This window comes from Hydrogenoanaerobacterium sp. (assembly GCF_032017025.1).
GTDB lineage: Bacteria > Bacillota > Clostridia > Oscillospirales > Ruminococcaceae > Hydrogenoanaerobacterium.
On sequence record NZ_DALZQO010000019.1, the window covers coordinates 1 to 41,302 of the forward strand.

Genomic DNA, 41,302 nt, shown 5'->3' on the forward strand with positions numbered 1-41,302 from the left:
TTTGACCGTGGAAACCCCTATCGAAACAGAAAGCAATTGTTGCCCCGTTGTTGCCCATTTGTGCGCCACTGAGGATAGCAACGCCACTGGTCACATCAAAAACGATTTTAGAGCCTTTGTGCCGAGATGTGAGCCGTTCCGCCAAGGGATAGGTGCATCCCAAATTGCTAACAAGGCTCTTCAATATATCTGTAGACTTAAAATTTACTTCTGCTACCTCAAAGTGATATGGTATAAAAAATCAAATCTAAGCATCAGGTCGCCCATAGAAAGACTTGGGCAGAAATTGAAGTGTTACCCACCGCTACCGTGCTTAGTCGAGCAAAATCAAATACCGATTTCACTACTAACATAGATAATCGTGAACGGCCGAAAAATTGATGGGTTTACCCATATAATGACCTCATTCTGATGATGATAGGTTTTGAGTGTGTGATAGTTCAAATCCCCCTATAAAAATAGGCTCACATCTACAATTACCAGACCACTCAACAAAAAGTCATGTATGAACGTTTTAGCTCATACATGACTTTTTTCTTTATTTGTGATAAATTTAGAATGTAATTATTATGTAGCCACCTTAGCAAGCATCATTTGTGAATTTCCAGACAATGACATCGAAAAATTAAGACGATATCGTGCGGTCTTGTCGCCAGATTTTAGTGTGTATTTGGAAATGAATCCAACAATACAACTCTATAACACTTTTCGTAACCGTTGGTGTGGTGCCTACTTTGCCTCTAAAGGAATTAGAGTAATTCCTAGCGTTAGTTGGGGTAATGAAAACACCTTTAATTTTTGTTTCATGGGAATTCCCAAAGGCAGTATCGTTGCAGTGTCTACCTATATGGTAAGTGAGCACAATAATCACCAAGACCAAAAAGAAATTTTCTTAAAAGGATACAACGAAATGCTTAGGCAAATTGAGCCGGAACGTATCATTTGCTATAATCAGCCTTTCCCAGAAATGCAAGGCAATATTATATTTGTAGATTATGAGTTATCTTCTTGGAAATATCAAAATGATGATTACAAGCCATCAAAGTATATACCCTATATTTTAGGGAAAAAAGTATTGCCGGAAAATAGCGATATTGTCATCAAGAGTGGCTATGTTATGAGGGATGATGCTTATTTCAAAGGTATGGGCAGTACCTATGGCGGAGCGTGGAAACCAAGTCCGAATAAACCAGACGATCAGCGCTTTTTGGGTAAGCCTGGGGAGAAAAAGATAACATTTACAAAAAATGGTGAGAAATTTGAAACAAAAATTGGAGATAATGGAAAAGCGGTAAAAGAGCGGCACTACACAGATCACAATAAGCCATGGGCACACACAAATCCACATGACCATAACATCGATTGGGATAGCGAACGAGGAAATCCGTTGCCCGGCTCGCCAATAAACTACCCGAATGATGCCCCCGAATTTAAATCATTGACAGGAGGACGGTATATGAAAAATATGATTATGCCAAACAGCAAAGACCAGGACAGATTTTCCACAATCAGCGAATTTAAATGGTGTATCAACGATGGCGGAGAAGTGGAATTTACTTGGCGAGGTAAAACATATGACATAAGTCGTATTGGCAACAAAATCAGCATTTGCCAAGCCTTAAAACAAGAAACAGAAAAGCTCTATGATACAACAGAAGAACTACTTGAATACTTAGTTGATGATAATAGTCTGCGAGATATCATTACACAAGTTGAAGTTCTATATCGTACAATTTAATACAGTCTATTTTCTTGCCAAATTCTCATTATAAGTATAATCCCCGTAAGATGATAGCTCAAATTGCTATCTAAAAATTGTACGATATCCGAAATTGACGCTACTCACAAAAAAATCATGTATGAGGTTTAACTCATGCATGACTTTTTTCTTTTTCTATGATAAAGTGAAGCAAGGAGTATTTCTGTTTTTTGTAAAGCGATAAATCGGAATTTATCGGACTGTATTGAACTGCGGATTATTTATATTGACGGAGGCAACTCAAATGAAATATCAGGGTGTATGTATAGCTGTGAAGGATGTATGCCTTTCCAAAAAGTTTTATCAGGATTTGTTTGGGCTTGAGGTCTTTCAAGATTATGGCATAAATATTTCCTTTGGCGGATTATCTTTGCAGCAGGAATTTGGCCGTCTGCTCGGTTTTCCCAAGAAAAACGTATTGAAAAAATCTCATAATATGGAGCTATAATTTGAGGAAGATGAATTTGATAGCTTTATTTCAAAATTAGAACAACGCGACGACATTAAATACGTGGGGGATGGCGTCAATAAAGCTGGATGGGGGCAACGCTCTATCCGTTTTTACGATTTGGATGGTCACATTATTGAAGTGGGCGAGAATATGAAGATGGTCGTAAAGAGTTTCCGGGATGTCGATGGTGGAAACCTCTAAACGCATGGATGTGTCTGTATCGGATTTAGAAACACTTTTGAAGAGTTAAACGTTACGGAAAAAATGAGCATAATCTTTGCCACATGACAATTTAAATCCACCTTAGAAATCGGGGGATATCTTAATATAGTGGAGCTCGCAGAAAAAAGTCATGTATGAACGTTTTAGCTTATACATGACTTTTTATTTTACAAATTTTGAAATAAAAATACTGAAAACAGACCTCAAAAGCAAGAACAAAATACGCCTTACGCTTCATTTTTTGTTGCGCGCTCATGAAAAATTTTGGGGTTGGAAGAATTCTTATAATATTTTGGAATGTAGAATTTCCATTTCCATGTCAATAGTTTTGTCGATTGTGTGACTTATTGGGCGAATTTGTCGAATCCTGTTGTGCATTTTGTATACAAATGCTGCTCTAAAATTTTGTCTACTTTGATGAAATATCGGTTCATATATATACATTTTTGTTGCTATTCTCTTATAAAATGCGTGCATTTTCTTTAAAAACCGCCTATCTATGCGCTTTTTAAAGTTTACAAAAAGTTGACAACTGCCTTTTCATTGAATATAATGACAACTGCTCTGGTAAAAATACACTCAAGGAACTTAATTCCAATGCAAGTTTTGGGTAAGCCCTTTTTGCTTGTGGCATTTTCCCTTGCGAGCAGAAACTGCCTTGAGAATGAAAACCAAAGGAGATTTGTATGAGAACCATTCTACAATGGGTATTCTCTGTATTGAACTTTTTTAAATCACGTATCTTTGCAGTGGGACTTCTTGCAGCACTGCTGTCGATGACCGTTTACGCAACATCGGCTACCATCAATACAGTTTATATTCACGACGACGAACAAGACGAAACTATCCTCATCCATACAGCTGAGGACGATATCAACGAGATTCTTGCAAGCGAAGGCATTACAACAGAGGCAGACGACATAATTGAGTTTGATGGCTTTGAAAATAATGTCGCGGAAGTGTACATCTCAAGGGCGTTTGACGTCAGCATTACTGCAGATGGGAACACCCAGACCGTTTCTATGGTGAACGGTACCGTACGCGATGCCTTGAAGCTTGCGGGTGTTGAGATGAACAATGATGACATCATCAACATTCCTCTTTCCACTTTTGTGGAGCAAGGCGACGAAATCATGATCAACCGCGTTGAATACCGCAACACTGAGGTAGAAGAGGACATCCCCTTCGAACGCGTGGAGAAACTAACGCCATTGCTGCGCAGCGGCCGCAGCGAGATTTTGCAAAGCGGACGCAACGGCACCCTAGTAAAAACCTACTCGGAGCGTACCATTGACGGCGTTGTGGAAGAGGCTACCCTAATTGCAGAAAACATTACCGTGCGCCCTGTTACGCAGGTTGCGCTGGTTGGCGCAAAGGTACCTGTTTCTGACCTTGACTTTGGCTACAACATTGTAAACAATGCACCCACCAGCTATAAAAAGGTAATCGAAGGTGCGCGTGCAACTGCATACAGTGCCGGCAACGGCGCGTGGGGCGCGTCGGGCAACGACCTGTTTTATGGTCATGTCGCTGTAAATCCCAAAGTTATTCCTTATAATTCCAAGCTGTATATTACCTCAGCGGACGGCAGCTTTGTTTATGGCTATGCGATTGCATCAGACACCGGTACCGCCTTGATGCAGGGCATCATTGACGTTGACCTGTACTACGAGACCTATCGTGAGAGCCAGCTCAACGGCGTTAAAAATGTAAATATCTATATCTTAGAATAACAGCGGGCAGCGTTCCGCAATCAGAGCAAATAAGGCACAGACATGGTAGTGCATGTCTGTGCCTTTTCATATAAATAATTAAGAATTTTTTGGGTAAAATAATTGCCAGCTATTGCATTTGTATGGTATAATAAACCAGTATCGGCATACAATAGCTGAAGATTTTTATTGGCAGGAGGTACCCAAGATGTCACCTAATCATGCGCCCCGGCGCGATTCCTCTGAATACTATTCAAAAAACCGTCGTCGGCAGGGCCGCCGTAGAAAGACGCGCATACCTCCCAAAGCCATTTTTAGAATGTCGCTGTTGTTTGCAATTGTTCTTTGCTGTGGGTTTGGCGTGACCCAGCTACTCGCTAAACTAACGCAACAGCCGGTTGTCGCACAGGCGGCACCCAGCGAGTCGGAGCTTGCCGAATTTGGCGTAGTATCTCAAACTGCTTCGTTAACCAACACCACGGCAGATGTTATGCCCTGTTATTCGGAGGATGCTTTTGTAGTGAATTACCTCGGTGTCGCCGAGGGTGTTTCTGTTCACCCTTTGCTCGAAGAGCTGCATAAAAAGGTTCCCACTATTCCGGCCGCTGCTGAACCTGTCTCAATGGGTGGTTCGGGGTTTGATAACATCAGCTATTGGAAAACCGTTAACAGCGATACCATCGGCTGGTTGAAGATTCCCGGTACCAACATTAACTACCCCGTGGTGCAGGGCCCTTATACCAATTACTATACCGAAAAAGGTATGGATAAAAACTATAGCAGACAGGGCGTTATTTGGGCGGACAGCAACTGCAGCGTAAGTGGCGGCAGCGGCAGTCTCTCACCCAATACGGTTGTTTATGGCCATAACTGGACCAACTACAGCAGTATGCCGCGCATTGGCTCGGCTTCCGACACTCACTTTGCGCAGCTCACTGCCTTCCAGCACCTTTCGTTTGCCAAGAGCCACCCTTATCTATGGTTTTCCACCGGCAGTGAAGAGATGGCATGGCAGATTTTTGCGGCCTTCTACACCGATATTGATTTTAATTATATTTCTGCTGCAGGTGGTCAGTGGATTATTGACGGGGCAAAGGCTCGCAGTGAACACATCTATGATGTGCCTGTTTCCTCCAGTGATAAGATTATTACGCTTTCCACTTGTACCAGGCGTTTTGGCTCCAGCAGCCGTCAGCGCTTCGTGGTTATGGCAAAGCTGGTCAGCAATGTGAATTCATCGGTAAATATTACAAGCAACCCGAACCCTATTCGTCCAAATGTGTAAGCGCTCTATATAAAATAACACTTGCAGTTTTTATGAAAATTTGTTATACTAATATGCGTCCGAATGTGGAGCGTACTACGCTCCACATTTTGGAGAGTTGCCTGAGTGGACGAAGATGCGGCGCCCGAAATCAGCTTGATGCTTCCTCTGCCACAACGCCGCAAACCCGCAATAAAGGGCTTTGAGCGATTTAGGTGGCATAAAGATTGAGCCTTTGCTCACAGTTTTTCAAACAATTAAATAGTTACGTTTTCATTGGGAAACTGATTGAAAATAAATGGAGAGTTGTCCGAGAGGTCGAAGGTGCAGCACTCGAAATCAACTCGGTTACGTGTCCACTCAATCTCTGCAAACCCGCATGAATACAGGGTTTGTGCTATCACAGAAAACAAGAAAACAGAGCCTATGCTCACAGCTTGCTCACAGTTATCCAAACAAGTGAATATTTGATTTTTTGTCGGGAAACCGATTGAAAACAGATGGAGAGTTGTCCGAGTGGTCGAAGGTGCAGCACTCGAAATGCTGTGTACGTCAGTACCCAGGGTTCGAATCCCTGACTCTCCGCCAAAAAGCCCAGATTTCATCATGATTTCTGGGCTTTTCTTTTTTTGTTTTATGATGTATAATTTGGTTGTTGGTAAAAATTATCTTTTCGCAGAAATTACATAGCTTATAATGGAACCCAAATATCAATTTAGAAAAAAGGAGAAACAATTATGAGCGAAACGACAAGTTTCTTTAATGAAGAAGCGCTAACTAAAGCTGTTGAATCACACAGCAGTGAAGCCCAGGAAATTATTGAAAGCGAAGATAAATTTGAAAGGTTGATTCAACGTCTTGAAAAGATCCTAAAAACAATTCCCGCCATTGGGAAATATGCAAGTGATTTAGCTTGCATGGTATCATTAGTAAAGAGCTACATAAAAAAAGAATACACCGACATTCCCATAAGTGCAGTAGTTTTAATCGTTGCATCAATAATATACATTGTGTCCTCAATTGATTTGATCCCCGACTTTATTCCGGCATTGGGCTGGCTTGATGATGTAGCAGTATTTCTATGGGCACTCAAAACATTGCATACTGAGATTGAGGATTATAAGACATGGCGCAAAGATAACGGTAAGCAAATAATCGACGAAATCTAATGCTTTACAGTTTGCAAAAAATACATCTCCTATTATGAAAGGCTGCAATGCCATTTTTGAAATAGGAGGTTGTAAAACTGAAAAAACGAGGACTCTTAGGACTAATATTTGATTTTATACTGGTATTTGCACAGGTGGAATATGGCTTATTTGGATAGTCATTCGATACTTAAGAAACAGTTAAAATCTTACAGCGACATGGTTAATTCCATGCCGCTGTTTTTCTGTTCTGCCATAAATTCTGCTATTACACCTTGATGAAACTCCGATTTTTGCACAATGTCCTGTCCGTCCTTGGATGACAGAAAGTCGGCAAGTGACTCTTTTGAAACCAAATATCGCTCATGATATAACACCCCTTTTACCTGTTTTCGATTTACCCATCGCAAAATGCTCGTCCCCACATATCCGCTTATCTCACTTGCCTGTTTTATGGTGAGCATATCGGGCGCATCATACCAATCGGCAAGAAATTGTTCTTTCAACTCATCGCAATCAAGATATTCTTGAGGAGGTCTGCTCGATGCTCCACTTGCGAATATGCCCTTTGGAATTGACACATCAAGTGTTCCGTCCTGCACCTTCTGCAAATACTCAATCACATCGTCAAGGTGAATTTTGAACCGCCGTGTCTGTTTGCCGCTGTCCTCACAGGGGATAACGCCGTTGGTGAGCAGCCAGCTCGCCTTGCGCTTGCTGATATGGGCAATGCGATAAAACTGCTCCATTGTTATCACTTCGGGGTACTCTTCCCTTAGCTTTTCATAATCCATAACTTACTCCTACATCTGCATGGTCATGCCCTGCTGTTCCTCCGGCTCCTCTTGCAAAGGGTTCAGCGCCGCACTGATTGCATTGGCGGAATCCTGCTTGGAGCTAAAATCAAGGTGAGAGTAGATGTCTGCTGTGGTATTAAACGTGGAATGTCCCAGCCAATCCTGAATCTGTTTCATGGCAATGCCCTGTGCCAAGAGCAAGCTGGCACAGCTGTGACGGAGGTCATGGAAACGAATTTTTCGCAGTCTATTTTGCGATAAAAGCAGTTTAAAATGATCGGTGATATAGTTGGGTCGAAACAACTTGCCCATTTGATCCACGCAGATATAATCCTCGTAGTCCTTGCAATAAGAACCTTTGAACAGCGCCTTATATTCTGCCTGCCTTTCCTTGGCGGCGAATAGCAGCTCTCGTACACAGGGGATCAGCGGCAAGGTACGAAAGCTGGATTTTGTTTTCAACTTATCCTCGGTAAACAGCGTAATTTTGCCGTCCACCTTGCCCTCGGTCACCTTGTGATTAACCGACAAGGTGTTTTGTACAAAATCAATACTGCTCCAGCGAAGCCCCAGTACCTCACTGCGCCGTAGCCCGTAAAAAGCGGCAAGCTGGATGACGATTGCCATAGGGTCATCCTTGGTGGATTCAAATAATGTGGTTAGCTCCGCCTTGCTATAAAAGGAAGCCAGATATTTATTCTTTTTTGGCCTGTCAACCTTATCTGCCACATTAGTGGAAATTAGCTCATTTTTTACCGCATATTGCAGTGCCTTGCGTACCACCGCATGATAGTGAATGACCGAATTGGCATTGCAGCCGTCGGCAAAGATGGACTGGTGAAGCTCACGGATATGCCGTGCCTCCACCTCATCAAGATGCAGTTTGCGTTCTCTGAAAAAGCTGTCAAGGCGGGCATCAATCATACTTTTGTAGCTTTGATAGGTAGTGCGCTCAATAGTTGGGGCGGTTAGCTCCAACCATTCCTTTAGAAAATCAGCAAACAATGGCGACTCAGCCTTTGCCTTTTCAATTTTGATTTCTTCGCTTTCATATTGGCGTAAAATTTCCTGCAAAGCCGCTTCTGCCTTGCGCTTGTTGCCCTTTACAGGAATACCAAGAGCGTGATACTTCTGCTGTCGCTTGCCGTTTTCATCATAAGCGTTGATGATGGCAGTGTATTTTCCATCGCGATCCTTCAAATTACCCGTAATTGGGCGGTTTTTCTGTTTCATCATAGTCCTCCAATCTTATAATCAATGAGCGTCTGCCCAAGGTGTTGTGATGTTACCTTGGGCAGACGCTTTTTACAAGTCGTTTCGGTTATAAAGTTCTGTTTCCGCATAAGTAATCGATGACCGACAACTTCGGGATTCGATACAGCCGCCCCATGCGAATGCTGGGCAGTTCGCCACTTTTCAGTAGCTCGTAGGTTTTGCGCCGCCCAATGCCAAGCATCTCCTGCACCTGCTCGGGAGTGACGGCATCGGGATAATCCCGAAACATCAAACCATACTGCTTTACCATTTTCTCTTCTCTGTTCATCCGCTCACCCCTCTTGACAAAACTTAAATGTAATTGTATATTATAATTACATAAATTACATTCATCTATCTATTAGACCTTGAGAACGTAAAAAACGGAAGTAGTCAGAAAAGGGAGGAATTTATTTGAAAGCAACCAATCAAAAGAAAATGGAGTGGCTTTGGGGCAACCAGTTTGACCCCGAGGTAACAGCAGAAACCTATTTGGATCACAGCGACCCAGAGGTGGTAGCTTGGGCGAAAATGCAGGAACAGGCATTGCAACAGCTGGATAGAGATACCGTCAATCTTCACCGCAGGCAGGCAGAAAATTGTGATTTCAGAGGACTGGATGCAAAGGCGCCTACCAAAAGGCAGGCCAAGGCTCTGCCACCCCAGCGAGGACTACCCAAAGACCCTACGGAGAGCTGGCTTAATCGCATTTTCTCAAAGAACCCCGAGGATTTGTACCAGCTGATGAGCGACCCCGCGCTGGCACAGGCGATCAAGGAGCTAACACCACACCAGCAAAATGTGGTTCATATGAGCATCGTCAAGAAGATGAAAAACAGCGAGATCGCAAAGCAGCTGGGCACCACCGACCGCAATGTGCGGGATATTTTGAAAAGAACCTATGGAAAAATGCGTGATGTCTTGCAAGATAACCGTGCGGAAGGCTCCATCGTTGCTGTTACAGCAGTACTGTTTATTATGCTATTCCCAACCTTTGCGATTGGTTGGGGTATCAGCTGCTGGATTTACCCAAAGCTGAAGAAAGCAATAACGGGCATGGCGGCATAAAAGATGGCGTCGCAAATTGCGACGCCACGCGAAATATGATATTATTATTACAGCACTTACAAATGGAGGGCTTATCATGGAGCTTAAAAATATATTTCCCGATTTCAATGCGATGTGGATACGCTGGTCAGCCTATGAAATATCAGATGCTCTAAATGGTCGCTATATCATGCCGAGCACCGACGCCACTTCACTACCATACAGCAGCACCGAGAACTTGCAGGAGCTATTGACGGATGCCCTGAATCTCGGCAAGGCTGTCTATCAAAAATCGGACGAGGTAGAGCGTGAATGTCGTGCTTTTGTTCAAAAGCACGGCTTGCTGGGGTTGCACAAAAGCGATGGGAGCCGAGTATTTCCGATGAAAGGCGGGAACATTTCCCCAGCTCGCAAGGAGCATAGCAGTCAGGAATACGGTGAGGAGCTCAGCCATTTTACAGCGGAGTTTCAAAAGCTGTATCTGCATTTTCTTGCTACCAGAGGAGAACTGCCGGAGCAGTTGCCAAAGCATCTGCAATCTGACCTTGCAATGCTGACCACACAGTCTATCCCCAGTGGGTTAAGCTATCGGCTGACCGCTGGCTTCCCGCCGCAAATGGTCTGGCAACCCGATGATCTAATTGATGTGCTGCGCCTCGCCTATGGGCTGGCTGTTACCGACACTGCTGCGCCTCTCAAGGTCTGCAAAAATTGCGGTACGGTATACTATAACCCCCATCAGAAAAGCGAGTTTTGCAGTGTGAAGTGTAGGAATTACTTTAATGTGAAGGTGTTTCGGGAGAAAAGATAATATACCGGGCAAAGAGCATGCAACAAACAATTAAGTTATCTACTGAAAATAAACTAATACTTTTCAAAACATATTATTTTTCATGCGAACACATCATTTAGTGTTGCCTAATTTTCTATATTGTGGTAAAATAATATACAACGCTGTCGAGAATTGTTGTTGCAATTGGCAGATATACCAAAAGTAAAGCTCTGCCTTCTTCGGGCAGAGCTTTTATGCTTGTAGATAGAAAGCGAGTGTGTATTTTATGGCTGTGAGCTATAAAAAGCTGTGGAAACTATTGATTGATAAAGACATGATGAAAAAGGATCTGTGTCGACTATCTGGCATCAGTACTGCTACCGTTACAAAGATGGGGAAAGGCGGATATGTTTCCACTGAGGTTTTGGAAAAAATCTGTAAAAGTTTAGATTGCAAGTTAGAAGAAATAATGGAAGTTACCCAATAAAAGTACTCCACATATTTGAAAAGTCAACGCCTACTAAAGGAGATGGCAATATGGCACAAATTAATCTTTCAAATATTAAAAAAATTGAAAAACAGCGCAACACTATCCATGATAAGGTATACACTACCTATACAGTGTTTGAGATGAAAGGCTCTAAATATATTCAAATTGATACATACGGGAGAATTGATCGAGAAAATCCAGAAAAACTTAGTCAATCCATACAGCTCGACCGAGAAACAGCTAAATATCTGGTCAACCTATTGACGCAAGAATTCGACTTAAAGTAACGGAGGTGCCAACATGAAATACGCAGAAATACCACCACATGCCCCCACATTGATGGAATCAACTCGAGCAATAGGATATTCTATCGAGGCGGCTATTGCGGACATTATAGATAACAGTATTGCTGCGGGTGCCTCTACAGTTGATATTGATTTTTTCCCTATCGGTGAGTCCTATATTGCAGTATTGGATAATGGTTGCGGAATGGATCAAGACGAACTGATTCATGCGATGCAATATGGAAGCCAAAGTCCATTGGAATGTAGACATGAAAATGATCTGGGGCGATATGGTCTGGGGATGAAAACTGCCTCTCTGTCCCAATGCCGGGTACTGACTGTTCTATCAAAAAAACACGGAAAACTATATGGCGCGCAGTGGAATTTAGACCATGTAAGATCTGTTGGAACCTGGTCTCTTATTTTGCTCGAAGAAAATGATATGACATTGCTACCGTGCCTTTCGAAAATGCAGACCATGGCAAATGGCACTTTAGTTATTTGGCAGGAGCTTGATAAATTCGCAGTGGGCGAGCACGATATGGCAGATGCATTTTCACGAAAAATGAACCTCATTCGAGAACACATCTCTTTGGTATTTCATCGATACCTAAGTGGAGATGCTGGAGTTAAAAAACTTGAAATTCGGATGAACAATTTAGCTGTTGCCTCTCAAGATCCTTTTTTGATTAAAAAAAGCACTCAACTCATGGACGAAGAAACGATTATCGTCCGTGGCGAAAAAGTGAAAATAAAGCCTTATATTTTACCTCATACATCAAAGCTTACACAGAAGGAACTGAAGGCTCTTGGTGGAAAAGAAGGTTTGAGAAAACAGCAAGGGTTTTATGTTTACCGCAACAAAAGATTGCTGATATGGGGCACATGGTTTAGACTTATGCGCCAAGGCGATCTCTCTAAACTTGCCAGAGTTCAAGTGGATATTCCAAACTCTTTGGATGACTTATGGACACTGGATATCAAAAAATCTACCGCAATTCCTCCGGAAGAAGTAAAGCAAAATCTTGCTGTGGTAATTGAAAAAATATCAGACGGTAGCAAGCGCACATGGACATATCGGGGCAAAAAAGAAACCAGAGATGACATTGTCCATGTCTGGAACCGCATGATTTCGAGAGATGGTGGTATTTACTATGAAGTCAATCCGGATCATTTGCTCGTAAATTCCATTGTCGAGAAACACCCCGATTTACAGCTTCCTATAGAAAACCTTTTGAAACAAATTAGCTTGTCTTTGCCACTTAATTCCCTTTACATTGACTTAACCAACGACGAAAAATTAGCCAGTGACAATGACTCTGTCGCAAATGACATTATTGCACTCGCGAAAACCATTGTGTTGGCAAACTACACAGAGGATGAAAAAAACAAAATATTCGAAGCATTAAAATTAACAGAGCCATTCTGTTCCTATATTGAGGAGTTGGATATTGCGAAAGAAAGGGGCGAATTCGGTGACAAATAACATGCAGTATATTGTTGGAAATGTCACAACAATGATTAATGCAAAGTTTGGAGATGAGCTTCCCTCCTTGGAGGATATTTACTCAGAAGCAGAATTCATTCGCAATGCTTTTGCCGCAGCTTATCCAATCAGCGACGAAGAGTTTATGCAGGTTAAAAGGGCCTTGGCATCAAATATCTTGCACTCTATAGGCACTGCTATTTCTCTCAAAGGCAAAGATTCAGAGCATCAGTCTTGGTATTATGTTCAAGAAAATGATGAGTTTTATTGGAATCGCTATCGTACATATCTGAAAAGTATAAAGCGTTGGGGTATCGAAGTTGTTAATCGTCTGGGCGAAACAACAGACAATATAATGGACGACTTGGGAAACCCCAAGGATTACTCACGCCCGTTTCAGCGTAGAGGCCTTTTGCTTGGTGATGTTCAGTCGGGGAAAACGGCAACCTATACCGCTATTTGTAACAAAGCTGCAGATGCAGGCTATCGCGTCATTATTGTCTTGGCTGGCATGATGGAAAACCTGCGTGTACAAACACAGGAACGCTTAGATGCAGAGTTTGTTGGGGTTGAAAGCAAGTATACATTGGATAAAAAAGCTGACCAAGAAATAAGAAATATCCCTGTTGGTGTTGGAAAAATCCCACCTATTAATCAGGATAAGCGAATTGCATGCTTTACCTCTGTGGCTACCGACTTTAACAAAGCCACTTTAAAAGCGTTGGGTTTGAGCCTTCGTACATATAACGGCACGGCACTCTTCGTAATCAAAAAGAATAAAAGCGTTCTCAATAATCTTTATAAATGGCTGGTTGAGAATAATGCTGATCATGAAACGGGCCTAATTGATTTGCCACTTTTACTCATTGATGACGAAGCGGATAACGCTTCTGTTAATACGAATTCTGAAGAAAAAGACCCCACTGCAATCAACAAAGCTATCCGCAACATCTTGAACTGCTTCCGACAAGCCTCCTACTTGGGAATTACAGCAACTCCATTTGCCAACATTTTCATAAATCCCGAAGCGGAAACCGATGAAGATACAAGAGATTTATTTCCAAAGGATTTCCTCACCGTTTTGCCAACACCGGAGTTATACATTGGTGCAGATAAAATTTTTGGAAACGGTGATGCAGATGATTGGAGCGAAGATGGATATTCTCATAGAGTCGAAGGTCAGTATTCAAGTTGCTTAATTCCTATTGAAAACGAGGAGCAGGCTTCATTCTTTGTTTTCAAGCACAAAAAAGAATTGGCAGATGAATTATACGATTTGCCGCCAAGCCTACGAAAAGCGGTGCGCTATTTTATTCTTGCAACCGCAATCTGCGATCTGCGCAAGGATGGCAACGAGCATCGCTCTATGCTGGTCAATGTAAGCAGATTTACTAAGGTGCAAAATCAAGTTGCAGATTTAATTGACACATATCTGTCTTCTATTAAATTTGATGTAGAAAACTATTCGCAGATATCTCCAGAAGAAGCAATGAAAATTAAATCGATTAAGGCATTAAAAGAAACATGGAATGAATTTGATCTGGAGCAAATTTCAAATATTAGTTGGGAAACGCTACTCAGAGATTATCTGTTTAAAGCAATTCGTCGCATCGAAGTAAGGTCGGTAAACCAGCAACATGGTGCGGCATCTCTCAACTATTATGAATACAAAAATGTGGGAATGCGTGTTATTGCTGTCGGTGGTAATAGCCTTTCCAGAGGACTTACCTTGGAAGGACTTTGTACCAGTTACTTTTATCGTAATACCATGATGTATGATACCCTTTTGCAAATGGGGCGGTGGTTCGGCTATCGTCCGGGGTATGATGACCTGTTTAAGGTATGGATTGGAGAGGATGCCATTGATTGGTATGGCTTTATTACGGATGCAGTCAATGAACTTAAAACTGAGCTCCGCAAGATGGAACGGCAACATCAAACACCATCCCAATTTGGACTAAAGGTACGACAAGCGCCGGGGACACTACTGATTACTGCTCGCAATAAAATGCGCACAGCTACTTCTGTGAAACGGCCTATTACGGTATCCGGCAGAATGATTGAAACGCCGAGATTAAAGGGCGATGCAGAAACAATCCGAGAAAACGAATCTCTTTGTCGTTCTTTTATAAAAGCCATCTCAGCGGAAGAAGGAGTAATGCCCTATCAATATGAAGAACACACCAAGGCGTTTATCTGGAGAAATGTTCCCAAAAAGATGGTGATGGAACTGGTTCGCAATTACATCACACACCCATGGAACCTTAATTTCCAGCCTACGGCACTCTCTGATTATATTGCGGAGGACGATGGTCCATTGGATATGTGGGATGTTGCGATTCCCCAGGATCAGGACAGCTCCTGCTCCCTTCAACTGGAGCAGATAGATGGTTCGACTATTGATGTGCACCCCAAAGGGAGACCGTTAGAGTGGGATCTGACCAGCAAAAATATGCTAAAGGTATATGGGAGACATGTGCGAATTGGCTCTGGTGGTTGCACTAAAATAGGCTTGGCAGAGAAAAAAATCCAAGCACTTCGTAAAGAATTTGGTAGTAGCAAAGATAGCACATTTTTGCAAACCAAGAGAAATCCGCTTATGCTTATTCATATTCTCAAAAATTCAAATAAGCAAAAGAAGGACTCAGATCCTGATATTGTATTTGCGTTAGGACTTGGCTTCCCTTACGACGGTAAAGAAAGAACAGCCAATTACATGGTTAATATCAATGAGCTCAAAAATTGGGTTGATATTGAAGACGAGGATGATGAGGATGACGATTAAAGAATTAGAGAGCAAATGGAATACGATTAATCCTTATTCCGGGGGTTATCTTCTTATCTCTGGAGAGCATCCCTTGTCCTTTCATATCGGTTATCATAGCAACGACCAAAAGAGCTTTGTTGTACTGAACACAAGGAAAGTAGTTGGTTTGAAATCATCTAAGGCAATCACAGCAGAATGCATAGAAACGGATCATCAATTCATTTTAAGATTCGTTCTCAACTATCCATCTCTGGATGAAATTTTTGTAAAGCTTTGCTGGGATCTCATGGAATCATCTAAAACGAGCCCAAATCCAGTAGAGCAGATACGCAATCAATACAGTAAATGGATGCGCTTATTGCAAAAAGCTACCGATGATATTCTATCTTCTTCCCAACAAAAAGGACTCATAGGTGAGCTTCTTTATTTACAAGAATCACTCAATGGGTTAGAGCCAGCAGAAGCAATAAATGCTTGGGTTGGGCCAGAAGGTAGTGACCAGGATTTCATTTTCGTTCACTCTTGGGCAGAAATAAAGGCTGTTTCCATTGCGGCTACCGATGTGCAGATTTCTTCGTTACAACAATTATCCAGGAAAGATACAGGGGATCTTGTGATCTATTTTATGGACAAAACAACTGGCACAGGGGCACAGACGATTTCTCTTCCACAGCTAATTTGGCAGATAGAAGAAAGGCTGTCCACAGATTTTTTACACGACTCGTTTCAATGCAAATTAGCACAATATGGCTATCTAAGGCGCGATGAGGAAAAATATTTGTCCTCACATTACCGTTTAGCAGAATGCCGTACATATAAGGTTATGGAGGATTTCCCAAAATTAATGCGGGCAAATGTTCCAGATGCCGTAGTGAACACAAGATATCAATTGGATTTATTAATGCTGGAGGAATGGAAAGTTTAGGAGGTTTAAAATGGATGTACATGACTTTCACAAGGATTTTTTAGAGGAAATTAAAGCTACTGCCGCAACAGAGGGAGAGGGCTCAAATGCAGCCTTTGTCAATGTTGCTACCAGCTATTTAATGAGCTCAGAGGTGTTGTCTGACTTTACCTCTGCGTTTTATACTGGCAATGGTAAAAATAACCGAAAAATTCGTGTGGATGGTTATGTGCTGGATGATTTTGATCTAACATTAAATCTTATCATTGCCGATTACACCGGTGACGAAGAAAGAACCTCTATTACGAAAACATTCGCCTCTACTATGTTTGACCGCTTGATTTATTTTATTGAAGAAGCCATCGAAGGTTCACTACATAGAACCGTAGAGCCCAGTACCCCTGTCTCTGACCTAATTGACACGATGCGTCTCAACAAGGATCGAATTCGCAAGTATCGGCTTATCCTGCTGACAGATGGATTTATGAGTAATCGAATTAATGAAATTGATGCTCGTGAATTCCGGGGCGTCCCTATTGAGTGTCAAATATGGGATATAGATCGAATCTATCGTGTCTGTTGTTCCGACCTCGGACGGCAGGATATTGAAATTGATTTCACAGCCTATACAGATGGGCAGGGTATTCCGTGCCTTGAAGCAAGCAGTGTAAATAATGATGATTATAAAAGCTATTTGTGCATTATCCCGGGTGCTACGCTTGCTGATATCTATGATTATTATGGTAGCCAACTTTTAGAAGGAAATGTGAGATCGTTTCTCTCTACTAAGGTAGCGGTTAACAAAAAAATAAGAGAAACGATTTTGCGTATTCCACAGAATTTCTTTGCATACAACAACGGTGTTTCTGCCACGGCTATGGATTTAAAATTTAGAGAAACAGACCATGGTCGAATGATTGTATATGCCAAGGATTTCCAAATCATTAACGGAGGTCAAACCACAGCGTCCTTATCCAATGCACGATACCGTGACAATGCGGATCTAAGCCAAATTTATGTGCAAATGAAGCTAACCGAGGTGGATTCCGATGCGGAAAAAGCAAGTGAGTTGATTCGCAATATCTCCAGATCTTCCAATAGTCAGAATAAGGTTAGCGATGCTGATTTCTTTGCTACCCATCCTTTCCATATTCGCATGGAGCAAATTTCTCGAAGAACATTCGCCCCTGCTGCGGGTGGTGCACAATACGAAACAAAGTGGTTTTATGAGCGTGCTCGTGGTCAATATTTGCAATTTCAAATGCATATGACCAAATCTCAAAAGGACAAATTTGTCGCCCAGAATCCAAAAAAACAGATGATAACGAAAACGGATTTGGCTAAGTTTCGCAATTCGTGGGCTGGTCTGCCATACATTGTGAGCAAGGGCGCACAAACAAACTTTATGCGCTTTGCAGAGATTGTTGATGAAAGCTGGACAAAATCTGAAATCCAGTTTAACGAAAAATATTTTAAGGATTCTGTTGCGTTAGCATTGCTATTTAAGCACACAGAATGGGTGGTTTCGCATCAACCATGGTTTGAACAAGGCTACCGTGCCAATATCGTTACCTACTCCATCGCACTATTGCATCGATTGATTCGTTTGCAATTTGCTGATGTAGATTTAGATTTACAAGTAATCTGGAATCGTCAGCAAGTTCCTGATATAATCACCAATGAATTGGTAAAAATTACGGAATTCGTTTTTAGAACCATTACCGATCCCAAGCGAGGCACTATCAATGTTACACAGTGGTGTAAGCGAGAGGCCTGCTGGGAGCAAGTTAAGAATTGCTCTATCAAACTATCGTCCGAGTTGGAGCGCGTTCTAATTGGAAAGGAAGATAAAAAGGTAATTGAGCGAGAAGCAAAAAAAGATCAAAAATTCATTTCTGATATAGAGGCACAAAAACAGGTTTTAGAAATGGGAGCTGATTTTTGGAAAGGGATTGAAACTTTTACAAAAAACAAAAAACTTAACGCTTCGGCTGAGCAGCTAAAAGCACTGAAATATGCAGTAAGAATCCCCACCCAATTTCCCAGTGCACATCAAAGCTTGCAACTTCTTTCTTTGTTAGAAGAAGCAAAAGCCAATGGCTTTAAAATATAAGGGAGAAAAGCAGTCTAATGGAAAAATATAGCGTAATTGATTTGTTTGCCGGAGCCGGCGGCCTTAGCTTAGGGTTTGAACAAACCAATAAATATAGTATTAAAGTTGCCTTTGAAAATAATCCAAACATGCAAAAAACCTATAAACATAACCATCCCAATGTGGATGTAAGAGGTGATGTTTGTAGTGCCGATTATTCCGAGATCCAAGAGAAATATGGAAAAATCGATGTTGTAATTGGTGGACCACCTTGCCAAGGATTTTCCAATGCAAATAGGCAGAAAAATCATGCCATTAGTCAAAACAATATGCTTGTTAAACAGTATCTTCGTGCTGTAATTTCGTTGCAGCCCAAAGCCTTTGTCATGGAGAATGTAAGTATGCTGAAATCCGATGTTCATCGATTTTACATGGAAAAAGGAGATGAGGAACTTGTAAAGCATTATGACATTCCAACTAATACCACACCAATCCACCTCTTGGATCAAAAGTATGTGTTTAATGGTGTTCTGGATATCATTAAGGACGTAGTCGCTATTAAAGCGCAACTGTGGGATGAGATAGATTATAACGAGCTAAATATCATTTACAAGACTACAAAGAATATTGAAAAATTAAAAACCGCTTTACAAAAGCATAAAGTAAAGCTAGAAAAAGCAGTTGAGAAGCAAATGTCGTTTCCTGCTGAAGATGAAAATGCTATTAGGATAAAAAGTAGAGAGGCGTTTTCGGCTATTTCCGACTATTACAGTGGCCAGATGAATGCAGAAGACTTGAAAAATAAAATAGAGCCTGCCATCATGCTACAAAGAATGCTAAGCAAATCATTGGAAATTTTGGAGCAACATCTTATCGTTGATGAATATTCATCTAAAGATGGAATTGATGCAATTGTTAGTTCCTACGCTGTATATGATTATCTGAAAAATATTCTGGCATCAAATGAGAATGGGTACACCATTAAAAGCGATGTCCTGTGTGCTGCAAAATATGGGGCACCACAAAAGCGCATGCGTTTTGTTCTAATGGGTATAAAAAAAGATATTGCTCCTATTGTAGCATTCCCCAACGGCAGCCTTGACGAAGATGAATATCATACTGTAAAAGAGGCAATTGGTGACTTGGAAGATTTTGATCCCGTTTTTGATATCGATCAGGATGTAGGAATCCCTATGCCTAAAATTGAAGTAAAAGGGCTTGTCCAAAAATTAAGAGATTCAAGTACTCTTTATAATCATATTACAACAAAAACTACGGACACAGCAATGGAGCGTTTTCGTGCAATTAAGCAAGGTGAAAATTTTCATTCGCTGGATAAGAGCTTAAAAACAAATACCTATACTGATGCCTCACGCACACAGAATACCATTTATTTGAGGTTGGCATATGATGCCCCTTGTGGAACGGTAGTTAATGTGAGGAAATCTATGTGGATTCATCCCACTAAAGATCGTGCTATTAGCGTGCGTGAAGCAGCAAGATTACAGACTTTCCCCGACAGCTTTATTTTTTGCGGAAGTAAAGATCAGCAATATCAGCAAGTAGGCAATGCCGTGCCTCCAATTATGGCAAAATCCGTTGCGAAAAAACTCGCCAAATTATTGAGCAACGAATCAAAATCCAAACCACCAACCGATTAATTTTGCCTGTAGGTGGATTATTTAATATATTGAAAATGGGTCGTGATTAAAGTAGCTATTCTCTATGCTTCATGGTATTGTATGTTGCTAAGAAGGAGGCGACACACAATGAAAAACATTTTGGAGGAGCTGTATAACAGCTACAACAATTTTGTACCAGACCCTACAGCCCAAGTCGAGGTAGACAAGGCTCACCAAGCGCTGATCCGCAGTTTGGAAAAGCTGGAACGAAAGCTGGTGCTGCGCATCATCGACAACAAGGATTTGATTGCCGGGGCTCGCGCCAGAGAAAGCTTTGAGTGTGGATTCTGGCTTGCGTGGCGGTTATGCACACAGCTGAATATGATTGACAACGGTCGTTTGCTTGAGCAGCAGCTCAAAGCAGACGGCCGTTTTGTTATGGAACAGGAGGAGCCCGAAGATGAAAGCTAAAACCATATTCTTGACAAGCATTACCTGCACCATATTACTGGCAGCACAAATCGGGAAACCGCCGCAGGCAATGCCTAAACCATCACCCACGGAGACAAGTATCCCCGAAATTACTGAGTGCTTTATTTCCGACTTCGCCCCAATGGATAAAGGGCAAGCGGACAATGAAATCCTTCATAGGGCAGTTACCCCTACCGAAGAAATTGAGATTCCAAGAACCAGTGTTGCCGCCGAAAAAATTGTCAAAATAAGCACCCAGAAAGAGCCTTTTTTAGAGCAACCCGCCGAGCAAGCCCCGCCACCACAAAACAACCAAACCGGCACACCGAAAATGGGAGATACCCGTGTGGTGAACGGACAAAAGCAATGTTACTTCTTAGGTTTCGGCTGGATAGACGATAACGATGAACCGAATGAATATATCTATGCCGAGGACATGTACGAAAACGGCAATAAGATTGGTAGCATGGGCGGTGGCACCTTGTTGGACGGAGATGGAGACATCAATAAAATGGTTGGTACCATGGATTAGTATGTATCGGTCAAAGGGTGCTCCGATTCAGAGCACCCTTTGACCCTTTGTGAAACGGCAACAATATCTTGTCATAAAAAGGTTGGGATCAATCGTCCCCCCCTTGCACCAAAGGGGGGCGTGAAACGCGACCCCCTCGTTTTAGGATGTAACGATTCGTTATACCCTTTTTCAATCGCTAAGGTATGGTGAATCACGACACACCTAATCGGCAACTTCGCTTTCCAACTTTCTTTGAATGCTGGCAACCTCGTCATGTAGCCAGTCAGGCGTAGTAGCATTTTTATACTCTCCGAAAATCCGCTTGCGGCACTCAAGCTCCATAAGGGACTCGTCTCCGGTGCGGAGAAAAATGGGGCGGTCAAGACTTACAAAAATCTCTTTCTTCTCGGTATCAATGGTCAGAATGTATTTCATAAAATTGTTCCTCCTAAAATTAAAGTGTTTGTGTTTGATCTTGAGTTTGGATTTGCTGTTTTTCAAAATTAGCGATAAGCTCTGCACGCAGATCCTCCGGTATGGACTCGACAAAGTCCTGATAGGAATATAGCTCCCGCACAAGGTCGATATTTTCTCTTGCCGCCTGCTCTGCCTTATACATGGCTCGCTGATTTTCCGAATCCATCACCGCTTGGTTGTGCTTTAAAATATCAAGCTGGCTCTGATATGGCCGCAGCTGATTTTCAAAAGCGTTGACCTTGGGATACCACTTATTGAATAGTTCTGTAAGCACCTCTTTCTTTTTCTGCGCATTAAATGTGCCAATGCTTTGAATCTCGTTCTGCAGCTCGGTCATTTGCTGGGTTAGGCGGTTTGCCTGCTTATACAGCCAGGTTGGAATGTGCTTGCGTTTGGTGGATGCCGCCGACTGGCCACGCTCCAGCTCAGGAAACTGCTCTGCCATGTGGTCGTGAAACTTGTCCTGCCACTCAATTAACTTGTTGCGGTCACCCATGACCTCCTTGGCGGATAGCCGCTTGTCTTTTGTCAATGGAACAAAGCACAGGTGCATATGTGGATTGCGCTCATCCATGTGCACCACCGCTGAAAAAATATTTTCCTCTCCAACCTCCTCCTTCAAAAAATCCAGTGCATGCTGAAAATAGTGCCGTGTGTCCTCTAATGAAAGTCCTGACAAAAACTCGGGACTGGCTGTGACGATGGTGTCAATAAATTTCACACTGTCCTTGCGAACTTTACATTTTGGATTTTCTCTCTGCGCCTGTTCAATGCGCAGCTGAATTTCACCGTAGTATTTGTGCTGTGGCCCTATCAGATGATAATTCTCTTTTGATTTTCGGGTATCAATATCAGGGTTACTTGCATACTGGCTCTTTTTTCGTTCATGGTGCTTCTCCAAAGCGGATGCCGGTCCGCCTTTGCGTTTTTCAAATCGCAGGATTGCATAGGGCATAAAATCAAACTCCTTTCTCTGCAATAGAGCTGGGTGGTAATCGTCTGCTTTTTTCACATCCCACTCACACCAGTGTGGAACCCGCAGCCGCTGTTCGCATCTATATAAGCTGATTGCGGCAGCGGTTTCCCCGCCCGCCAAAATGCCCGCCCCCTGCAAGGAGGGGCGGGTATTTTATCGTGCGGCTGTCGTGGCGGTATAACGCACTATACCTTGGCGTTGCCAAGGTGTGCGGCCGGGGACACCCCGGCACCCCGTCTACGACTTTGCGCCCTACCGAAATGGTAGTGCATCCTTGCGCTTCGCCGCGAGGTTTGCCGCCTGCCTCACGTAAAGTAACCACAATTGCGGCAAACCTCACCGCCACGGGCGGGGACGAAGGACGATAGACGAGAGCGACATACACAAAGCGAAAACACCCCTGCGTGGGTGCGTGTTTGGCCCATATTTGCCCCTGTTAGGGGCCTTAAAATGACGGGCAGGGTGTTAACCCGTATGGCCATCGTTTTGGGATTGTAGGACGTTTGTGGCACGCATTTGAACATGCTCTTGATAGTTGGGGCAGGCGAGGATTTGGGCACGATAGCTTTGCTTGCACTGGCAAGCACAATGCTGACACAAGAGATTAAACTGTCGCTTCCCGGTAAGGGGGTTAATAAAAAATGACCACTCGGCTTTTGCTTTTTTCGACAATCTTGGCATTTGAAAATCCTCCTTTGCATAACAAAGCTCGCCTGCGTTCTTCACACAGACGAGCTTAACTGGTATAATGACTCTACCGAGTCATTATACCGATTGATGTGCAACGGCTCGCCACTATCGTGGCAACCGCCTCTTGATGCACAATTACACCATATCGCTTGATCTGATATGGTGTAATAATTTAATTTTAGAATACGAGGTGATGGGCAATGCAGCTGGGTCTTACCATTCCGCTAATGAAGCATTTGAAGATTAATAAGCTGCCCTATGGCGCGGAATTGCACCGCCGCTTTTGCTGGGACTTACATTGTATCAGACTGCATAACCATAGCAGCCTGCTGGCGGTACACTGCGAAACACGATACATGTTTGTGCTGTATGGTATGAGCAGGGCACAGTGGAATCGTCTGCCCGAGGTCTTTTTAGAGGGGTTGATCACCAGCCTTAGCAATGCAGGCTTGGAAAAGAAACTCATAACAAGCTATCTCCAAGCCGCAGGAGAAATAGAACTTACCAAAACCCATGGGCGGAGGGAGGTTGCTTTCCTCAATCGTGCGTGGGATGATGTTACCGCCTTGGATTACTGCATTGATAAAGAGCAGCAGTCCCAACCGCTGATAGAGCAGAGCATTAACAACATGATTTGCAACTGCGTCGGTTATGAGGGCTATGGCGAGCCGCTGGTACGGTTTTGGCGGAGTTTGAACGAAGATAGTACTCTGTGAAATGAATGTTTCCTGATAGAATTTATGGAGCCTGACACAAGGGCAAAACAAACCGGCAGGCTGTGCGGTTAAATTAACGCCACACAGTCTGCCGGTTTCATTCTCGAAAAGACAATGATTCTCTTACCCCTACTCCACTTAGAATGCTCCTCTAAAAATGTAAAGTAGAGCGCAAAATCTACTATTTTTCTTTGTTGAAAGAGCGTTCCTTTTAAATATTGGGGCAATTGATGGATTGTAAGCTTTATAAAATTTCCTGTACTCGGCCAACCTGTCCATCCTCCAGCATAACCTTGACGCCATGGGGGTGGGTACTGCTTTTGGTCAGTAGCCTTGCAACAACACCCTCTGTTCGCTTGCCTGTACGCTGGTCGGCTTTGAGCACAATGCTCACTCGAGCACCAATTTTTATGTCACTACGGTTTTGTCCGTTCATGAAATCTCCTCATTATCAACAATTAATCGTATGCCTTTTTCAAATTATATTTTTCCAATACTGCATAATAACCCTTGGCAAAAGATACTTCACCATTACTCCAAGCTACTAAGTTATTCCGTATTTCTATCGAGGGTACCAACCCTTCTATGGCTAACATTGCATAGGAAAAAGATATGCATTTCTTGCGTTTTTCAAAGGGAAGTAAATCCATCTGTAGCACAATTTTTTCACGGTTTTGTCCGTTCATTATTTCTCCTTTTACTCCATCAAATCCTGCATCTCACACCCAAGTGCCTTTGCCAAGCTGAGCAGCGTGCCTGCCTGTGCCTTGTTAATATCGTTTTGCCGTTGTTCGTAAAGCTGAATCATGCGAAGTGCCACCCCAGACTGCTCTGCAAGCTGCCCCTGCGTAAATCCTCTTGCTTTTCTGATAGTCGTCAGATTGGAGGGCTTGTCCAACTTATGGCGGCTGATGATCTCATTTGCGGTATCCACAAGTTTGCTCTGGTCTGCCTCGTGGAGAATATAAAGGGACAGCACTTCGGACAAGGAAAGCCCGTTTTCTGCCATATCAGAAAATTTCAGACCGCTGTACCACTGGTAATAGGCGAGTATCCACCCTGCCCAATATTCACGGCTGGCAAAGTCTTTGATGGCTCTTTCCTTGGTGGGATAACTGCCTGTGGTGAGAAAAACCACCTCTCTCGCCAGTTCAATACCCGACATTCCTGCCACATATTTGGGGTTGCCCTTTTCAAACTTTTTAGCAATTCCACTGGTGATAAACCAAGAAAAAACTCATCGGGGGCGTAGCCGCAATCCACAATGGCATAGTCCAGCATATCTCCAAGATTTTGCATGGCATCATCCAAGTAGGATTCGCTGTATGCGTGGGCCATTGTTTTGCACCCCCCATATCTCTATTAAACTGCCACAACACAATACTTTTTTCGATTGCCATAACTCTGAGATTTGAATAAGCCTAAGGTTTCAAATTTCAGCACGAAGCCACGAATAGTGGCGTAAGCAGCATTGCCAAAATCACGCTCCAGCTCCTTGGTAGAAAACTCATTTCCTCCATAAGCGGAAAGCACAAAGCCCCATAGCTCACGCTCTTTCTCCGTAATGGTTCCTTGTTCCAAGGCCTTTTTGTATACCAAAAAGCTGTCCTCTGAGATGCCCTCGGACTCAATTTTACTGTATACATTCTTGTTGAAATATAAAATAAAAGGAGTCAAGTCCAACCGTCCGCTGATTTTAGCATTGCTTTCAATTTGCAAAAAACTGTTGTAATAAGCTTGCTTACTGCTATTGATGTGTTCCGAAAAAGCATAAAACAAGGTAGAGGGGAAACCCTGCTGAACCAAATACCAAAGATGAAACAATCTTGCCGTTCTGCCGTTACCGTCAAAATAGGGGTGAAGATAGGCAAAGTAAAAATGGAGCATAGCTGCCTTTAGTGGTTCTGAAATTTCATCTTTTTTATTGGCAAAGCCTATGAGTTTCGCCATATAACTGGGCAAAAGTTGGTGAGCTATTCCCTTGTGGTACTCTTTATCACCCACAATAAATACGGCATCATTTCTATATAACGAACCCTTTGGCAAGCGGTCCTCGCCCTCTAAAAAGTCACCAACTGAAAGCATATAAAGCTTGTGGAGGTTTTCCTCTGTGATTTTATTTTCGGGCTCGGCAATGAAATCCAGTCCTTTTTTCATGCCATAGATGCGACTTTCCTCGTCATTTTCAGGAGCAAAGCCGTCTAAAATCTTCCGTACACTTTCTCTATTGGAGTGGATATTTTCAATCAGTAAACTTGCTTCAATCTCGTCGGTCATTGCTTTTTTGCCGAAACGCTCTTTGCTGTCGGATGTTTTAAGCAGCTTTTTTATAAGCCCTGTGGAGATGTTGCAGTGGCTGGGGAGATACCGACAAGGCTTGCCTTCAAAATCTGCAATGGACAAATCCACATAGCTCATAATCTGCAAGGTGTCTAAAAGTTCCGACACTTCGCCCTGGGAATATTTATGTTGCATTTTCCTTAAGTCAAAGAAGTGTTTATCACTCATCATTTCGCTTAGTTTCTTTGTGTTCACATCTCCACCGCCTTTTTGATATATATTGGTATCAATTTGTATCAGTATAGCATATATGATGCCCAGAGGCAACAGAAATATACAAAACGATAAAGATAAATCGACTATTGGTTTTTTAGAAAAAGTGCGTACATACTCTTTTCTTTCTGTTATAATATCTTTAACGCTCACAGTTTGCTCACACTTATCCAAAAAACATGCTTTTGGGACGATTTTCCGGAAAGCCTTTTCACAAAGGCATTTGTGCCCACAAACCCGCATGAAATCAAGCTTTTCGCCGTTTTTATACGCTCACAAAAGCCACTGAGGGACACGGGGAGACAGTCGTTTCCAACGACTCGAAATGCTGTGTTCCGCAAGGAACCTAGGGTTCGAATCCCTAACTCTCCGCCATCGGGCTTTTGCCCAGTAAAAAGAGCTGTCTGCGGACAGCTCTTTTTGTTTATCTACGCACAAAAGCATGGATTTGGAATTACTCCTCCTCCATGCTTTTATTGCTTTCTGACGATATGGATAGTACTTTTGAATCGGGGTCGGGCTGGCTGATGTACAGTTCTTCGCACTCTCGCTGCGCTGTTATCAGTGTATTAATAGTCTGCTCACTGGCACGGAAAAGCTTAAAATACATTTCTTTATAGTCCGGCATAGGATCACCTCACAACATTATTTTAACCTAAAACAGATTAAAAGTCAATAATCTGTTTCAGGTTATGGGATACTATATCCGAGGTGATTTTAGTGGCTAACAGACTACGAGATTTGCGTGAAGATGCAGATTTAAATCAAACACAGGTTGCAAAACATTTGGGAATGTCCCAAACAGGATATTCAAAATACGAAACCGGCGAAAATGACATTCCAACACAGGTTCTCATTAAGTTAGCACAGCTTTATAAAACAAGCATTGATTATATTTTGGGAGTAAGCGACCAAAAAACTCCATACAAAAAGTAATTACAGCGGCATGGTGAACTCCATGCCGCTATTTTTCTGTTCTGTCATAAATTCCTCTAAAGCTTGGAAATGGCTACTATATCTATTAATCAACGGTAAATATTAAAAGCTTACACCATCCAATAGTGTAGAGCTTTTTTCGTACCGTGGTATAAAGTTGTGCGACAGATATGCGACAAAACAAAAGAAAACTCCTTGCAAACGTACTGTTTGCAAGGAGTTGTAATAGTAAAAACTATCTCTTGGAGAACTGCGGAGCGCGACGAGCTGCTTTGAGTCCGTACTTTTTACGCTCTTTCATACGAGGATCACGGGTTAAGAAGCCAGCCTTTTTCAGGACGGGTCTAACCTCGTCGCTTGTCTGAAGCAGTGCACGGGAAAGACCGTGACGGATTGCGCCAGCCTGGCCGGCAACACCACCGCCTGCAACGGTGGTTTCGATGTCGTATTTGCCCATTGCATCAAGCAAAGCAAGAGGCTGACGGACGATGAGTTTCAGTGTATCAAGACCAAAGTAATCGTCAATATCTCTGCCGTTGATTTTGATGGAGCCTGTTCCGTTCGGATAGACTCTTACGCGAGCAACGGAATGTTTTCTTCTGCCAGTGCCATAGAAATATGGTTTAGAATCGTACATATTAGTGCCTCCTCCTTATTATAGTGTCCACGCTTCGGGTTTCTGCGCGGCATGCTCGTGTGTAGAACCTTTGTAGATTCTGCAGCGGGTAAGCTGTGTACGGCCCAGCGCGGTATCAGATATCATACCCTTAACAGCCAGCATCATAGCCTTTTCAGGTGTTTCAGCCATCAGCTTGGAGTATTTGATTTCTTTGAGTCCGCCAACCCAACCGGTGTGACGGTAGTAGATCTTCTGATCCAGTTTTTTGCCGGTAAGAACAGCCTCAGCAGCGTTGATGATAATGACATGGTCACCGCAATCGGTGTGAGGTGCGAAGGTTACCTTGTGTTTGCCGCGCAGAATGTGAGCAGCAGTTGCAGCGGTGCGGCCCAGCGGTTTGCCGGCAGCATCAAGCACATACCATTTACGACTTGCAGCGTCGGCTTTTGGCATATAAGTTGACATAAATTCTACCTCCTAGAAAAATTCCTTTGTTTTATCAGTGTTCGCCCATCGCCAGTGCTACCAGCTCGGGCGTGGAACAACAAGGTACATTATAGTATGGGTTGGCCCGATTGTCAATACTTTTTCTCAAATTTTTAATATACGATGTGTAATCTCGTGAATTCGTCTGTTTTGACGCTTAATCTCTTCCATACTTCCCCGCCATTTCAAAAATATACACTTGATATTCCTATCAAATCACTGTAAAATAAGAGAGCAAAAACACACCTTATTATATAGAGCGGGAAATGGAGCATTTTGTTATGCAGAAAATGATAGGATATATGAGAAAAGCGATTACCGACTACCACATGATTGAACCGGGCGACGGCATAGCGGTGGGCGTTTCGGGTGGTAAAGACTCAGTAACCCTGCTGTGCGGGCTTGCAAAGCTGCGCAACATTTTGGGCATCGATTACAAGGTTGTCGCGATCACGCTCGACCCTGGCTTTAGCGGCGAGCAAACCGACTACTCGCTGATTCAAAAGCTGTGCGATGAACTGGACGTGCCTTACATGATCAAGAGAACGCAAATCGGCGAGGTCGTGTTTGATATCCGTAAGGAGGAGAACCCTTGCAGCCTATGTGCCAGAATGCGCCGCGGTGCACTGCACGACGCTGCCATTGAGGCGGGCTGCAACAAGGTTGCGCTGGGGCACCACTACGACGATGCAGTGGAAACCTTTATGATGAACCTGTTCAACGAGGGCAGGGTGGGCTGCTTCCAGCCTGTCACCTACCTGTCGCGCAAGAATATTACGATGATTCGACCGATGGTGTACGCACCCGAAAAGGATATTAAAAGTGCGGTAAAGCGCTGTGAACTGCCGGTGGTAAAAAGCAAATGCCCTGCCGACGGCGTTACCGAGCGTACGCACATGAAAGAGTACCTTGCCAATCTGGAGCATGACCGCCACGGCATTAAAAAACGTATTTTCGGCGCAATGGTACGCGGGCATGTTTCGGGCTGGTAGACAGCTGAATTTTAAATAAGCAATTATTTGCGGATATAATACAACCGGCAGCTTTTTGTAAGCGTCGGTTGTATTGTGTTTTTTACCTTCTTATTCTATTTAATTTTAAAATCAGATGTAAAAATATAGAAAACATAGTACAATAAGAAATATACATAAACTGGAAGATAAGAGCGATAAAAACAAACCCCCATGAAAAGGTCGCTGCAACAAATAAAAAAATTGAGGTGCTAAACAATGAAACAGCATGCATCTAAAGTAATGGCGTTTGCTCTTGCACTGGTTTTGATTCTCTCCACGGCTGCTTGCGGTACGGCAGCCAGTACGGAGGAATCCTCCTCCCAAGCAAGTACACAATCAAGCAACTCGGCAGAGTCATCGAAAGGCGAGCCCATTTCTGAAAGCAGCAGTGAGGTAAGTGCAGCACAAGCCATATCTTCGGCAAGTGAAAGCACCACTGACGCTGAAGAAGGGGATACGCAGGCGAGTGAACGATATGATTTTTACAGCTGGAATCCTACGGACTACACCTACCATTCTATAACCCATAGAAAGGATTCTGAAGAACTGCGCGCTCTGCTTCTAAACCTAAAACGAGATAATAGTGCTACACCCGATAAAAGCAGTGAGGAAAAGCTGGGCTTTTTGGTATACACGGCAGACAGCGAAAAAAGCACCTATTATGTTACCCCTACGCAGGTGTATGATAAGGATAAACAAGTACTAAATGCGACTGCCGAGCAATGCCAAACGCTGTATGACGCAGCGAAGGAGAGCAACCGAAACCATAAGGGGGTTCCCCAATGGCTTGCCTACATGAGTTTAGAACGTATCACAGAGGTAAGCTTCGACGGGCTTAACGAGAACGGAACACAGGACATTTCTTTTCAAACGCAGGATGCCAAAGCAATCAGGAGTATTTGGGCGTTTTTGCGTAATTTGAAGGTAAAGCCGGACAGCACGATAAAACGGGACACACTCAATTTTAATGCACCAGCCGATTTAATACGAATGCGGCTTGAATTCAATTCGGGTGTACAATACGATATTTTTCTGCAAGGCGAGTTCTTGGGTGTTCTATCCACCGATATGGGATTTTCGCTGAGCTATGCGATGGATTCTCCGCAGCAGGCAAACAAGCTGCGAACCATCGCAGAAGAAATCAGCTGTGAACAATCAAGCACCGCCCCCAGTGAGGAAAAAGGGAATCCCGCCACAGGCAAGCCTGTCATCTACCTGTACCCCACAGTAAAAACCGATGTTTCGGTAAAGCTGAATTTCGGCGGCAAGCTATGGTACACCTACCCCGCCTACAACAACGGCTGGAATGTCACAGCCTACCCCGATGGCAGACTGATAAACAAAGCGGATGAAACCGAACATTACTACCTGTTTTGGGACGGCGATTCTGATACTGAATGGCGCCTTGATGAGGGGTTTTGCGTAAAGGGAACAGAGTTGGAGGGATTTCTGCGCGAAAAGCTTGCCTATATGGGGCTTACTCCGCGCGAATACAACGATTTTATTACATTTTGGGTGCCGAAGCTGCAGGGGAACAAATACAACCTCATTACATTTGCCACCACACAGTACGAACAGCTGGCACCGCTCACCATTTCGCCAAAACCCGATTCGGTGCTGCGTGTGCATATGGTATACAAAGCGCTTGACCAAAAGGTTTCCATCCCCGAACAGCGGCTTTCCGCCTTTGAACGCAAAGGCTTCACGGTTGTGGAGTGGGGCGGCTCACGGGCATAAGAAAAGCGGGCATCATAAGATGCCCGCTTTTTTGCATTCCTCTTGCATCAATGCAGCAACAGCGCCCTCGTAATTGTACCCAATCACAGAGGTAGCGGCCTGCTTTGCCGCATCTACCGCATTTGCCACCGCGTAGCTGCGGTCGGCCTCGTGCATCATATCCACATCGTTGTAGTTATCGCCAAAGCACACCGTTTCAGCAGCACCGCAGTACTGCTTGAGGTAAAGCATCGCATTGGCCTTGCTTGCATGGGCGTCGAAGGCTTCAAGGAACCAGATGCGGTTGACATGGTCTTCATACATCAATATGTTCAGCCCTGCTGTTGTGCTTTTCAGTTGATTGCACAGGGGAAGAAGCTCGTCGTATGTACCGGTCATACTAAAAAAGATGATATCACGCATGCCAAGCAAGGTGCGGAAATCACTCACCTGCTCAAACTGCTTCAGCCTGCTTGCTTTGCGCTCTTCGCGAAACTGCCGCTGAAAGCTTGTTGTCAGCTTTTTATAGTTGGCATAAAGCTGGTTTTCCGCAAAGGTAAACACGTAAGCCGTATGCCCGAACTCGTCCATGGTATCGATTACTGCCGCGGCGGTTTTTGCATCAATCGGGAAGTGGTTGATGTAGGTGTGGGTGACAGTGTCAAACAGCAGCACGCCGTTCATCAGTGCAATGGGTAGGCGAAAGCGGATGGCACTCAGTTTTTCCATTGCCGATGCGGTAGAGCGGGCGGTAGCTACACTGAACAGCACACCCTCATCAATCAGTGAATTGATGATTTTGGCGGATGGTTCGCTCACTTGGGAGGTATTATCAAAAAGCGTTCCGTCCAAATCGGTGATATACAGGGTGCTCATAGCTGGAACTCCTCAAGAGTTAAATTCAATGCTTTTTGCTCCAGCGAGTTGTCTGGCTCTTGGTAGTTTTCCCCGGTAAGGCGGCGTAACAGCTCGTTTAGCAGGTGCGGGTTTTTTACCAGTACGGGGCCAAGCTGCCATGTGCCGAAAAAGTTATTGACGAGGTTGCCCTCGTGCGCGGTTTCGGTTTCGTTGTCGCCCGCGCCGCTTTGCAGAGTAAACAGGTAATCACCGCTGTTGCCGTCGATATGGGCAGTGCGGTTGATGAAACCGTAGCCTCTTACATCGGGTGCAAACACGGGGCTTGCCACTACATCGCTGATAAACACGTTGCCGGTTTCGCGTGCGGTATAATCAAACAGCCCTATGCCCTCATAGGTACCGCCATCAAAGCCGGTAAAGCTTTTGCCAAACAGCAACCGCGCATTGCCGGTGACGAGGAAGATGACCCCGTTTGCAACCGCCTGCGTTGCCAGTTCGGAATATTTTTGAAAATGCCCGCTTGCTCTGGCAACGTTTTTTGCTTTTCCCGGGCCGATATAGACCATATGGTAGAGCGAAAAATCGAGGTTGTCGCCGAGGCTGAGCCGGCTGATTCGGGTATCGATGCCCATTTTGTTCAGCCGGTCGCAGAGAATGGTGAGATTACCGCTGTCGCCGTAGAGATCCAGCAAGTCATCGTAAAGCCAAAGAATATTGACACTGCTCATTTGCTGATTACCTCCAAAATAGAATTCGCGTCATAAAGCTCGGTAAGAATGCAGATGCTGCCGCGGGTCTCATTCACCACGGGCTTAATCTTCTGCACCTCACACTGCACCTTTATGGCTTCATCGGGGAAGCCGGCAAGCTTTAAGCGTACGGCGAGGTCGTAGGCGCGCGGGCCGGTACAAACGACGGAATCCACTTTACCGCGCAGACGTTCAAAGCTGATATCGTAAAGCCAAGTGGTGTCGCGATGGCCGGTGTGATTGATGTTGTTGACAAAGGCAACCACCGTTTTTTCACCCGGCAGTTCCAATACATAACTGATGGATTGGTCGAACGAAACGGGGTTCTGGTTTTTTGACAGAATCATAATGGCGGTTCTGTCTCCCACCTTAAATTCGTCGTAGCGCTGTTTCATCACGCGAAAACGTGACACAGACGCGCACACCTTATGTATGTCCAGCCCCATTTCGCAACAGGCAGCTACAGCCGCCGTCATATTCAGAATGTTAAACGGCGGGCGGTAATCGGCAAAAGTTGAAATGTCGTTTATTCTAAAGCTGCCGCTTGCAAAATCAACATCGGTAGCCAAATATTTTGCCTCAGGGGTTTCATATCCGCACGAAAGGCAGGTAAACTGCCCGATGTGGTTGTAATGGAAATAGTCGTAACGCATCCGGCCAAAGCATAGGGGGCAAACCTTTGCGTCGTGGGTAATGTTGGGGCAGTCGAGCGTGGATTGTGAGGTTTTTTCCATTCCATAGTAAACACGCTCGTTTTCCGGCACAAGGTTGCCGCTGATGGGATCGTCCGCGTTGAGTATCAGCTTCACCGAGGGCTTGATCGCTTCATGCAGCTTTTCAATGATCACATCGATGTTGCCGTTGCGGGTGAGTTGATCGCGAAAGAGGTTGGTGCACAGCAGATAGTCGGGCGAAAAAAACTTAAAAATAAGGCGGGAAAAACGCTCGTCCACCTCAAGCACCACAAAATCCTCCGAAATCACCCCGCCAAAGCTGGATGCGGTAAGCAGGGTGGTTGCAATACCGCCCGTAAGATTGCTACCCTTTGCGTTGTTTGCCACCTTGTAGCCTTGGTCGGTAAGGATGTAGGCCAGCATATTTGCAGTGGTGGTTTTGCCGTTGCTACCGGTTACCGCAATTACCTTGCCCCGAAACTGGAATCTGCCCATTAGGTCGGGGCAGATTTTCATTGCGTACTCCCCCGGAAGATTGGTTGCCTTGCCGACGTATTTACCGAGAAAATGAATCAGCTTGCCAACCAGTAAAGCCAGTTTAAATCTCATAGTAAGTTCACTCCGAATCAGGCGGAGAATGCTTGTCCCCGTCCGTAATTTATAACTTTTTTATTATAGCACATTTTAAAGGTACGCAACAGCGCGTGCTGGTAGATTCTATAAAAAGCAAGCTCTTTTTTGACGGATTTTCCGGTGAAAAACCGTACAAATTTCCGATTATAGTTACAAATCAATAATTGATATTGACATTGCTTTTCTGAAAATGTATATCTATAGTAGATACCTTAAGATAAAAATAGAATATTTTGTGGATGAATTTAGAAAACAAAAGCTTTGTTTGTGCAATAGCACTAATAGATACACTTGCAATTGACATTTAATTTGCAGGGTGTTAAAATATGGAGCAAACTGTTAAAACTTAGTGGTTCGCCTAATTTTTACAAGATATATAAAAATGAATAAAATTACGTAAATACCATATAATTGAGCGGAAAATTCCGCTCTGTTATAAAAATTCAAAGAGCTAAATAAAAAAGGAGGACTATTACCAATGAAAAGAATTTTAGCTGTACTGTTGGTTCTTGCGATGGCACTCAGCATGATGGCTGGCTGCGGCGCTTCGGAACCTTCTGCACCTGCTGAAACACCGGCATCCTCAAATGCACCTGCATCTTCCGATGCGCCCGCCGAGGCTGCAAAAGGTCCGTTTAAAGTGGCGTCTCACAATGCGCAGATTGAGGGCAATCCCTACCGCTCTGTGTACGAGGATCAAATGAAATTGGCTGTTAAAGGTTACCAGAGCGACGGTGTCATCTCCGATTTTAATTCCTATACCTCCAATATGGATCCCGCTGTTCAGTCTCAGCAGATTGAGCAGACCATCAATGAGGGCTTTGACATCATTATGGTAAACCCCATTGCTGCTACAGGCCTGGATCCGGTAATCGACAAAGCAGTTGAAGCAGGTATTACCTACATCAACGCTGACTGTGAATACAACTCCAGCAAAATCATCAACGTTACCGTTGACCAGAGAGAATGGGCAAAATTAAACGCTGATTTTGTTGTAAAGACATTGGGTCAGGGCAAAAAAGTTGTTCTGTTCAACGGCATCGACGGCAACTCCGCTTCTGAAATCAGAAACGAAGTTTACCAGAAGATTCTCAAAGAGAACAATATGGAGATCGTAAAAACCTTTGCGCACGGCTGGGACGATGTTCAGGCTGAGCAGCAGATGGCTGAAGTAATCTCCTCCGGCGTAAAATACGACGGTATCCTCAACCAGGAGGGTGCGAACGGCATCATGAACGCAATCGAGAAAGCCAACGTCGGCTACCCCGGCTGCATCACCTCCTCCGAGGAAGTTTCGTGGATCAGAAGAGTTGCTGATATCAACAAAAACGAACTGGTTATGCCTTTCATCGTTACTGAGAACCCCCCGGGAGTTGGTGCTACCGCTCTTGCTGTTGCACTGAACCTGAAAATGGGCGGCGAGCTGAAAGAGGAAGTTGTAAACGGCGAGTTTAACAACATTCTGGTTCCCCCAATCTGGCAGATGACCTACGACAACATGGCAGAGAGACTGGAAGAGATCAAAGATCTGCCCAATACCACCTCTGTTTCGTCCTACTTCACTCTGGATCAAGCCAGAGCTGCATACTTTAAATAAGAGGAGCGGCTGCAAAGCCCCCTTTCGTTAGAATTGATTTTAATACTGGAGGTAGTTGCCTTGTTTGAAATGCGTGGAATAACCAAAAGGTTTGACGCGGTTGTTGCTCTGGGCGGCGCATCTCTACAAGTAGAGCCCGGAGAAATTCGGGCTCTGCTTGGTTCTAACGGTTCCGGTAAGTCTACAATGGTTAAGGTGTTAAGTGGTCTGGTTAAGCCAAATGCGGGCGAGATTATTTTTGACGGCAAACCCATTGAGATCCGCTCTGCCAGCGATTCACGAAAACATGGAATTGCGGTTGCCTATCAGGATCTCAGCCTTATACCAAGCATGTCAGTAGTTGACAATGTTGTACTTGGCCTGGAGCCGCGCGGACCACTTGGTGTAGTGAATCGCAAAAAAGCAAGAACCGAAGTGGAAGCCCTTTTAAAAAGACTAAAAATTGATTGTGCCCCCAATGAGCTGGTGCAAAACCTGCCGCCCTCCACCCAGAGCATGGTTGAAGTGGCAAAGGCACTTGCCACCAAGCCAAAACTGCTGTTGCTGGATGAAGTAACGGCATCTTTGCATGCAGACGAGGTGGATACCCTGTTCGAGCTGCTGCTTGACCTCAAAAAAGATGGTTTGGCAACCATTATTGTTACCCACCGCATGGCGGAAATCTACCGCATTTGTGATAACTGTACCATTTTAAAAACAGGTAAAACAGTGGCGCAGGGCAAAATGTCCGAAATGGATTTGGATGAAGTTGTATTCCATATGACAGGCAAGCGCCCCGAAGCCGCCGAGCAAGATGGTAACGCGGTTCGCGAGGCGATTAAAAACGACGAAAAAGTTTTGGAGATGCGCGACGTGGTCATTGAGCCCAAGGTGAAGGGCATCTCTCTGGAAGCATATAAAGGCGAGATTGTCGGTATTGGCGGGCTGGAAGGTCAGGGTCAATCCGAATATATCCGCGCACTGCTCGGCACTGAAAAGGTGCAAAGCGGTGAAATTTTCTATTGCGGCGAAAAGGTGAAGTTCAGTACGCCATCCGAGGCGATTGCAAAAAGCATGGGCTTTATCTCGGGCGACCGCAGCAAAGAGTCGATCTTTCCGCTGCGCTCTGTTGCAGAGAACGTCTATGCGGGTAAGGTGACTAAGGGTGGTTTGTTTGCGCCGCTCACCCCGAAGGAGATTAACTCCTTTGCACAGGACGCGGTGGAGAAATACGAAATTAAAATCGGCAAGCTGTCCGACCCTGCGAACTCGCTCTCGGGCGGCAACCAGCAAAAACTGGTTGTGGGCAGATGGATTGCACTATCGCCAAAGCTGCTGCTGCTGGATGACCCCACAAAGGGCGTCGACATCAATGCACGCCGTGAGATACATAAGATTTTGAAAGCCTGCACCGAGCAGGGTATGACGGTTATTATTGTTTCAAGCGACAATGAGGAGCTGCTTGACATCTCTGACCGTATCTACATCTTCTACGAGGGTCGCGTCAGTGCAATGCTGGCAGGTGCCGCCCGTACAGAGGAAAAACTGGTTGCCGCTATGATGGGACTTACCCTGAACAAGGCCGCAAAAGAAGGGGAGGTTCTGAACTAATGAAAGAAGCATTTGCAAAGTTTAAAAAATCCCCTGCGTTTACAGGTTTTGTGCTGTTTATGATTGTACTGATTATAAACATCTGCGTGCAGGGGCCCAAAAGCTTTTTTACCCTGCAAAACATCAGCCTGCTGATGAAAACCTACACCCCGCTTATTCTGGTAACGCTGGCACAGGGTTTGCTTATGATAATGGGGATTATTGATATTTCCATCGGCATTCAAATGTCGTTGGCAAACGTTGTTGCAATTATGCTGCCGATTAAGCTGGGGCTGCCGCTGCCGCTTGCGTGGTTTTGCGGGCTGCTCGCGGTGGTGGCAATCTCTGCGCTCAACGGTTTTATTGTAGCATACCTTCGTATTCCCCCGCTGCTGGCGGGTTTTGCGATGATCTACATCATCAAGGGCTTAAACGTACTGATTATGCCCAAGCCGCAGGGCTCGGTTCCCGATTACATCTACAAGCCCTATGCCTCCAACCTGCTTGGGTTTATCCCATTTGGTGCACTGGTGGTAGCGGTGGCGTTTGCTTTCTGGCTGTACCTTAAGCGCACCAGGCTGGTTCGCCACATGTACGCCATTGGCGGCAACGAACGCAATGCGTATGCCACCGGAATCAATTCGGCGGCCACCAAAATGAAGGTTTACATCATCTGCGGTGTGTTTACCGGTGCTGCAGGGCTTTGCCTTACCGCAATGTCTGCCTCGGGCAACCCGCTGATGGGTGAGGATTACGGCCTGCGCTCGATCTCCGCTTGTATTTTGGGCGGAATTTCGCTCAGCGGCGGCTGGGGTACGCTCTCCTGCTCGCTGTTTGGCTCGGGCTTTCTGGCGCTGATTCAAAACTCGGTTTACCATATCTTCTCATTGCTCCCCAAGCTGATTCCCGGCTTCCAGGTAAACACCTACTGGCAGAACCTGGTTTCCGACGCAATTATCCTGCTGGGTCTGGTTGCAACACTGTTCACCAACCGTGCACAGGCAGCCGCCTTTAAACAGGGGATTGCAAAGCAGATCAAAGGAGGTGAGAAGGTTGGCAAATAATACAGCAGCAATCAAATCGCCCTCTAAGCTTGCCTCCTTCGCAAAAAACAATCAGATTGGTATGGCACTGCTGATTTCAGCCTGCCTTTACATTCTCAATGTTATCATCAACCCCGGCTCATTTAACGTAAATGCGTTTGGCAGCATCTTTGCCTTAACCTCCATGCTTGCCTTGGCGGCTGCGGGGCAGACTTTGGTGATGATCACCGGCGGTATTGATATGTCTGTGGGTGCGGTGATGTCCATTGCGGGCTTGTTTGTCATTACATTTCAGGTTGGCAAGGATGAAAACCTACTCTCGGCAGTTGTGGTAGCGCTGATTGTGGGCAGCATCATCGGCTTGGTCAACGGCTTTGGCGTTGTAAAAATTGGCCTGCCGCCTATGATTGTTACCATGTGTGTGGCAAACGTTGTTACCCGCCTGCAGTATGTGGTAACCAGCGGTACGCCCAACGGCTCGACCGGCGAGCTGTTCTCGAAGAGCGTCACCACACGTCTGCTGGGCGTGTTTCCCACCATTTTATTCTATTGTGCAGTTGTGTTTGCAATTATGTTTTATCTCTTAAACCGTTCGCGCTACGGGCAACAGCTGTTCCTTTCGGGCAACAACGATTCTGCTGCCTACCTCACCGGCGTAAAAACCAAAAAAGTTAAAATTTTGGCATATACTCTGTCCGGTGCGCTCAGTGCGGTAGCAGGAATCATCGGTGCGGCAGACAAGCGCTTTTTAAAGTGCCAGTCGTTCGATGATTTTACCATGCAGTCTATCGTCGCTGTGGTAATCGGCGGTACTTTATTGGCGGGCGGTAAAGGCTCGTACTCGGGCTCTATTGCCGGTGCGCTGCTGCTCATCGTGCTCAGCAACTTCCTCGCGGTGCTCAACTTCTCGCAGTCTATCCGCGATATCATCATGGGCATTGTGCTCATCGTGCTGCTCACTGCATACAACCGTTCCAAGCCCATTCGTCAGTAGCAGGTGGCGCATCCGCGCGCAAGATTCTTGTAAAAAGCGAACTTTTAGGCTACGGCAAAAGCACCATAAGGATATGAGTTGTCTGCACGGCTCATATCCTTTTTTGAAATACTGCTTGGTGGCTTAATGACAATATAAAATTTCGGCTTACAGCCGCAGGGAGGTAATCTATTATGAAAAAATTCAGAGCAGGCGTAGTTGGAACCGGTTTTATTGGTGTTGCGCATATCGAAGCGCTGCGCAGAATGGGCAATGTAGACGTTGTGGCGCTTGCCGACACCTCTGGTGCCGATCAAAAAGCAGAGGCATTGTGCGTACCCAAGGGCTATGCCAGCTACAAAGACATGATCGACAGTGAGAACTTGGATGCGATTCACATCTGCACACCCAACAGCACCCACTGTGACATTGCACTGTATGCGATTGAAAAGGGTGTTGCGGTCATCTGTGAAAAGCCGATGGCAACCAGCGCCGAGCAGGCAAAAAAGATGGCAGACCTTGCAAAAGAAAAAGGTGTTGTAAATGCCATCAACTTTAACCTGCGCTTCAACCCCTTGCCGTATCAGCTGAAGCAAATGGTAAAAAGCGGAGACTTGGGCGAGATTTTCACCGTACATGGCTCTTACCTGCAGGATTGGTTGTATTACGACACCGACTACAGCTGGCGCCTGGAGCCTGAGCTTTCGGGTGAATCGCGCGCATTTGCCGATATCGGCTCGCACTGGATTGATATGGTGGAGAGTGTGACCGGGCTGAAAGCCGTCGCGGTAATGGCGGATTTTGCGACATTTCATAAAACCAGAAAAAAACCGCTCAAACCCATTGCCACCTACAGCGGCATGGCGCTGAAACCCGAGGATTACGCCGAGGTTCCCATCACCACCGAGGATTACTGTACCGTCATGTTCAAGTTTGACAACGGCGCACGCGGTACTGTTGTGGTGAGCCAGGTTTATGCCGGCAGAAAGAACCAGATGATTGTGTCGGTGGGCGGCTCGAAATGCGCGGCGCACTGGGACAGTGAAAACGGCAACGAGCTGTGGATTGGCAGACGCGACGGCTACAATCAGGTTGCGGTGAAAGATCCGTCGGTGCTGTACGGCGAAACGGGTAAGGTCATCAGCTATCCGGGCGGACATGTCGAGGGATTCCCCGATACCATCAAGCAAAACTTCATCAGCATTTACAGGGCGATTGGCGAACATGATACCTCTAAGGGTGACTTTGCAACCTTTGAGGACGGTCTGCGCGAGATGCTGCTGTGTGATAAGATTGTAGAAAGCGCGAAGAAGCAGGCATGGGTTGAGATTTAGCCGTAAACAATGACAAACGAGCCCTGCAGCAGTGCGGGGCTCGCTTGCTAAAACGGATTGATAAAAAAGGAGATGGCAGCAATGAAACCTTTTCAAATAGGTACCCTTGCAGACTGGTTCGGCGTGGGCTTGCTGGGCGGCATACGTGAGTCGCAGAAGTGCGGCGCGCAGGGCGTTCAGCTTTATGCAGCGGGTGAGCTTGACCCGTTAAAGCTGACACAGGCGGAAATTGACGAGGTGAAGCGCACCTTAAAGGAATGCGACCAGGTGGTTACCGCGCTGTGCGGCGAGGTGGGCGGCTACGGCTTGGAAATTGCGCAGGATAACCCCGCAAAGATACACTACTTGAAAAAAACATTGGATCTGGCTTTGGAACTGGGCAGTAATGTGGTCACCACCCATGCGGGGGTTATCCCCGAAGACAAGAACGACCCTGCCTACCGCGTGCTGTACGACGCATGTGCTGAGCTTGGCGAATATGCCGAGAGCAAGAGCGGCTATTTTGCGTTTGAGACCGGTCCCGAAAAAATTACCACACTATGCGACTTTATCGACAGCCTGCCAAACAAGGGTATAGCCGTAAACTACGACCCCGCGAACCTTGTAATGGTGACGGGCGACGACGAGGTGCAGG

General features: G+C 44.8%; 41 protein-coding genes, 1 tRNA gene and 1 pseudogene. 28 read left to right on the top strand and 15 right to left on the bottom strand.

Going from position 1 to position 41,302, the window contains the following annotated elements:
- Positions 1-544 precede the first annotated feature (544 nt).
- The 6 genes and pseudogenes from RTV33_RS11295 to RTV33_RS11320 all read left to right on the top strand — a co-directional run bounded on the left by RTV33_RS11295 (position 545) and on the right by RTV33_RS11320 (position 6,577).
- Positions 545-1,738: a DUF4417 domain-containing protein gene (locus RTV33_RS11295; RefSeq protein WP_312644327.1), complete on the top strand. Its 1,194-nt coding sequence runs from the start codon at positions 545-547 to the stop codon at positions 1,736-1,738.
- 265 nt (positions 1,739-2,003) lie between these two features.
- A pseudogene (locus RTV33_RS11300) lies at positions 2,004-2,411 on the top strand (VOC family protein).
- Between the two features lie 707 nt (positions 2,412-3,118).
- Complete coding sequence (locus RTV33_RS11305) at positions 3,119-4,165, top strand: G5 domain-containing protein (RefSeq protein WP_312644328.1); 1,047 nt, start codon at positions 3,119-3,121, stop codon at positions 4,163-4,165.
- Between the two features lie 187 nt (positions 4,166-4,352).
- Entirely contained in the window at positions 4,353-5,429 is a 1,077-nt protein-coding gene (locus tag RTV33_RS11310; protein ID WP_312644330.1) for a class B sortase, read from the top strand.
- Positions 5,430-5,910: 481 nt separating this feature from the next.
- A tRNA-Ser gene (locus tag RTV33_RS11315) sits at positions 5,911-5,996 on the top strand.
- A 149-nt stretch (positions 5,997-6,145) separates the two neighbouring features.
- Positions 6,146-6,577 carry a YkvA family protein gene (locus RTV33_RS11320; protein ID WP_101910001.1) on the top strand — a complete coding sequence of 144 codons (432 nt, stop codon included), beginning with the start codon at positions 6,146-6,148 and terminating at the stop codon, positions 6,575-6,577.
- A gap of 188 nt (positions 6,578-6,765) precedes the next feature.
- Here RTV33_RS11320 and RTV33_RS11325 read toward each other — a convergent pair whose 3' ends face one another.
- The 3 genes from RTV33_RS11325 to RTV33_RS11335 all read right to left on the bottom strand — a co-directional run bounded on the left by RTV33_RS11325 (position 6,766) and on the right by RTV33_RS11335 (position 8,896).
- Entirely contained in the window at positions 6,766-7,350 is a 585-nt protein-coding gene (locus RTV33_RS11325; RefSeq protein WP_312644336.1) for a DNA-binding protein, read from the bottom strand.
- 9 nt (positions 7,351-7,359) lie between these two features.
- Positions 7,360-8,586: a tyrosine-type recombinase/integrase gene (locus RTV33_RS11330; RefSeq protein ID WP_312644338.1), complete on the bottom strand. Its 1,227-nt coding sequence runs from the start codon at positions 8,584-8,586 to the stop codon at positions 7,360-7,362.
- Between the two features lie 88 nt (positions 8,587-8,674).
- On the bottom strand, positions 8,675-8,896 hold the full coding sequence (locus RTV33_RS11335; protein ID WP_312644339.1) for a helix-turn-helix domain-containing protein: 222 nt from the start codon (positions 8,894-8,896) through the stop codon (positions 8,675-8,677).
- Positions 8,897-9,021: 125 nt separating this feature from the next.
- On the opposite strand from RTV33_RS11335, the gene RTV33_RS11340 reads away from it, so the two are divergent.
- The 11 genes from RTV33_RS11340 to RTV33_RS11390 all read left to right on the top strand — a co-directional run bounded on the left by RTV33_RS11340 (position 9,022) and on the right by RTV33_RS11390 (position 21,074).
- Positions 9,022-9,675, top strand: a complete 654-nt coding sequence (locus tag RTV33_RS11340) for a sigma-70 family RNA polymerase sigma factor (RefSeq protein WP_312644340.1) — start codon at positions 9,022-9,024, stop codon at positions 9,673-9,675.
- Positions 9,676-9,751: 76 nt separating this feature from the next.
- The gene (locus RTV33_RS11345; RefSeq protein WP_312644342.1) at positions 9,752-10,465 is read left to right on the top strand and encodes a hypothetical protein; all 714 of its coding nucleotides are present in this window, start codon (positions 9,752-9,754) and stop codon (positions 10,463-10,465) included.
- 247 nt (positions 10,466-10,712) lie between these two features.
- On the top strand, positions 10,713-10,913 hold the full coding sequence (locus RTV33_RS11350) for a helix-turn-helix transcriptional regulator (RefSeq protein WP_312644344.1): 201 nt from the start codon (positions 10,713-10,715) through the stop codon (positions 10,911-10,913).
- Positions 10,914-10,963: 50 nt separating this feature from the next.
- Positions 10,964-11,203, top strand: coding sequence for a methionyl-tRNA formyltransferase (locus RTV33_RS11355; protein ID WP_312644346.1), 240 nt, complete (start codon positions 10,964-10,966; stop codon positions 11,201-11,203).
- A 13-nt stretch (positions 11,204-11,216) separates the two neighbouring features.
- Entirely contained in the window at positions 11,217-12,686 is a 1,470-nt protein-coding gene (locus RTV33_RS11360; protein ID WP_312644348.1) for an ATP-binding protein, read from the top strand.
- Positions 12,676-15,471, top strand: a complete 2,796-nt coding sequence (locus RTV33_RS11365) for a Z1 domain-containing protein (RefSeq protein ID WP_312644350.1) — start codon at positions 12,676-12,678, stop codon at positions 15,469-15,471. The genes RTV33_RS11360 and RTV33_RS11365 overlap by 11 nt, the downstream gene beginning before the upstream one ends.
- On the top strand, positions 15,461-16,378 hold the full coding sequence (locus RTV33_RS11370; RefSeq protein ID WP_312644352.1) for a PD-(D/E)XK motif protein: 918 nt from the start codon (positions 15,461-15,463) through the stop codon (positions 16,376-16,378). The genes RTV33_RS11365 and RTV33_RS11370 overlap by 11 nt, the downstream gene beginning before the upstream one ends.
- A gap of 10 nt (positions 16,379-16,388) precedes the next feature.
- The gene (locus RTV33_RS11375; protein WP_312644354.1) at positions 16,389-18,470 is read left to right on the top strand and encodes an AIPR family protein; all 2,082 of its coding nucleotides are present in this window, start codon (positions 16,389-16,391) and stop codon (positions 18,468-18,470) included.
- 17 nt (positions 18,471-18,487) lie between these two features.
- Positions 18,488-20,110 carry a DNA cytosine methyltransferase gene (locus RTV33_RS11380; RefSeq protein ID WP_312644355.1) on the top strand — a complete coding sequence of 541 codons (1,623 nt, stop codon included), beginning with the start codon at positions 18,488-18,490 and terminating at the stop codon, positions 20,108-20,110.
- A gap of 108 nt (positions 20,111-20,218) precedes the next feature.
- Entirely contained in the window at positions 20,219-20,542 is a 324-nt protein-coding gene (locus RTV33_RS11385) for a DUF6809 family protein (protein WP_312644357.1), read from the top strand.
- Positions 20,532-21,074 (top strand): DUF6550 family protein, encoded by a 543-nt coding sequence (locus tag RTV33_RS11390; protein WP_312644358.1) that lies wholly within the window; start codon positions 20,532-20,534, stop codon positions 21,072-21,074. The genes RTV33_RS11385 and RTV33_RS11390 overlap by 11 nt, the downstream gene beginning before the upstream one ends.
- Before the next feature lie 204 nt (positions 21,075-21,278).
- On the opposite strand, the gene RTV33_RS11395 is transcribed toward RTV33_RS11390, so the two are convergent.
- Together RTV33_RS11395 and mobV are read right to left on the bottom strand one after the other, a co-directional pair.
- Positions 21,279-21,491 carry a hypothetical protein gene (locus RTV33_RS11395; RefSeq protein ID WP_312644359.1) on the bottom strand — a complete coding sequence of 71 codons (213 nt, stop codon included), beginning with the start codon at positions 21,489-21,491 and terminating at the stop codon, positions 21,279-21,281.
- A gap of 19 nt (positions 21,492-21,510) precedes the next feature.
- Positions 21,511-22,488, bottom strand: coding sequence for a MobV family relaxase (gene mobV / locus RTV33_RS11400; protein ID WP_312644424.1), 978 nt, complete (start codon positions 22,486-22,488; stop codon positions 21,511-21,513).
- A gap of 179 nt (positions 22,489-22,667) precedes the next feature.
- On the opposite strand from mobV, the gene RTV33_RS11405 reads away from it, so the two are divergent.
- Positions 22,668-22,877, top strand: a complete 210-nt coding sequence (locus RTV33_RS11405) for a hypothetical protein (protein WP_312644360.1) — start codon at positions 22,668-22,670, stop codon at positions 22,875-22,877.
- A 522-nt stretch (positions 22,878-23,399) separates the two neighbouring features.
- The gene (locus tag RTV33_RS11410; RefSeq protein ID WP_312644362.1) at positions 23,400-23,915 is read left to right on the top strand and encodes a DUF6933 domain-containing protein; all 516 of its coding nucleotides are present in this window, start codon (positions 23,400-23,402) and stop codon (positions 23,913-23,915) included.
- Between the two features lie 244 nt (positions 23,916-24,159).
- Here RTV33_RS11410 and RTV33_RS11415 read toward each other — a convergent pair whose 3' ends face one another.
- The 5 genes from RTV33_RS11415 to RTV33_RS11435 form a co-directional block, all read right to left on the bottom strand.
- Positions 24,160-24,351 carry a YwbE family protein gene (locus RTV33_RS11415; RefSeq protein ID WP_312644363.1) on the bottom strand — a complete coding sequence of 64 codons (192 nt, stop codon included), beginning with the start codon at positions 24,349-24,351 and terminating at the stop codon, positions 24,160-24,162.
- Positions 24,352-24,373: 22 nt separating this feature from the next.
- The gene (locus RTV33_RS11420) at positions 24,374-24,601 is read right to left on the bottom strand and encodes a hypothetical protein (protein ID WP_312644365.1); all 228 of its coding nucleotides are present in this window, start codon (positions 24,599-24,601) and stop codon (positions 24,374-24,376) included.
- An 11-nt stretch (positions 24,602-24,612) separates the two neighbouring features.
- Positions 24,613-25,080: a helix-turn-helix transcriptional regulator gene (locus RTV33_RS11425; RefSeq protein WP_312644367.1), complete on the bottom strand. Its 468-nt coding sequence runs from the start codon at positions 25,078-25,080 to the stop codon at positions 24,613-24,615.
- A 197-nt stretch (positions 25,081-25,277) separates the two neighbouring features.
- Positions 25,278-26,450: a Fic family protein gene (locus RTV33_RS11430; protein ID WP_312644369.1), complete on the bottom strand. Its 1,173-nt coding sequence runs from the start codon at positions 26,448-26,450 to the stop codon at positions 25,278-25,280.
- 472 nt (positions 26,451-26,922) lie between these two features.
- Positions 26,923-27,096 carry a hypothetical protein gene (locus RTV33_RS11435; protein WP_312644371.1) on the bottom strand — a complete coding sequence of 58 codons (174 nt, stop codon included), beginning with the start codon at positions 27,094-27,096 and terminating at the stop codon, positions 26,923-26,925.
- Positions 27,097-27,188: 92 nt separating this feature from the next.
- On the opposite strand from RTV33_RS11435, the gene RTV33_RS11440 reads away from it, so the two are divergent.
- Positions 27,189-27,404 (top strand): helix-turn-helix transcriptional regulator, encoded by a 216-nt coding sequence (locus RTV33_RS11440; RefSeq protein WP_312644373.1) that lies wholly within the window; start codon positions 27,189-27,191, stop codon positions 27,402-27,404.
- Between the two features lie 235 nt (positions 27,405-27,639).
- Here RTV33_RS11440 and rpsI read toward each other — a convergent pair whose 3' ends face one another.
- Entirely contained in the window at positions 27,640-28,041 is a 402-nt protein-coding gene (gene rpsI, locus RTV33_RS11445) for a 30S ribosomal protein S9 (RefSeq protein ID WP_312644374.1), read from the bottom strand.
- An 18-nt stretch (positions 28,042-28,059) separates the two neighbouring features.
- A complete protein-coding gene (rplM, locus tag RTV33_RS11450; RefSeq protein WP_312644376.1) occupies positions 28,060-28,488 on the bottom strand; it encodes a 50S ribosomal protein L13 in 429 nt (142 codons plus the stop codon).
- A gap of 302 nt (positions 28,489-28,790) precedes the next feature.
- Here rplM and RTV33_RS11455 point away from each other — a divergent pair, with 302 nt between their 5' ends.
- Together RTV33_RS11455 and RTV33_RS11460 are read left to right on the top strand one after the other, a co-directional pair.
- Positions 28,791-29,501, top strand: a complete 711-nt coding sequence (locus RTV33_RS11455; protein WP_312644378.1) for a tRNA 2-thiocytidine biosynthesis TtcA family protein — start codon at positions 28,791-28,793, stop codon at positions 29,499-29,501.
- A 237-nt stretch (positions 29,502-29,738) separates the two neighbouring features.
- Positions 29,739-31,259, top strand: coding sequence for a hypothetical protein (locus RTV33_RS11460; protein WP_312644379.1), 1,521 nt, complete (start codon positions 29,739-29,741; stop codon positions 31,257-31,259).
- Positions 31,260-31,271: 12 nt separating this feature from the next.
- Here RTV33_RS11460 and RTV33_RS11465 read toward each other — a convergent pair whose 3' ends face one another.
- Genes RTV33_RS11465 through RTV33_RS11475 form a run of 3 tightly spaced genes read right to left on the bottom strand, consistent with a single transcriptional unit; the run spans position 31,272 to position 34,128 of the window.
- Positions 31,272-32,114 carry an HAD family hydrolase gene (locus RTV33_RS11465; RefSeq protein WP_312644380.1) on the bottom strand — a complete coding sequence of 281 codons (843 nt, stop codon included), beginning with the start codon at positions 32,112-32,114 and terminating at the stop codon, positions 31,272-31,274.
- On the bottom strand, positions 32,111-32,824 hold the full coding sequence (locus RTV33_RS11470; RefSeq protein WP_312644381.1) for a hypothetical protein: 714 nt from the start codon (positions 32,822-32,824) through the stop codon (positions 32,111-32,113). The genes RTV33_RS11465 and RTV33_RS11470 overlap by 4 nt, the downstream gene beginning before the upstream one ends.
- Complete coding sequence (locus tag RTV33_RS11475) at positions 32,821-34,128, bottom strand: MurT ligase domain-containing protein (protein ID WP_312644382.1); 1,308 nt, start codon at positions 34,126-34,128, stop codon at positions 32,821-32,823. The genes RTV33_RS11470 and RTV33_RS11475 overlap by 4 nt, the downstream gene beginning before the upstream one ends.
- A gap of 502 nt (positions 34,129-34,630) precedes the next feature.
- Between RTV33_RS11475 and RTV33_RS11480 the strand changes: the two genes are divergently transcribed.
- The 6 genes from RTV33_RS11480 to RTV33_RS11505 all read left to right on the top strand — a co-directional run.
- Positions 34,631-35,749 carry a substrate-binding domain-containing protein gene (locus tag RTV33_RS11480; RefSeq protein ID WP_312644383.1) on the top strand — a complete coding sequence of 373 codons (1,119 nt, stop codon included), beginning with the start codon at positions 34,631-34,633 and terminating at the stop codon, positions 35,747-35,749.
- A 69-nt stretch (positions 35,750-35,818) separates the two neighbouring features.
- Positions 35,819-37,339, top strand: a complete 1,521-nt coding sequence (locus RTV33_RS11485) for a sugar ABC transporter ATP-binding protein (RefSeq protein ID WP_312644425.1) — start codon at positions 35,819-35,821, stop codon at positions 37,337-37,339.
- A complete protein-coding gene (locus RTV33_RS11490; protein WP_312644385.1) occupies positions 37,339-38,382 on the top strand; it encodes an ABC transporter permease in 1,044 nt (347 codons plus the stop codon). Before RTV33_RS11485 ends, RTV33_RS11490 begins: the two co-directional genes overlap by 1 nt.
- A complete protein-coding gene (locus RTV33_RS11495; protein ID WP_312644387.1) occupies positions 38,372-39,355 on the top strand; it encodes an ABC transporter permease in 984 nt (327 codons plus the stop codon). The genes RTV33_RS11490 and RTV33_RS11495 overlap by 11 nt, the downstream gene beginning before the upstream one ends.
- A 173-nt stretch (positions 39,356-39,528) precedes the next feature.
- Positions 39,529-40,668, top strand: coding sequence for a Gfo/Idh/MocA family oxidoreductase (locus tag RTV33_RS11500; protein ID WP_312644388.1), 1,140 nt, complete (start codon positions 39,529-39,531; stop codon positions 40,666-40,668).
- An 81-nt stretch (positions 40,669-40,749) separates the two neighbouring features.
- A partial coding sequence (locus RTV33_RS11505) for a TIM barrel protein (RefSeq protein WP_312644391.1) occupies positions 40,750-41,302 on the top strand: 553 nt, incomplete at its 3' end.

What these genes read in the sequence shown, in the direction of transcription:
- RTV33_RS11375 (WP_312644354.1), top strand. Translation starts at nt 16,389, where the DNA reads ATGGATGTACATGACTTTCACAAGGATTTTTTAGAGGAAATTAAAGCT.
- RTV33_RS11410 (WP_312644362.1), top strand. Translation starts at nt 23,400, where the DNA reads ATGCAGCTGGGTCTTACCATTCCGCTAATGAAGCATTTGAAGATTAAT.
- RTV33_RS11320 (WP_101910001.1), top strand. Translation starts at nt 6,146, where the DNA reads ATGAGCGAAACGACAAGTTTCTTTAATGAAGAAGCGCTAACTAAAGCT.
- RTV33_RS11470 (WP_312644381.1), bottom strand. Translation starts at nt 32,824, where the DNA reads ATGAGCAGTGTCAATATTCTTTGGCTTTACGATGACTTGCTGGATCTC.
- RTV33_RS11360 (WP_312644348.1), top strand. Translation starts at nt 11,217, where the DNA reads ATGAAATACGCAGAAATACCACCACATGCCCCCACATTGATGGAATCA.
- RTV33_RS11350 (WP_312644344.1), top strand. Translation starts at nt 10,713, where the DNA reads ATGGCTGTGAGCTATAAAAAGCTGTGGAAACTATTGATTGATAAAGAC.
- RTV33_RS11415 (WP_312644363.1), bottom strand. Translation starts at nt 24,351, where the DNA reads ATGAACGGACAAAACCGTAGTGACATAAAAATTGGTGCTCGAGTGAGC.
- RTV33_RS11390 (WP_312644358.1), top strand. Translation starts at nt 20,532, where the DNA reads ATGAAAGCTAAAACCATATTCTTGACAAGCATTACCTGCACCATATTA.
- RTV33_RS11345 (WP_312644342.1), top strand. Translation starts at nt 9,752, where the DNA reads ATGGAGCTTAAAAATATATTTCCCGATTTCAATGCGATGTGGATACGC.
- RTV33_RS11325 (WP_312644336.1), bottom strand. Translation starts at nt 7,350, where the DNA reads ATGGATTATGAAAAGCTAAGGGAAGAGTACCCCGAAGTGATAACAATG.
- RTV33_RS11425 (WP_312644367.1), bottom strand. Translation starts at nt 25,080, where the DNA reads ATGTCGGGTATTGAACTGGCGAGAGAGGTGGTTTTTCTCACCACAGGC.
- RTV33_RS11420 (WP_312644365.1), bottom strand. Translation starts at nt 24,601, where the DNA reads ATGAACGGACAAAACCGTGAAAAAATTGTGCTACAGATGGATTTACTT.
- RTV33_RS11465 (WP_312644380.1), bottom strand. Translation starts at nt 32,114, where the DNA reads ATGAGCACCCTGTATATCACCGATTTGGACGGAACGCTTTTTGATAAT.
- rpsI (WP_312644374.1), bottom strand. Translation starts at nt 28,041, where the DNA reads ATGTACGATTCTAAACCATATTTCTATGGCACTGGCAGAAGAAAACAT.
- RTV33_RS11380 (WP_312644355.1), top strand. Translation starts at nt 18,488, where the DNA reads ATGGAAAAATATAGCGTAATTGATTTGTTTGCCGGAGCCGGCGGCCTT.
- RTV33_RS11490 (WP_312644385.1), top strand. Translation starts at nt 37,339, where the DNA reads ATGAAAGAAGCATTTGCAAAGTTTAAAAAATCCCCTGCGTTTACAGGT.
- RTV33_RS11330 (WP_312644338.1), bottom strand. Translation starts at nt 8,586, where the DNA reads ATGAAACAGAAAAACCGCCCAATTACGGGTAATTTGAAGGATCGCGAT.
- RTV33_RS11455 (WP_312644378.1), top strand. Translation starts at nt 28,791, where the DNA reads ATGCAGAAAATGATAGGATATATGAGAAAAGCGATTACCGACTACCAC.
- RTV33_RS11395 (WP_312644359.1), bottom strand. Translation starts at nt 21,491, where the DNA reads ATGAAATACATTCTGACCATTGATACCGAGAAGAAAGAGATTTTTGTA.
- RTV33_RS11500 (WP_312644388.1), top strand. Translation starts at nt 39,529, where the DNA reads ATGAAAAAATTCAGAGCAGGCGTAGTTGGAACCGGTTTTATTGGTGTT.
- RTV33_RS11310 (WP_312644330.1), top strand. Translation starts at nt 4,353, where the DNA reads ATGTCACCTAATCATGCGCCCCGGCGCGATTCCTCTGAATACTATTCA.
- RTV33_RS11335 (WP_312644339.1), bottom strand. Translation starts at nt 8,896, where the DNA reads ATGAACAGAGAAGAGAAAATGGTAAAGCAGTATGGTTTGATGTTTCGG.
- RTV33_RS11305 (WP_312644328.1), top strand. Translation starts at nt 3,119, where the DNA reads ATGAGAACCATTCTACAATGGGTATTCTCTGTATTGAACTTTTTTAAA.
- RTV33_RS11385 (WP_312644357.1), top strand. Translation starts at nt 20,219, where the DNA reads ATGAAAAACATTTTGGAGGAGCTGTATAACAGCTACAACAATTTTGTA.
- mobV (WP_312644424.1), bottom strand. Translation starts at nt 22,488, where the DNA reads ATGCCCTATGCAATCCTGCGATTTGAAAAACGCAAAGGCGGACCGGCA.
- RTV33_RS11485 (WP_312644425.1), top strand. Translation starts at nt 35,819, where the DNA reads ATGCGTGGAATAACCAAAAGGTTTGACGCGGTTGTTGCTCTGGGCGGC.
- RTV33_RS11370 (WP_312644352.1), top strand. Translation starts at nt 15,461, where the DNA reads ATGACGATTAAAGAATTAGAGAGCAAATGGAATACGATTAATCCTTAT.
- RTV33_RS11460 (WP_312644379.1), top strand. Translation starts at nt 29,739, where the DNA reads ATGAAACAGCATGCATCTAAAGTAATGGCGTTTGCTCTTGCACTGGTT.
- RTV33_RS11435 (WP_312644371.1), bottom strand. Translation starts at nt 27,096, where the DNA reads ATGCCGGACTATAAAGAAATGTATTTTAAGCTTTTCCGTGCCAGTGAG.
- RTV33_RS11355 (WP_312644346.1), top strand. Translation starts at nt 10,964, where the DNA reads ATGGCACAAATTAATCTTTCAAATATTAAAAAAATTGAAAAACAGCGC.
- RTV33_RS11475 (WP_312644382.1), bottom strand. Translation starts at nt 34,128, where the DNA reads ATGAGATTTAAACTGGCTTTACTGGTTGGCAAGCTGATTCATTTTCTC.
- rplM (WP_312644376.1), bottom strand. Translation starts at nt 28,488, where the DNA reads ATGTCAACTTATATGCCAAAAGCCGACGCTGCAAGTCGTAAATGGTAT.
- RTV33_RS11480 (WP_312644383.1), top strand. Translation starts at nt 34,631, where the DNA reads ATGAAAAGAATTTTAGCTGTACTGTTGGTTCTTGCGATGGCACTCAGC.